At 71.0% G+C, this 57671-nt stretch carries 48 protein-coding genes and 1 tRNA gene (2 of these 49 running past the window's edge); 26 read left to right on the top strand and 23 right to left on the bottom strand.

Going from position 1 to position 57671, the window contains the following annotated elements; genetic code table 11:
• The 8 genes from murA to OF850_RS06545 form a co-directional block, all read left to right on the top strand.
• Positions 1-683, top strand: the 3' portion of a protein-coding gene (gene murA / locus OF850_RS06580) for a UDP-N-acetylglucosamine 1-carboxyvinyltransferase (protein WP_301589141.1). The gene continues 580 nt to the left of window position 1, outside the view; the window shows 683 of its 1263 coding nt (coding positions 581-1263); its start codon lies beyond the left edge, outside the window; it ends in the stop codon at positions 681-683.
• The gene (gene hisG / locus OF850_RS06575) at positions 683-1339 is read left to right on the top strand and encodes an ATP phosphoribosyltransferase (RefSeq protein ID WP_301589140.1); all 657 of its coding nucleotides are present in this window, start codon (positions 683-685) and stop codon (positions 1337-1339) included. Before murA ends, hisG begins: the two co-directional genes overlap by 1 nt.
• Positions 1327-2616 (top strand): histidinol dehydrogenase, encoded by a 1290-nt coding sequence (gene hisD / locus OF850_RS06570; RefSeq protein WP_301589139.1) that lies wholly within the window; start codon positions 1327-1329, stop codon positions 2614-2616. The genes hisG and hisD overlap by 13 nt, the downstream gene beginning before the upstream one ends.
• Before the next feature lie 115 nt (positions 2617-2731).
• The gene (gene infA / locus OF850_RS06565) at positions 2732-2950 is read left to right on the top strand and encodes a translation initiation factor IF-1 (RefSeq protein WP_026033499.1); all 219 of its coding nucleotides are present in this window, start codon (positions 2732-2734) and stop codon (positions 2948-2950) included.
• Between the two features lie 37 nt (positions 2951-2987).
• Positions 2988-3563: a Maf family protein gene (locus OF850_RS06560; RefSeq protein WP_301589138.1), complete on the top strand. Its 576-nt coding sequence runs from the start codon at positions 2988-2990 to the stop codon at positions 3561-3563.
• Positions 3560-4621, top strand: coding sequence for a ribonuclease E/G (locus OF850_RS06555; protein WP_301589137.1), 1062 nt, complete (start codon positions 3560-3562; stop codon positions 4619-4621). The genes OF850_RS06560 and OF850_RS06555 overlap by 4 nt, the downstream gene beginning before the upstream one ends.
• A complete protein-coding gene (locus OF850_RS06550) occupies positions 4614-4811 on the top strand; it encodes a DNA gyrase inhibitor YacG (RefSeq protein WP_301589136.1) in 198 nt (65 codons plus the stop codon). The genes OF850_RS06555 and OF850_RS06550 overlap by 8 nt, the downstream gene beginning before the upstream one ends.
• 31 nt (positions 4812-4842) lie before the next feature.
• A tRNA-Phe gene (locus tag OF850_RS06545) sits at positions 4843-4918 on the top strand.
• A gap of 188 nt (positions 4919-5106) precedes the next feature.
• Here the strand turns inward: OF850_RS06545 and OF850_RS06540 are convergent.
• Both OF850_RS06540 and OF850_RS06535 read right to left on the bottom strand, forming a co-directional pair.
• Positions 5107-6984, bottom strand: coding sequence for a peptidoglycan-binding protein (locus tag OF850_RS06540; protein ID WP_301589135.1), 1878 nt, complete (start codon positions 6982-6984; stop codon positions 5107-5109).
• 37 nt (positions 6985-7021) lie between these two features.
• Complete coding sequence (locus tag OF850_RS06535) at positions 7022-7840, bottom strand: hypothetical protein (RefSeq protein ID WP_301589134.1); 819 nt, start codon at positions 7838-7840, stop codon at positions 7022-7024.
• 282 nt (positions 7841-8122) lie between these two features.
• On the opposite strand from OF850_RS06535, the gene OF850_RS06530 reads away from it, so the two are divergent.
• From OF850_RS06530 to OF850_RS06500, 7 genes are all read left to right on the top strand, one after another.
• Positions 8123-8440, top strand: coding sequence for a hypothetical protein (locus OF850_RS06530; protein WP_301589133.1), 318 nt, complete (start codon positions 8123-8125; stop codon positions 8438-8440).
• 373 nt (positions 8441-8813) lie between these two features.
• Positions 8814-9572: a bestrophin-like domain gene (locus tag OF850_RS06525; protein WP_301589132.1), complete on the top strand. Its 759-nt coding sequence runs from the start codon at positions 8814-8816 to the stop codon at positions 9570-9572.
• A 324-nt stretch (positions 9573-9896) separates the two neighbouring features.
• Positions 9897-10967: a hypothetical protein gene (locus OF850_RS06520; RefSeq protein ID WP_301589131.1), complete on the top strand. Its 1071-nt coding sequence runs from the start codon at positions 9897-9899 to the stop codon at positions 10965-10967.
• A 239-nt stretch (positions 10968-11206) separates the two neighbouring features.
• Positions 11207-12661, top strand: a complete 1455-nt coding sequence (locus OF850_RS06515) for a serine hydrolase (RefSeq protein ID WP_301589130.1) — start codon at positions 11207-11209, stop codon at positions 12659-12661.
• Positions 12658-14004: an NAD(P)/FAD-dependent oxidoreductase gene (locus OF850_RS06510; protein WP_301589129.1), complete on the top strand. Its 1347-nt coding sequence runs from the start codon at positions 12658-12660 to the stop codon at positions 14002-14004. The genes OF850_RS06515 and OF850_RS06510 overlap by 4 nt, the downstream gene beginning before the upstream one ends.
• Positions 14001-20249, top strand: a complete 6249-nt coding sequence (locus OF850_RS06505) for an autotransporter outer membrane beta-barrel domain-containing protein (RefSeq protein WP_301589128.1) — start codon at positions 14001-14003, stop codon at positions 20247-20249. The genes OF850_RS06510 and OF850_RS06505 overlap by 4 nt, the downstream gene beginning before the upstream one ends.
• 27 nt (positions 20250-20276) lie before the next feature.
• Complete coding sequence (locus tag OF850_RS06500; protein WP_301589127.1) at positions 20277-20816, top strand: invasion associated locus B family protein; 540 nt, start codon at positions 20277-20279, stop codon at positions 20814-20816.
• Between the two features lie 43 nt (positions 20817-20859).
• Here the strand turns inward: OF850_RS06500 and OF850_RS06495 are convergent, their stop codons facing one another.
• Both OF850_RS06495 and grrM read right to left on the bottom strand, forming a co-directional pair.
• Entirely contained in the window at positions 20860-22524 is a 1665-nt protein-coding gene (locus OF850_RS06495) for a hypothetical protein (RefSeq protein ID WP_301589125.1), read from the bottom strand.
• 230 nt (positions 22525-22754) lie between these two features.
• Positions 22755-23927, bottom strand: a complete 1173-nt coding sequence (gene grrM / locus OF850_RS06490; protein ID WP_301589124.1) for a cyclophane-forming radical SAM/SPASM peptide maturase GrrM/OscB — start codon at positions 23925-23927, stop codon at positions 22755-22757.
• Between the two features lie 788 nt (positions 23928-24715).
• On the opposite strand from grrM, the gene OF850_RS06485 reads away from it, so the two are divergent.
• Positions 24716-25993, top strand: a complete 1278-nt coding sequence (locus tag OF850_RS06485; RefSeq protein WP_301589123.1) for a VanZ family protein — start codon at positions 24716-24718, stop codon at positions 25991-25993.
• A 220-nt stretch (positions 25994-26213) separates the two neighbouring features.
• Here OF850_RS06485 and OF850_RS06480 read toward each other — a convergent pair whose 3' ends face one another.
• Entirely contained in the window at positions 26214-27188 is a 975-nt protein-coding gene (locus OF850_RS06480) for a Bug family tripartite tricarboxylate transporter substrate binding protein (protein WP_301589122.1), read from the bottom strand.
• 114 nt (positions 27189-27302) lie between these two features.
• Positions 27303-27779, bottom strand: coding sequence for a MarR family winged helix-turn-helix transcriptional regulator (locus OF850_RS06475; protein ID WP_301589121.1), 477 nt, complete (start codon positions 27777-27779; stop codon positions 27303-27305).
• Between the two features lie 27 nt (positions 27780-27806).
• Between OF850_RS06475 and OF850_RS06470 the strand changes: the two genes are divergently transcribed.
• Genes OF850_RS06470 through OF850_RS06460 form a run of 3 tightly spaced genes read left to right on the top strand, consistent with a single transcriptional unit; the run spans position 27807 to position 29495 of the window.
• On the top strand, positions 27807-28238 hold the full coding sequence (locus tag OF850_RS06470) for a DUF1428 domain-containing protein (RefSeq protein WP_301589120.1): 432 nt from the start codon (positions 27807-27809) through the stop codon (positions 28236-28238).
• A 13-nt stretch (positions 28239-28251) separates the two neighbouring features.
• On the top strand, positions 28252-29022 hold the full coding sequence (locus OF850_RS06465; RefSeq protein ID WP_301589119.1) for a VOC family protein: 771 nt from the start codon (positions 28252-28254) through the stop codon (positions 29020-29022).
• Positions 29022-29495 (top strand): VOC family protein, encoded by a 474-nt coding sequence (locus OF850_RS06460; protein WP_301589118.1) that lies wholly within the window; start codon positions 29022-29024, stop codon positions 29493-29495. Before OF850_RS06465 ends, OF850_RS06460 begins: the two co-directional genes overlap by 1 nt.
• Here OF850_RS06460 and OF850_RS06455 read toward each other — a convergent pair whose 3' ends face one another.
• Entirely contained in the window at positions 29496-29987 is a 492-nt protein-coding gene (locus OF850_RS06455) for a flavodoxin family protein (protein ID WP_301589117.1), read from the bottom strand.
• A gap of 66 nt (positions 29988-30053) precedes the next feature.
• Between OF850_RS06455 and OF850_RS06450 the strand changes: the two genes are divergently transcribed.
• Both OF850_RS06450 and OF850_RS06445 read left to right on the top strand, forming a co-directional pair.
• Positions 30054-31016 (top strand): NAD-dependent epimerase/dehydratase family protein, encoded by a 963-nt coding sequence (locus tag OF850_RS06450; RefSeq protein WP_301589116.1) that lies wholly within the window; start codon positions 30054-30056, stop codon positions 31014-31016.
• Between the two features lie 75 nt (positions 31017-31091).
• On the top strand, positions 31092-33014 hold the full coding sequence (locus OF850_RS06445; protein ID WP_301589115.1) for an AI-2E family transporter: 1923 nt from the start codon (positions 31092-31094) through the stop codon (positions 33012-33014).
• Here OF850_RS06445 and OF850_RS06440 read toward each other — a convergent pair.
• From OF850_RS06440 to rpoZ, 9 genes are all read right to left on the bottom strand, one after another.
• A complete protein-coding gene (locus OF850_RS06440; protein ID WP_301589114.1) occupies positions 33003-33386 on the bottom strand; it encodes a hypothetical protein in 384 nt (127 codons plus the stop codon). The genes OF850_RS06445 and OF850_RS06440 overlap by 12 nt on opposite strands.
• Before the next feature lie 2 nt (positions 33387-33388).
• Entirely contained in the window at positions 33389-35620 is a 2232-nt protein-coding gene (gene parC / locus OF850_RS06435) for a DNA topoisomerase IV subunit A (RefSeq protein WP_301589110.1), read from the bottom strand.
• 30 nt (positions 35621-35650) lie between these two features.
• Positions 35651-36403 (bottom strand): DNA repair protein RecO, encoded by a 753-nt coding sequence (gene recO, locus OF850_RS06430; RefSeq protein ID WP_301589109.1) that lies wholly within the window; start codon positions 36401-36403, stop codon positions 35651-35653.
• 13 nt (positions 36404-36416) lie between these two features.
• Entirely contained in the window at positions 36417-37340 is a 924-nt protein-coding gene (gene era / locus OF850_RS06425) for a GTPase Era (RefSeq protein ID WP_301589107.1), read from the bottom strand.
• Complete coding sequence (gene rnc / locus OF850_RS06420) at positions 37337-38002, bottom strand: ribonuclease III (protein WP_301589105.1); 666 nt, start codon at positions 38000-38002, stop codon at positions 37337-37339. Before rnc ends, era begins: the two co-directional genes overlap by 4 nt.
• Complete coding sequence (lepB, locus tag OF850_RS06415; RefSeq protein WP_301589104.1) at positions 37999-38736, bottom strand: signal peptidase I; 738 nt, start codon at positions 38734-38736, stop codon at positions 37999-38001. Before lepB ends, rnc begins: the two co-directional genes overlap by 4 nt.
• A 75-nt stretch (positions 38737-38811) precedes the next feature.
• Positions 38812-39219 carry a holo-ACP synthase gene (acpS, locus tag OF850_RS06410; protein ID WP_301589103.1) on the bottom strand — a complete coding sequence of 136 codons (408 nt, stop codon included), beginning with the start codon at positions 39217-39219 and terminating at the stop codon, positions 38812-38814.
• 138 nt (positions 39220-39357) lie between these two features.
• On the bottom strand, positions 39358-41604 hold the full coding sequence (locus tag OF850_RS06405; RefSeq protein WP_301589102.1) for a RelA/SpoT family protein: 2247 nt from the start codon (positions 41602-41604) through the stop codon (positions 39358-39360).
• Positions 41605-41613: 9 nt separating this feature from the next.
• On the bottom strand, positions 41614-42015 hold the full coding sequence (gene rpoZ, locus OF850_RS06400; RefSeq protein WP_301589101.1) for a DNA-directed RNA polymerase subunit omega: 402 nt from the start codon (positions 42013-42015) through the stop codon (positions 41614-41616).
• Positions 42016-42208: 193 nt separating this feature from the next.
• On the opposite strand from rpoZ, the gene OF850_RS06395 reads away from it, so the two are divergent.
• On the top strand, positions 42209-42454 hold the full coding sequence (locus OF850_RS06395) for a hypothetical protein (RefSeq protein ID WP_301589100.1): 246 nt from the start codon (positions 42209-42211) through the stop codon (positions 42452-42454).
• 10 nt (positions 42455-42464) lie between these two features.
• Here OF850_RS06395 and uvsE read toward each other — a convergent pair whose 3' ends face one another.
• Both uvsE and OF850_RS06385 read right to left on the bottom strand, forming a co-directional pair.
• Positions 42465-43493 (bottom strand): UV DNA damage repair endonuclease UvsE, encoded by a 1029-nt coding sequence (gene uvsE / locus OF850_RS06390; RefSeq protein WP_301589099.1) that lies wholly within the window; start codon positions 43491-43493, stop codon positions 42465-42467.
• 52 nt (positions 43494-43545) lie between these two features.
• Positions 43546-44196, bottom strand: a complete 651-nt coding sequence (locus OF850_RS06385) for a hypothetical protein (protein WP_301589098.1) — start codon at positions 44194-44196, stop codon at positions 43546-43548.
• Between the two features lie 54 nt (positions 44197-44250).
• Here OF850_RS06385 and OF850_RS06380 point away from each other — a divergent pair, with 54 nt between their 5' ends.
• Together OF850_RS06380 and OF850_RS06375 are read left to right on the top strand one after the other, a co-directional pair.
• On the top strand, positions 44251-44679 hold the full coding sequence (locus OF850_RS06380) for a hypothetical protein (RefSeq protein WP_301589097.1): 429 nt from the start codon (positions 44251-44253) through the stop codon (positions 44677-44679).
• Between the two features lie 87 nt (positions 44680-44766).
• Entirely contained in the window at positions 44767-45459 is a 693-nt protein-coding gene (locus OF850_RS06375; RefSeq protein WP_301589096.1) for a hypothetical protein, read from the top strand.
• A 74-nt stretch (positions 45460-45533) separates the two neighbouring features.
• Here OF850_RS06375 and trpS read toward each other — a convergent pair whose 3' ends face one another.
• The 4 genes from trpS to mutS are packed head-to-tail and all read right to left on the bottom strand — an operon-like array spanning position 45534 to position 53393.
• A complete protein-coding gene (gene trpS / locus OF850_RS06370; protein ID WP_301589095.1) occupies positions 45534-46535 on the bottom strand; it encodes a tryptophan--tRNA ligase in 1002 nt (333 codons plus the stop codon).
• A 32-nt stretch (positions 46536-46567) separates the two neighbouring features.
• Positions 46568-48100: a murein biosynthesis integral membrane protein MurJ gene (gene murJ, locus OF850_RS06365; RefSeq protein WP_301589094.1), complete on the bottom strand. Its 1533-nt coding sequence runs from the start codon at positions 48098-48100 to the stop codon at positions 46568-46570.
• A 3-nt stretch (positions 48101-48103) separates the two neighbouring features.
• Positions 48104-50860, bottom strand: a complete 2757-nt coding sequence (locus OF850_RS06360) for a [protein-PII] uridylyltransferase (RefSeq protein WP_301589195.1) — start codon at positions 50858-50860, stop codon at positions 48104-48106.
• 16 nt (positions 50861-50876) lie between these two features.
• Complete coding sequence (mutS, locus tag OF850_RS06355; RefSeq protein WP_301589093.1) at positions 50877-53393, bottom strand: DNA mismatch repair protein MutS; 2517 nt, start codon at positions 53391-53393, stop codon at positions 50877-50879.
• A 142-nt stretch (positions 53394-53535) separates the two neighbouring features.
• On the opposite strand from mutS, the gene OF850_RS06350 reads away from it, so the two are divergent.
• Positions 53536-55827: an NADP-dependent malic enzyme gene (locus tag OF850_RS06350; RefSeq protein WP_301589092.1), complete on the top strand. Its 2292-nt coding sequence runs from the start codon at positions 53536-53538 to the stop codon at positions 55825-55827.
• Positions 55828-55886: 59 nt separating this feature from the next.
• Positions 55887-56864, top strand: coding sequence for a Bug family tripartite tricarboxylate transporter substrate binding protein (locus tag OF850_RS06345; protein ID WP_301589091.1), 978 nt, complete (start codon positions 55887-55889; stop codon positions 56862-56864).
• Between the two features lie 48 nt (positions 56865-56912).
• Here the strand turns inward: OF850_RS06345 and hslU are convergent, their stop codons facing one another.
• On the bottom strand, positions 56913-57671 hold the 3' portion of the coding sequence (gene hslU / locus OF850_RS06340; protein WP_301589089.1) for an ATP-dependent protease ATPase subunit HslU. The gene runs 582 nt beyond the window's last position; the window shows 759 of its 1341 coding nt (coding positions 583-1341); its start codon lies off the right edge, out of view; the stop codon is at positions 56913-56915.

Raw genomic sequence — 57671 nt, 5'->3', positions numbered from 1 at the left:
TCAGCGATCTCGCCATGTGCCTGATGCGCATGGGCGCGCGCATCGAGGGGATCGGCACGGACCGGCTGCGGGTCGAGGGGGGCGCGACGCTGCTCGCCGCCACGCATCCCATCGTGCCCGACCGCATCGAGGCCGGGACCTATGCCTGCGCCGCCGCCATCACCGGTGGGCAGCTGCACCTGGAAGGCGCGCGGCTGGAACATCTGGGCTCCGTGGCGCGGGTGTTGCGCGACGCGGGGGTGGACGTGGCGGAGACCCACACCGGTCTCACCGTCACGCGCCGCAACGGGCTGCGCGGCGCCGATGTGATGACGGAGCCCTTCCCCGGCTTCGCCACCGACATGCAGGCGCAGTACATGGCGCTGATGACCGTGGCCGAGGGCGCCTCGATGATCACGGAGACGATCTTCGAGAACCGCTTCATGCACGTGCCCGAGCTGATGCGGATGGGCGCGCGCATCAACTTCCACGGCTCCTCCGCCATCGTGCGCGGCGTGCCGCGCCTCTCGGGTGCGCCCGTGATGGCGACCGACCTGCGCGCCTCCGTGTCCCTGGTCCTGGCCGGGCTGGCGGCGGAAGGCGAGACCATCGTCAACCGCGTCTACCACCTCGACCGCGGCTACGAGAGCGTGGAGGCCAAGCTGGCTTCGGTGGGCGCGGAAATCGAGCGGCTGCCGGGCTGATGACGGGCCTTGTGCTGGCGCTGCCCAAGGGGCGCATCCTGAAGGAACTCGGCCCCGTGCTGGACGGCGCGGGCATCCGGCCGGACGTGGATTTTTCCGACGAGGACAGCCGCCGCCTGCGCTTCGGCACCGACCATCCCGACCTGGACGTGGTGCGGGTCAGGCCCTTCGACGTCGCGGCCTTCGTGGCGCATGGCGGGGCGCAGATCGGCGTCTGCGGCGGCGACGTGCTGATGGAGTACGAGACGGACCAGATCTACGCGCCGCTCGACCTGCGCATCGGCGCCTGCCGGGTGTCCGTGGCCGAGGCGGCGGAGACGGCGGGGCGGGACGACCCTTCGCGCTGGTCGCGCGTCTCGGTGGCCACCAAGTATCCCAACATCGCGCGCCGCCACTTCGCCGCGCGCGGCATCCAGGCCGAGGTGGTGCACCTGAACGGCGCGATGGAACTCGCGCCCTCTCTCGGCCTCGCGCGCGTCATCGTGGACCTGGTGCAGACCGGCTCCACCCTGAAGGCGAACGGGTTGGTGGAGACGGAGGTGATCGCGCCCGTTTCCTCGCGCCTCATCGTCAACCGCACCGCGCTGAAGACCCGGCCGGAGGAGATCGCCGCCTGGGTCGCGCGCTTCCGGGAAGGGCTGTCATGCATCGCCTGAACACCGCCGATCCGGGCTTCGCCGCCGCCTTCGCCGTGCTGCTGGAGGATGGGCGCAACGTCACCGCGCGGGTGGACGCCGCCGTGTCCGCCATCATCGCCGAGGTGAAGGCGGAGGGCGACGCGGCGCTGCTGCGCCAGACCGCACGGCTCGATGGCTGGATGCCGGACGGTCCAGGCGCGCTGCGCGTTTCCGCCGGGGAGATCGAGCAGGCCTGCGCCACGCTCCCCGCGCCCCTGCTGGAGGCGCTGGAAGTGGCGGCGCGTCGCATCGAGGCTTTCCATCGCGCCCAGCTTCCTGCCGATCTGGAGATGCCGGGCGAGGATGGGGTGGCGCTCGGCATGCGCTGGACGCCGCTGGACGCGGTGGGGATCTACGTGCCCGGCGGCAAGGCGGCCTACCCCTCCTCCGTCTTGATGAACGCCCTGCCGGCGCGCGCCGCTGGGGTGGGGCGCATCGCCATGGCGGTGCCGGCCCCGGGCGGGGCGCTGAACCCGCTGGTGCTGGCCGCCGCCCGCCGCGCCGGGGTGGAGGAGATCTGGCGCATCGGCGGCGCGCAGGCTGTGGCCGCCCTCGCCTGGGGGACGGAAAGCCTGGCCCCGGTGGACCGCATCGTGGGCCCGGGCAACGCCTATGTGGCCGAGGCGAAGCGCCAGGTCTTCGGCCGGGTGGGCATCGATTCCATCGCCGGCCCCTCCGAGGTGGTGGTGCTGGCCGACGGGGCGAACGACCCCGCCCATGCCGCCATGGACCTGCTGGCCCAGGCCGAGCACGACGAGGCGGCGCAAAGCATCCTCGTCACCACCGACCCCGGCTTCGCCGACGCGGTCGCTTCCGCCGTCGAGGCCGCGCTGAGGGAACTGCCCCGCGCCGCCATCGCCGGCGAATCCTGGCGCCGCCACGGCGCGGTCATCGTCACGCGCGACTGGGAGGAGGCCGTGGAACTCACCAACCGCCTCGCGCCCGAGCACCTTCAGGTGATGGTCGACGACCCGCGCGCCCTCCTGGTCCGCATCCGCCATGCCGGCGCCGCCTTCCTGGGGCGCCACACGCCCGAAGCGATCGGCGACTACGTGGCCGGGCCGAACCACGTCCTGCCCACCGGCCGCACCAGCCGCTTCGCCTCCGGGCTTTCGGTGTTCGACTTCCTGAAGCGCACCACCTGGGTGGAGTGCGACGCCGAGGGGCTGCGCCGCATCGGCCCGGCCGCCGTCGCCCTGGCCGAGGCGGAGGGGCTGGACGCCCATGCGCGCAGCGTGGCCCTGCGCCTCGGCTGAGACTGGCCCCATAAACTTGACTTCACGCCGCGCGAGGCGCATTTCAGCCACGCCGGCGCCGGGGGCTTGACCGCGGCGCAAATCCTTGCGCCCCAAGCCCAGCCAAAGGGATCTGATGTCGAAAGAGGATATGATCGAGTTCAGCGGCCAAGTGGTCGAGCTGCTGCCCAATGCGATGTTTCGCGTGAAGCTCGACAACGACCACATGGTGCTGGCCCACACTTCGGGGAAGATGCGCAAGAACCGCATTCGCGTCCTCGCGGGGGATCGCGTGAACGTGGAGATGACGCCCTACGACCTCACCAAGGGCCGCATCACCTTCCGCTTCAAGTAACGCCGGCCCGTCCCGGCCACCGGCCGACGGAAGGGCCATGGACCATCCCCTCCTCATCCTCGCCTCCGCCAGCCCGCGCCGCCTCGAGCTGCTGGCGCGGATCGGCATCGTGCCCGACCGCGTGGCGCCGACCGAGCTGGACGAGACGCCGGGCCGCAAGGAATTGCCGCGCCAACTGGCCGCCCGCCTGGCCCGCCTGAAGGCCGAGGCAGTGGATGCGCCGGGCGCCCTGGTGCTGGCTGCCGACACGGTGGTCGGCGTGGGACGCCGCATCCTCGGGAAGCCGACCGATCGCGAGGAGGCGCGGCGCTTCCTCGAACTCCTCTCCGGGCGGCGGCACCGCGTCCACACCGGCGTGGCGCTGCGCCGGCCCGATGGCAGCATCGGCACGCGTCTCGTCGTGTCCGTGGTTGCCTTCCAGCGGCTGACGTCGCAGCAGGTCGAGGCCTATCTCGAAAGCGGCGAATGGCAGGGCAAGGCCGGCGGCTATGCCATCCAGGGCCGGGCGGAGACGTTCGTCCGGTTCCTGTCCGGCAGCCATTCCAACGTCGTCGGTCTCCCCCTTTTCGAGACGACCCAGCTTCTGCGCGGCTGCGGCTGGCTACGCCCGTGACGGTCGAGATCCGCGTGTCCCGCTCGCCCGGCGAGCGGCGCGTGGCGCTGCTGCGGGACGGGGTGCTGGCCGGCTACCGGGTCGAGCGCCCGGCCCGCCCTGACGGGGTGGGCGACACGCTGCGCGGGCGCGTCGTGTCGCGGCTGCCGGCGCTGGCGGGCGGCTTTGTCGCCTTGCCGGGTGGCGAAAGCGGCTTCCTGCCCGAATCCGAATGCGAGGGGCGGCGCCTGCCGCCCGAAGGCACGATCCTGACCCTGCGCGTCACCCGCGCGGCGCAGAGCGGCAAGGGGCTGCGCATCTCGGCGCGCGTCAAGCAGCGCCCGAGCGGGCCTCTCGCGCTGCTGGAGCGCGGACCGGACCAGGCGCTGCGCTGGGCAGCCGCCCATCCTGCGGCGCCACTGGTGGTGGACGACCCGGCGGAGCTGGCGCGGCTGCGCGCCGCACTCGGTCCGCGCGCCACGGGCGGTGCGGCCTTCGACGACGCACTGGAGTCCGAGGCCGATTCCCTCGCCCTGCCCGAGACGCCTTTGCCGGGCGGTGGGCGCCTCATCATCTCGCCCCTGCCCGCCCTGACCGCGGTGGACGTGGATTCGGGCGGCGCCGATCCGCGCGAGGCAAATCGCCAAGCCCTGCCGGAATTGACGCGGCAGATTGTGCTGCGCGACCTGGCTGGGCCGATCCTGCTGGACCTCGCGGGGCTGTCGCTCAAGGCGCGGGGGGCGCTGGAGCCGGCGATCCGCTCGGCGCTGGTCGGCGACGGGCTGGTGCAGGCGCTGGGCTTCGGGCCGCTGGGCTTGTTCGAGATGAAGCGCGCCCGCATCCACCCGCCGCTGCACGAGGTGCTGGCCGACCGCCCCCTCGCGCGCGGCCTCGCGCTGCTCCGCCTTGCCGCGCGGGAAGCCGCGGCGGCCCCTCACCGTGTTTTGGCCCTGTCCGCCCCTGCTCCGGTGCTGGATGCCATCCGCGCGCTGCCGGGCGCGTTGGAGGAATTCGCCGCGCGCGCGGGCCGACCCCTGGTGCTGCGTGACGCGTCCCTGGAAGAGGTGAGCGATGCCTGATCCGCGCTGCCCGGTCTGCGGCCAGCCCTCCGCCCGGCGCAGCCCTGGCGAGCGGAGCGCCTTCCCGTTCTGCTCAGATCGTTGCCGCCAGGTGGACCTCGCCCGCTGGTTCGGCGAGCGCTACGCCGTCCCCGCCGAGGAAGAGGACGCACCAGGCGACGACGACGCCACGGTGACTGGACAGGGCTGACGCCCTCCGCTAGAGAGCCGCGACCAACGGCGCCCAGGTAGCTCAGTTGGTAGAGCATGCGACTGAAAATCGCAGTGTCGCTGGTTCGATTCCGGCCCTGGGCACCATTTTGAACCCCATTTGACAATCAACGCTGGCCGACGCGTCCGGGGCGCTGACCGGCGAGGGCCGGATCTGGCTTTGGACGCGAGTGCGCGAGGGATCGGTCCGTTCGAGACCGTCCCCCGCATCGGCACACTCGGCGCCATTCCAGCTCTGAGCCTGCCCTTCCAAGCCCTTCCGTCCCCGCGGCCCCTCAGGCGATCAGCACGAAGTCGGCCTGTTTGTAGCTGCGGCTGCGCGTCGTGGCCTCGAAGCCATTGCGGCTGCCGTCGCTGTTGGTGTTGCCCTCGATGGTGAGAAAGCTATCGCCGCGCGCCTCGGCCACGAGTCCAGTGTGAATCCAATCATTGGGATTGGTCGTGCTGCGGATCACGAAGAGCGAGCCCGCCGGCAGGCGGCTCATCCGCGCCTCGGGGGAACGAAGGCTGTCGCCTGCCACGAAGCGGCCGTCGCGCTTCGCGTCAGCGACCAGAGCGTCGACCCCGACCTGCCGGCGGATTGGCATCGGCTGCCCCAGGACCAAAGCCGCCTGCTGCAGCAGGAAGCACACGAAGCCTGCACACCAAGCCTGGTCGCTCCCCTCCTTCCCCGCCATGTAGAGCCGCACCCAGGGCCCGCGGTTGTCCCCGCCTGCCTCGCGCGGGTGCTCCTTCAGGTGCTGCCGCGCCACCGCGATCACCGTTCCATGGAGGCCTGCTGTCGCGTCTTGGAGTGGAGCGAGGGCACGATGCATGGGTGCCGTCAGGGCCGCCCAGGTCCGCTCATCCACAGCGCCAGTCCCGAGCAGCCCCCTTGCGAGCTGAAAGTCGCGGACGGCGTCGCGCGTGCCCGTGCCGAAATCCCCATCCACCTTCGTCCCGGAGCCGTGGAGGGTGCACCACTCCTGCACCCGCCGGACTGCGTCCTTCTTGCGGTTGCCCTCAGCAATCTCGCCGGGGAGATCGAGCTCCGCTCGCACGTAAGCGGGCAGAGCCGACTTGGCCTGCGGGGGAAGGACCGCCCCGCGCGCCCCGAGCGCCGCCTCGGCCGACAGGGTATTGCTCTTCCGGTCGATGCTGACGGTGCCATCCTGAAGGAGCTGCCACAGAAGCACGGCTGCGCCGCACTGCGAGGAGACGGCTTCGGGGTCATAGCGCCCGTCGGCGACGAACTTGCCCTTGGCGTAGTGCGTCGAGAAGCTCCACAGGTAGGGTGAGCGGATTCCGCGCTTGCGGTACCCCCAGCCATTGTACCGCTCCCAACGCTCGAGCAGCTTCGGCAACGACCAATCGGCTTCGAGGTGGAACTTCTTCAGCCGGAGCGCATCCGCGGCGCTGTCCTTCCACGAGAAGGGCGGCGATCCCGTCCGTGGATGGCCGGCGGGAACCCGGGTGGTATGACCGGTGAGCGGGTCGCCGTTATGCAGATGGGTCGAGAAGCTGAAGCTGCTTTCCAGGGCGTGAATAATGCCGACGAAGTACCAGGGAATGCTTCCACCTGCGACGGCGGCGGCCTCCTCGTAGATCGCGGAATTGGCGGCAAGACGGGCCGTGATGCGACGAAGCTCCTGGGACCGTTCAGGCCGGACCGCGCAGCTCCCGAAGAGCTCCTCGTACTCCTTGGCCAACACCTCGAACTCGGGAACGGCGGGGGCAGGCGCGGCCGGCGCGGGCTGGGCCAGTGGCGCCGCAGTCTCGCCCGCCAGCGCCAGGGCCACCCCAGGAAGCATCGCGGGGACGGCAGGCGTGGCCTCGGCCTCGTCGACAGACAAGGCGCCTCGCACGTTGGCCGCCGTGTCGGCCAAAGAGAACCCCACTTGGTCGAGCAGATCTTCAATCCGGCGGGCGATGCCGTTGAGCGGCTGCGTGCGGACGCCGGCGATGGCGCCGGTCAGCGTGTCGCTGAGCGCATTCAACGTGTTCGCGCGCTGGAGCGTGTCGTCAAGGACGGCGCGAGCCCGGATCTGTCCCAACTCCTCGATCTGCGCACGCAGTGACTGCTTCTCGGCCGGGTCCGCGGTGACGTCGAGCCGCTCAAAGAGCAGCATCTCGGTTTCCAGAATGAGCCGAAGGGTGTCGGTGCTGGTGGCCATCTTGTCTTGTTCCTTCTCAAGACTTCTTGTCGTCGGCTTAGGACTCGCCCCGTGCGCGCAGCAGCGCTGCCCGCACGGCAGCCGAAAGGTCGCGTAGGAGTGCTGCGCGACCCGCCATGTCGGCAGCACTCGCGATGCCCGGCGTTCCTGGGACGTTGGACGCGGTCTCAAGCGCGGTTTTCACCGCGCCCATCGCGAGCCGGGCTTCATCGAGAAGCACCACCCAGTCCGACAGCGCGGTCCGGTAGGCCTCGTGGCGGGCCACCACCGCCGCGCGGTCCGCCAGATCTGCGCCGTCGAGGCGGGCCCGGCGCAGCCGGTCCACGCCCGGCGTGGTGAGCACGACAAACATCGTTGGCGCGCCCGCGCGAAGTTCCGACAGGATTCGGTCAACCGTCGGGAAGCCCTTCAGGAACTCCTCGCGAAAGGTCGCCCGGGAGGCGGCCTGTTGTGCCCGGTCAGCGGCCGTCGAAAGAAGCGGCAGGATCGCGGGCAGGCCAGCCAGCACGGGTCCCCCAGCGACGACTGATCCCAACGCAAGCAACTCGCTGCCCAGCCTGGCCGCCTCACCCCTCAGCTCACTCAAGGCTCGGCCTTCAGCGAGCGCCAGAAGGCCCTCATTGTAGGCGACAACCACGTCAAGGGCGCGGCGGGTCGCGCTGGCCATTGGCGGCCTCGCGTCGGAGGCGAAGTATACGGCGCGTGCGGGGTCGAAGATGGGATCCACGCCGAGGGCCCGCGCACGCGCCGCGCGGCCCTCCTCCCGGCCCAATCGGCGTTCGGCGATGGCAAACTCGTCCAGGAGGTCTCCCGAAGCGCGATGTGCGCGACCGAACGCCTCGGCGTAGTTTCGCATCTCAGGCAGCCCCGCCGATGACGCGCAAGCAACAAGGGCCAGCGGAAACACGAAAAGAACTGCGTGCCTGGCCCTGGCTGCAGAGTTCCTGGAGCGCGTCGGTTCCCGCATGAGCCATGGACGGAACGCAACACTGCGACGGGCCGGGACTGCCCCGTCACGACCGCTGCCCGGCGGGACCGATGGGCACGAAGGGAGCCACCACGGGGCGTCCCACATCGAAGCCTCACAGCGACAGGTCTCCGCGAGCGGGCCCATTTCATATCTCTCCGTGGCCCCGGCTTGGGCAAAGCCTCGCTTGGCGAGCCGACGCGATTCAAGACAAAAATCGGCGCCGATCGAGAATCCATCCCGAGCGCGCGGATCGGCCTGGCCATAGGCCGCAGCAACGCCGGCCTTGCCCATCACTGGTGTGGGCGCGTCCTGGGCGGCGCCCGGTCGCGGTTTTCCGTGACTGGCTTCAGCGACAGTGGCGATCGCACGCGAGGTGGCGCCGTGCCCGTTGGTTCGACGAAATCCTCCTTCGAGCGGAGGTCGAGCCTGATCGCCGCATTTGATGATGTTCCCCCACGCAAGACCAAGGCGGTTCCCGACAAGTGACAGGGCCAGAAGGGTGCAAGGGCGGTCGCGGAGCAGCCGGCCTCCGCACCGGTCAGCAAGCTTGCTTCCCGCAAGTCTCGTGCGCGCCTCTGCGTCGGCACGTCATGCGCTCAGGCTGGCCATGTCGCGACAGGGCTACTCGCCCTCCACTCCAGTTCCTGAACCACCGCTGCGTCCCTTGCCTCGCCGCAACACCCATCCACCTCAAGTGATGACAGGCCCTGGCGGGCCCGGAGACCTTCAAGGCGATGCGGTTCGACTTCATGTCTCAAGACATCTGGCAGCGCCACGGCAGGGCAACGCCAGTCGAACGAAGGGTATGGACACGCGGCACTCACCGCCACAACCTGTCTCGACGGCAGGACATTCTTCGATGACGGCAGGCTTGATTACACTTGCGATGTCCGTGTGTGCCTTTGCTGGTGGGGCTGCCGGTCTCCTGCTCAACCGCGTCCTCGCCGGGCACCACTTCACCAAGGAAGCGACCGATGCCGTGCGTCTCGGCACCAGCATGCTCTCGATTCTTGCAGCGCTAGTGCTTGGCTTCCTGATCGCAACCGCAAGGGACTCGCTGGAGACTGCGGACAGGATTGTTCGCGGCGTGTCGGTCAACCTGATCGACGTCGATCAGACCCTCGGCGCCTACGGACCAGAGACGAGTCCCATCCGGGACCTGCTGCGACGCTACGCGGAGGCCATGCTGAGGGACGGATGGGCACGGTCCGACCATGACCTGCTGGAGCAAGGCCTCCCGCCCGGCGTCGCTCTCGAGCGGGTCCGCCTGGCACTGCTTTCGCTCGAGCCCGCGGATGCCAGGCAGCACTGGCTGCGCGACCAGGCCCTGACCGGCAGCGGGGCCCTCCTGAGGGCGCGGTGGGAGTTGCTCGAGCGGCGGGATCTACCGATCCGCCCGGCCTTTCTCGTTGTCCTGACGTCGTGGGTGACGTTCATCCTGGCCGGCTTCGGGCTGAACGCGCCGCGAAACGCCGTCGTGGTCGGGACGCTCGCTGTCTGCGCGTATGCATTCGGGACGTCGGTCTTCCTTGTCCTGGAGATGGAGGCGCCCTTCGATGGCTTCATACAAATCACAAGCGATCCAATAAAGGTCGCGCTCACCCGTATGGGACGGTAGGCGGCGCGCTCTGGCTTGGCATCTTGGCGCAATCAGGAGCCTGTCTGCCGGCCAAGGCTCGCCGTCCGTTGACAGGGGTTCACGGCGAAAGTGCGCGTGGCGGCTGCACGAAACGGGGAAAAGCTCCGCTGCTGATTGCCGCCGAGGGCTGCCCGGGCGCCCCGCGTTCGTCACGGGCACAGCCTGAAGCGACCCAAAAGGCGGCCCTCGAAACAAGAAGCGCGGCTGGAGCGGGTTGGAGTTTTCTGGACAAATCGGCCACAGTTTGAAACCCGCGGCCAGACGACCTGGGCTCGAACGGATGCGCGAAGCAAAGGAACGGTGATGGGCGGGTTGCGTGGCGGGCGGCTGGAGGCGAAGGACGTGGCCGCGAAGCTGCGCCTGACCACTGCGGCCCTCGGCATCTCCGGCCAGAAGGAGCTCTGCGCGGCCTTCCGGCGCGTCAATCCCGACACGGATTTCGACCTGGACCGGTCCTACAAATGGATGCAGGCGCGCTCGCAGCCGCGCTCCGCGCAGGTCTATGACGACTGGGCCGCGGTGTGCGGGCTGAGGCGCCCGGGCGCCTGGGTGGCCGCCAGCAGCCTGGGCGAGTTCGCCGCCGCGCTCGGTGCGCGGCACGGGCTGGATCCGGCCGTCCTGCGCCGCCGCGCCGGGCTGGAGGATGACGCCGCCCCGACGGCCTCGCAGCGGGCGGCCGCCGGGACCCGGGACGAGCATTACCTGATCGGCGCTTATGCCTGCTTCTCCCACGCCCAGTCGCCCTACTACTGCGACCGCATCGTCCGCGGGGCCCTCGCGCTGGGGGTCGCCCCGCAGGCGGCGGATGGGGAGGCCGCACCGGGGCTGGTCGCCCAATTCTCACAGGCGCTTCCCTCCGGCCTCGCCCGCATCTCCGGGCCGGCCTTCCGTGGCGCGGGACGTGCCCTGACCCTGTCGCTGCACGAGGACAGCAGCGCGGGCGCTTCGCCGGTCTGCTTCTCGCTGGTGCTGCCCGCGCCGCCGGGCAGCCTGATCGCTGGCATCATGTCCGGCTTCACCATGATCGATCCGGCCGGTCAGCCCCCCTATGCCACGCGCGTCGCCATGGTGCGCGTGCCCGCCCCGATCGCGACCGTCGCGGCGACCGGCGGCTACATGGACCCCGCGCCGCTTTCCCTCGCCCGAGAGCTTGCCACGCTCGGCCTGGTCATCGCGGACCCGGCCGGGTTCGAGGCGCTGCTGACCCGCTTCCTGTCCGCAGCCGGCGAGGGGCGGCCGGGAACGGCCCGCGTGCCGATGGACGAGCAGGCGGCCCTCGCCGCGGCCTGCGACCGCGCATGGTTCGACACGCTGGCGGCCCGGGGCAGCGCGGCGGCGCCGGAAATCCCTGCGCCCGCCCTGCGGGACGCATAAGGGGGTTCCACCCTACCGCACGCACTCCTTCCCCGTTCTTCCAATTCGCGCCAAGAATGTCCAAGCAAGCTTCCTTGCCGGGTCCGACGCCGAGGCTCAGCATCGCGCCAGGGTTGGCGGAGGCACAGTTGGCAATGTTTCGGCGCACCGCGCTCCAGGGCATCGCGTGCCTGGCGCCGTTCGGGCTCCACGCATCGGCGCCGGCCTATGCGGCCCCCGCGGCGGCAGGCGCGGAGGGCGTGACCGCCCGTCTTCCGGATCTGGATGCGCTGGTCGAGGGGATGCTGCGGCAGACCGGCGTGCCGGGACTGTCGCTTGCCGTGGTCCATCGCGACCGCGTCATCCACCTGCGCGGCTTCGGCCTGCGCGAGGTGGGAAAGCCGGAGCCGGTGGACGCCGACACCCTCTTCCAGCTCGCATCCTTGTCCAAGCCGGTCGCCGCGACGGTGGTCGCGGCGCTGGTCGGCGACGGGCTGGTGTCCTGGGACGATCCGATCATCCGCCACGATCCCGGCTTCGCCCTCCACGATGCCTGGACCACGCGCGCGGTGACGCTGCGCGACCTGTTCGCCCACCGAAGCGGCCTGCTCGACCATGCGGGCGACCTGCTGGAGGATCTCGGCTTCGACCGGGCCGAGATCCTGTGGCGTCTGCGCCACCTCCGGCTCGACGGCTTCCGGTCGCGCTACGCCTACACGAATTTCGGCTTGACCGCGGCGGCGGCCGCGGCAGCCCAGGCCGCGGGGCGCTCCTGGGAGGACGTGTCCGCCGAGCGGCTCTACCGCCCGCTCGGCATGGGGCGCACCAGTTCGCGCTTCGCTGATTTCCTGGCCGCGCCGAACCGGGCCGTCGGGCACATGCGCCGGGATGGCGCAGGCTGGACACCTGGGCCGGTGCGCGACCCCGACGCGCAATCGCCCGCGGGCGGGGTCAGCTCCACGGCGCGTGACATGGCCGCGTGGCTGCGCCTGCAGATGGGCCGCGGCCGCGTGGATGGCACCGGGATCGTCAAGGCCGAGGCGCTAGACGAAACCCACCGGCCCCAGATGGTCAGCGCGCCGGCGGAGAACCCGGCGCGGGACCGGACCGGTTTCTACGGGCTCGGCTGGAATGTGGGCCAGGACGAAGCGGGCCGCGTCCTGTGGAACCATTCGGGCGCCTTCAACCTTGGCGCCGCGACCTCGGTCCACATCCTCCCGGCCGAGGGGCTCGGCATCGTCGCGCTCGCCAACGCGCAGCCGGTCGGCGTGCCGGAGGCGGTGTGCCGCAGCTTCCTGGACCTCGCGACCACGGGCCGCGTCACGCGCGACTGGCTGGCGCTGTTCGGTGAGGCCTTCGCCAAGATGTCCACGCCTGGCTACGGCACGGCGGTGGATTACGGGCGGCGGCCGCCGCAATCCTTCCCGCCCCTTCCGAACGAAGCCTATGCGGGCATGTACCGCAACGATCTGTTCGGGGATGCCGAGGTCGCCACCGGGACCGACGGCTTGGTGCTGCGCCTTGGCCCGCGCCGTGACGCCTACGCGCTGCGCCACTTCGACCGTGACGTGTTCACCTACCAGCCGGTTGGCGAGAACGCCTACGGGCCGAGCGCGGTGAGTTTCGCGGTGGACGCCGACCGGAAGGCGGGCTCGGTCACGATCGAGAACCTCGCGGCCGACGGGCATGGCCGCTTCGACCGCGCCGCCCGATGACCCGCACCGTGACGCCGGGATGGGTCGTCATCGTGGGTGGGGGTTTCGCGGGTGTGTGGGCCGCCATGGGTGCCGCCCATGCGCTGAACCGCTTCGGTGCCTCCGGCTCGGTGGAGGTGACGCTGGTCAACCCAAGCTCGTTCCATGTCGTCCGCGTGCGCTGCTACGAGGCGGATCTCGACCCGATCCGCGTGCCCCTCGACCGCGTCCTCGCTCCGATCGGGGTGAAGCGCCTCGACGGGGCGGTCAGCGCCATCGACACGCAGCGGCGCGCGGTGGCGCTTCGCTCCTCGTGCGGCATCGGTGAACTGCGCTACGACCGGTTGATCCTCGCCGCGGGCAGCGCGCTGCAACGGCCGGCAATCCCGGGTTTCGCCGAACACAGCTTCGACGTGGACAGCTACGACGGCGCCGCGCGCCTGGAGCGGCACATCGCCGCGCTCGCCGGGACCGGCGCCGATGCAGCCGGAAGGTGGACGGCGGTCGTGATCGGCGCCGGCCTGGTAGGCCTGGAGATCGCCTGCGAGCTGCCAGCGCGGCTTAAGGAAGCGCGGGACCGCGCCGGGAAGGCAGGACAGCTCGTGCGGGTCCTCCTGCTCGATCGCGCGGCGGAAGCCGGGGCCGGGATGGGGCAAGCCGCCGCCACCCCCTTGCGGGCGGCCCTCAAGGCAGCCGGCGTGGAAACCCGCGGCGGAACCACCGTCGCGGCGGTCTATGCGGGCGGCGTTGAACTCGGAAGCGGCGAGCGCATCGCGGCCGAGACGATCCTTTGCGCCACCGGCACGCGGGCGAGCCCCCTCGCCGCGGCGCTCGGCGTCCCGCTGGACGGGCTCGGGCGAGTTTCGGTGGATGCCTGTCTTCGTGCCGAGGGGGTCGAGGGAATCTTCGCCGCCGGGGACATCGCAAGCGCTGCTGCCGACGACGCGGGGCACCGGACGGTCATGTCGTGTCAGCATGCGCGGCCCATGGGCCGGGTCGCCGGCTATAACGCCGTTTGCGAGTTGCTGGGCCGTGAGGAGGAGCGCGTGGCGTTCTCCGCGCCGGATTATGTCACCGTGCTCGACCTCGGGCCCTGGGGCGCGGTCTACACCTCCGGCTGGGACCGCGCAGAACTCGTCGCCTCCGGCGCACGGGCCAAGGCCATCAAGCACGAGATCAACTCGCGCCGGATCTATCCGCCGCTGGACGACCGCGGCGCCATCCTGGAAGCGGGTGCACCCCGGGTGCAGCCTGCGCCGCGCTCCGGGACGCGAGAATACGGAGGGGGGAAGAGGCTTCGAGCGATGTCCGGGGACGACGCTGGAGCAAGGGGCGCGACGCTTCACGTGGATTCATCGCCGTGATCCTTGCATCCAGGCGAACCGAATTCGGCCGGGCCAATCTTTGCATCCGGGTCACGCTCGTGCTCGGCGCGTGCAACCTCGGCCACGTCGTCTGGCCGGCAGCCGCGCAAGCCCAGGCACAGTGCAATTCCAGCGCCAACCCTGCGCCTGCGCCGCCGATCCAGGAGAACTACTCGGATCGGACATTCAGCAACTATCCGCCGCAGACCCCCTACTACCTCCCGTCCTACAACCCGCCGAACGCCACGGCGGGGTGCGACGGGGCAGCCGGCGCCAGTGACCAATCCGGCCAGCCCGGCAGTCCCGGCCAGGCCGGCCCCCAGATCACCAGCACGAACGAACGGCTCACGATCATCGGCGGCCGTCCTCCCACCTCCAATCCGGACATGACGGTCGGGGCCAACTACCTCAGCGCCGGGGGGAATGGCGGCAGCGGAGGGCAAGGCGGCCGCTCCAGCGACTCGGGTGGGCAAGGTGCTTCCGGCGGAAGCGGAGGCAGCATCACGGTCCGGTTCAACGCGAACTTCCTTCCCGACCGCGGCACGCCCGCGAGCGACGGGCTGGTCGCGATCTCGATCGGCGGCCAGGGCGGGCGAGGCGGCGATTCGACTGATGCAGGGGCCTACAGCAAGCAGGCGGGCTGGGGCGGAGCCGGCGCTGCCGGCGGCTCCCTCGACGTGGTTGCCGATGGCTCCGTGCAAGCCTTCAACATCGGCGTGCGGGTGGCTTCGATCGGAGGCAGGGGCGGCAATGGCGGCGACGGCCTCGACAATACGGCGTGGCTGTTCGACGACACCACGGGCGGCACAGCCGGTGCAGGCGGCTCCGCCGGGGCGGCAGCGCTGCAGTGGAACGGCGGCACCGTGGTCACCTCGCAAACCGGGCTGCTCGTGCAAGCGCGAGGAGGCAACGGGGGCGATGGCGGAATCGCCTATACGAGCTTCACCACGGCCATTGGTGGCGACGGTGGTGTCGGCGGCAATGGTGGCCAGGCGGCCGTGACGCTGAGCGGCGGCACGGTCACGGTCAGTCTCGCCCCGGGCCTGCCGCCCGGCAGCGGCATCAGCGTGTCCGCCAATGGCGGCGACGGGGGCAATGGCGGCAAGACCGTCTACGGGACCGACGAGGAGGGTGGCAGCGGCGGCAATGGCGGGGCCGGCGGTGGGGCGGGCGCCACCATCCTCGGAGCGGTGACGTACAACGACCCGAACCCCGTGGGCCCGGCCGGCGGTCATGGCGTGCTGGTGCAGGCCAATGGCGGCAGCGGCGGCCTGGGCGCGGATGCCAGCGCCATCGAGGGCGACGCCGGCGGCGGCGGCTTCGCCGGCGCGGGAGGCAGCGCACGCCTGGTGCTCGGTGATGCGACAAGCACAGGGACGATCCGCACCTCCGGCAACTTCGCCCACGGGGCACTGGTGCAAAGCATCGGCGGCGGCGGCGGGAATGGCGGCCAGGCCAGTTTCAACACGCAAGGCGGTGCCGGCGCTCCGGGCGGCGATGGCGGCCCGGTCGGCATCTCCGCGCCGAACGGGTCGGTCGTCGCGACTGGTCGCAGCGCCGTGGCGGTGCTGGCGCAGAGCGTCGGCGGCGGCGGTGGGTCGGGCGGCGACACGGTGGGCGTGGCCATCGGCGTAGGGATCGCCATAGGAGGCAATGGCGGGCTGGGCGGCGATGGCGGCGCCGTCCAGATCGACCTCGGGCGCGGCGCATCGAACTCCCTCACCTCGCAAGCCGGCGTGTTCGCCTCCACCAATGCGCTGGGCGGCGCGGGCATCCTGGCGCAAAGCATCGGCGGCTCCGGCGGCCATGGCGGCAGCGCGTCCATCGAGGGCTCGGCCTTCGTGGCCATGGCGATCGGCGGCGATTCCGGTGGCGGCGGCCGCGGCGGCGCGGTGACCGTCAACAACGCGGCACTGATCACCAGCTACGGCAGCCACGCCGCCGGCGTGCAGGCGCAAAGCATCGGCGGCGGCGGCGGCAAGGGCGGGGCGGCCTTCACCTTCAACGTCGGCGTGCTGCCGACCGCGGCGGTGGCGGTCGGTGGGCGGGGCGGCGGCGGCGGCCCGGCCGGCGACGTTTCCCTCACCAATTCGGGGCAAATCACCACCTACGGCTCCGACGCCCCCGGCGTGTTCCTGCAAAGCATCGGCGGGGGTGGCGGCAGCGGCGGGGCGGCGGCAGCGCGCGCGGTGGACTTCGCGCCCTCCAAGGAGGTGCCGGCGGTCTCCATCTCGGTCGCCACGGGCGGCCAAGGTGGCGCCGGCAACACCGCGGGCACCGTCACGCTCGACAATTCCGGCCTGATCACCACGGCCGGGCATGGTGCCTTCGGCGTGATTGCGCAGAGCATCGGCGGCGGCGGCGGCGCCGGCGGGGACAGCACGGCCGCCTCCTACTCGAACGGTCCCCAAGGCGGCCTGTCGGTCTCGGTCTCCGTGGCGGTCGGCGGCAAGGGCGGGAGCGGCGGCACGGGTGGTGCGGTGTCCATCACCAATTCCGGCCTGGTGGTGACGCTGGGGCAGGACGCCTATGGCGTGTTCGCGCAGAGCGTCGGCGGCGGCGGCGGCGCCGGCGGCGGGGGCGACGCTTCCGCCTCGGCAGGTGATGCGAAAGGCAGCTTCAGCACCACAGTCGCGGTGGGCGGAAGCGGCGGCACCGGCGGCCACGCCGGCACGGTCAGCCTCCTCAACAGCGGCGCCATCACCACGCGCGGCGACGGCGCCGACGGCGTGTTCGCGCAGAGCGTGGGCGGCGGCGGCGGTGCCGCTGGGGGCGGGACCGCGACGGCCAATGGCGGCAACCTGTCGGTGGCGGTGGGCGTCGGCGGCAGGGGCGGCGCCGGCAATGACGGCAACACCGCCACGGTTCGCAACACGGGCAGCATCGTCACCCGCGGCACCGATGCGATCGGCCTGTCGGTGCAGAGCGTCGGCGGCGGTGGTGGCAAGGCGGGCAAGGGCGGAGCCACAGCCGGAGGGGTGACACCCGTGTCGAACGCGACGTCGCTGTTCAACACGCTCTCGGGCGGACTGGGCATCACACAGGATATCCAGAACCTGGGCGACGGCATCCTGCGGATCGGCCAGATCGGCCAGCAGCTGAATGCCACCTTCGACCAGCTGCGCAACATCTTCGACCAGCCGCAGGCCGGCGCGGCCGAGAGCGGGACCAGCGTCAAGATCAACGTCTCCGTCTCCGTCGGCGGCAGTGGCGGCGCCGCTGGCAGTGGTGGCGCGGTCAATGCGACCAACACCGGCTCGATCGCCACCTTTGGCGCCCAGTCCGACGGCATCTATGCGCAGAGCGTCGGCGGCGGCGGCGGCAGCGCGGGCGGCGCCTCCTCCACCAGCAAGGCGAACAGCGACACGCCGGTGCAGACCGCGATCGGCATCGGCGGACGGGGCGGCGGGGGCGGCGACGGCGGGACTGTCACGGTGGTCAATGCGGCGGGCGGCACGATCCTGACCCAGGGCGTCGCGGCGTTCGGCATCTTCGCCCAGAGCGCCGGCGGCGGCGGAGGCGAGGGGTCGCTGGCCGGCACGGTCAGCGGTTCGCTGCAAAGCGTGTCGGTCGGCATCGGCGGCAATGGCGGCGGCGGAGGCCATGGTGGTGCCGTCAACATTTCCACGGGCGACGGTGGCAGCACGGTCACGACGACCGGCAAGCACGGCATCGCCATTGTCGCGCAGAGCGTCGGCGGCGGCGGCGGCCTGGCGCGAACGATGACCACCGATCAGACCTTCGACCCTTCCAAGATCATCGTGAACCCGCAGGGGCGCACCGGCGACATCCACGGCTTCAACCTGACGATCGGCGGCCAGGACGGCGTGGCCGGGAATGGCGGCCCTGTGCAGGTGACCACGAGCGGACCCATCACGACATCGGGCCTCGACGCCCATGGCATCCTCGCGCAGTCGGTCGGCGGCGGTGGCGGCATGGCCATCGGGGGCCGCGTCAATCTCCCGGCGGGCGGCAATGGCGGCCCCGGGGGGGCCACTGGTGACGGCGGCAACGTTTCCATCACCCTGCAACCCGGCAGCGCGATCCGGACGAGCGGCGATGGCGCTCACGGAATCATCGCCCAGAGCATCGGCGGCGGCGGTGGCTTTGCCGGGGATGTGTCCGCGGTGAGCCGCTACGAAGCGGGCACCGCCTTCGCCGTCAAGTCGAACGCCGGCAATGGCGGCGCGACGACCGTCACCGCGCGCAATGCGGTCGTCGCGACCACGGGCAATTTTGCCCCCGCGATCTTCGCCCAGAGCATCGGCGGCGGCGGCGGGCTGGTGAACTATAACGTCCCCGGCGGGACTGCGGTCAACGTGCAGGCGCGCGGCACGGCAGGCGGCAGTGGCAGTGGCGGCGCCGTGACGGTCTCCCTGACCGCCAGCCAGGTGACGGCGGATGGGTTGGGGTCGGCAGGCATCCTGGCCCAGAGCGACGGCACGGCCTCCGGCCCCATCGTGATCTCGATCGATCAGGCATCGCTGGTAAGGGGCGGCTTGCCCAACTCGCCAACTGGCCAAGCGCCCGGACAGGAAGACGCGGCAGCCATCCGGCTGCTGGGCGGCACGGCGAACCGGATCACCAATGCCGGCGTGATCGGGCGCAGCGATTCCAGCGGTATCGCGATCCTGACGGACTCCCCGTCAGGCAACACCTCCGTCACCAACACAGGCCGCATCCTGGGCGACATCGTCTTCAACGATGGCGCGGGCGGCAGCATCGACAACCAGCCGGGCGGCGTAGTTTCAGCGCCCACGAGGGTACAGCTCAGCGGCGGCACGTTCCGCAACGCCGGGGCGCTCCATGTCGGCGGCACCGGCCTGGTCGGCCAGACGGTGCTGAGCGGCAACCTCGTGCAGGATCCCACGGGGGGCCTCGTGCTGGAAACGAACCATGGCGCGGGACGCTCGGATCACCTGCTGGTTCAGGGGCGCGCGGCGCTTTCCGGAACCGTGGAGGTGCGTCCCCTGCTGGTCGCCAACCGGGCGGTGACGGTGGTGAGCGCGACGGATGGGCTGGAATTGCGGCCGGATCTCTCGGCAACACGCACCCACCTGTTCCGCTTCGACACCCGGCAAGCGGGCAACAGCCTGCAGGTGCAGCCCGTGGCGGAGTTCCAGGCGGCCGCCGCGTCGCTGGGGAGCAACCAGCGACGGGTGGCGGCCCATCTGCAGGACCTTTGGAATGGCGGGGCGAGCTTCGATGCCGGGTTCACGGCGCTTGCCGGCGTGCGGGACCGCACGGGCTACGGAAAGGCGCTCGCGAGCCTGTCGGGGCAGACGGTGGGTGCGATCGCCGCCTTCCGCTACAGCTCGAGCCACGGCTTCGTTTCCAACATGTTCAACGAGTGCCCTTCCTTTCGGGGTGCGGGCATCACCGAAAGCGAGGCGAGCTGCGCCTGGGCGCGGTTCTTTGGCAGCCATACCGACCAGAGCGGCACAAGCGGGGCGCTGGGCTATCGCACCAGCGCCTGGACCTTCCAGGCAGGCGGACAGCGCCAGATCGCACCCAACTGGTTCCTCGGCGGCTCCCTGGCCTATGAAAGCAGCGTGTTCCGCGGCGAGGCCGCCAGTTCCAAGGTCATCGGCGACAGCCTGCTGCTCGGCGCCACGCTGCGCTACCAGAACGGGCCATGGCAGGTCGTGGGTGCGCTCGACCTCGGCTATGGCTGGTATGACAGCCGGCGCCTGATCGAGGTGGGCTCCTTCCGGTCTTCCGCCCGCGCCAAGCCCGAAGCCTGGCATGCGGGCGCGCATGGGCGGCTCGCCTACACCATCCCCTTCGCGGCCGGGCCCGAGGGAAGGCTGGCCGGGTGGTACCTCCAGCCGCGGCTGGACCTGCACCTGAGCCATGTGCGCGCGGGCGTCTACACGGAAACGGGCGCTTCGCCCTTCAACCTCGCCGTGCGGCGCGAGGGGGGGACCACCCTGACGGCCGTTCCCGGCATCGAGGCCGGCGCCCGCATCCGGCTCCGCGAGGGTGTCGTGCTGCGCCCCTTCGCGAGTGCCGGCATCGAGCTGTCCGCCAACAATGACTGGGCGGCCACCGCGCGCTTCGCGGGGCAGCCGGCCAGCCTGGGCTTCCGGGCCGCCACCCCCATCCCCGATGTGCTGGGCCAGGTCACGGTCGGCATCGACCTGCTGAGCACCAGCAACTGGGACTTCCGTGTACAGTACACGGCGAGGGTCGGGGACCGCTTCGCCTCCCACACCGGCGTCGGGCGGCTGGCCTACCGATTCTGAGCGAGTCACGACATGGAGAGTCTGTCGATGCCCCGAGCGACCACCCGCGCAGTTGCCCTCGCGTTGCTGGGAGCCCTGGCCTGCGCGCCGCTTGCGGCGCAGGCGCAGGAGGGCACGGCCGCCCCGCGCCCCGACCGCACCACCGCCTCCTACGGCGACTGGGTGCTGCGCTGTGAGCTGCCGGCGGGCGGCGAGCGACGCTGCGAGGTCGCCCAGACGATCCAGGACCAGCGCGGCCAGCCCCTGGCCTATCTGACGGCCCGCGGCGCGGCGCCGGGCCAAGTCGCGGTCACCATCCAGGTCGGAACCAACATCACCGTCACCGAGCCGGCGCGGCTCCTGCTTGACGACCAACCAGCCCTGGCCCTTGCCTTCCGCCGCTGCACGCCGCGTGGCTGCTTTGCCAGTGCCCAGTTGCCGCAGAACGAGGCCGCTGCGCTGGCACGCCGGACGGAGGCTGCGAAGCTCGACTTCCGCGACGCCGATGCGCAGGTCGTGTCGTTTCCTGTCTCCCTGCGCGGCCTCGCCGCGGCCCTGGACGCCCTTCACGCGGCAGCGCAGGGGTAAGTGCGCATCCGGGCCCTGCCGCCCGGCAGCGACGATCGGCGCCTCAGCCTGCCTTGCGGCCCCCATCGATCACGGCGGCGGCACTTGGCTGCCAGTTTGACCCGCGCGCGGCGGCCACTTGGTCGAGCAGCGCCCAGACGCCCGTGGCGTGGCTGCGGTAGCGCAGCGCCTCGGCCGGCGTGATGCGGATGTCGGTGTCTTCCTCGGGCCGCGTGAACGCCCAAGCCTCAGCGTCCTCCCCAAGCCTCTGCTTCGCGCGGTCCATGAGTTCCCGCAGCGCAAGGCGCGCCTGCGTGCGCGCGGGCCGCATGATTTCCCGCCGGAAGGCCTTGGGCAGCACAAAACCCATGATGCCGCCCACCAGGAGCCCAATCGTGCCCGGCAACAGGAATGGCTCCACCGTCGCCGGCGAGGGCGCTCCCCGGATCGCGGCCTCCAATCCCTCCTGAATGATCGATGCGGCGACGACCGCCAGTGCGAGGCCGATGCCGGCCACCGCCGCGTCGCGCGCGCGGTCGGCGAGCGTCACCCGCCGCACGTCGCCATCCAGACGGGAAGCCAGGAGCACGCTGAAGCTCGCCCCCACGAGAAACCAGGGAGCGGCTGTGGCGACGCGAGACGGGAACCAAAGGGCCGCTTCGTCGAGATCGCTCCCGCGGACCGCCGCACTCCACAATCCAGTGAGCGAGTTCACTGCAGCTTCGAACCCGAAGAACACCGTGACGGCGACGATGACGGCCCAGGTCGCCAAGCCCGCGCGCCAAGCCAGTCCGACAAGGGAGCGCGGCGAAGCTGGGTCCCAGGTCGTGGCCTCGATCATCTGGGCGCGCCGGCGCAGCACGATCAACGAGGAGCCGCCGTACATGAGGCCGGCCGCAACGGTGCTGGCGAGAGCGCTGACGGCCCACTGGGGGGACGTCGCGTCGATGATCCAGTTCATCACGAAGACCAGCGCCATGACCAGCAGCAGGGCGGGCGCGATGACGTCGAAGCTGCGGCGTCCCTGATCCACCACGGGCACCCGGAAGCCACACTCGACCAGCTTGGCGAAGACGATCCGATCGCTTTGTGCCTGGTGCCGCACGCCCCAGCTCAGATAGGCGTAGATGCGTTGCAACAGCCCGTCGACCTGCTCCCTGAGTGCCGTTTCGACTTCCTCGCTGGGTGGGCTCGCGAAACTTGTATCGATGTCGGAGCGCAGCGCGCGATACCTTTGGCGGAGAGCGACGAGGTCCTCCTGGAAGGCCTGGAAGCCAGCGGAGGCGAGCGGGTGCGGCGCGCCGTTGCCGATCTGGTGGATCGCCTCCATCAGCATGGACGCGCGGGCCCAGCGGTAGCGCAATTCAGTGCGCGGCAGTGCGAGCCCCTCGCGGATTCGGCTGCGCAGCGGCTCCTTCACGGCCTCGAGTTGCGCCTGCGGCGGCGTGTAAGCGGCGTCCTGCAGGACGGCGATGGTTTCCTTCACGCCGTCGGGCACGAGGAACCAGGCGTGCACATGGCGCCGCAGACGGTCTTCGGCGGAGTTGAGCCACTTCATGTTGGGATTGGGCAGCACGCCGACCATCAAAAGGGCGATGGTGAGCGGCCAGGCGGCGGGTGGAAACTGTGCCGCGCCGATGCCAAGCGCATCAAGGATGGGCCGCCCCGCAAGAACGAGCAGGAAGTACAGAGTGCAGGAGATCGTGACGTAGACGAGGCGCGCGCGCACATAGGCGGGCCGGAGGAAAAGGTAGCGTAGAGGAACGACCTCACTTGGAAGCGCCTCGTCCCTGGGAAAGGAGGGCTCGTCGAAGCGATGCCAGGCGTAGAGGAGGATGACGCCAAGCCCCAGGTAAAAGGGCATGGTGTAGTAGACCCGCCCCGCGGCTGCGACCATCTCTGACGTACCGCCTTCCATGACCATCCCTCCCTGCGTCGCGTGCGGGCTCCTGGCCGTGTTCAAGGGGCCGGCAGGCCGTGCGCGTGTGTCTCCACCTGAGTCAGGACCTCATCGAGCACAGCCTGCCTGATGAGGCGGCAATGCATCGTCTCGGTCGCGTCGAACCGGCCCGTCTCGAACAGCTTGTTCGCGGGCGCGCCGCCGCCGCACCAGCGGAAGTAGGCGCAGGACCGGGCGCAGGCCTCTACGCCCGCCTGGATCTCGCGCGCCGCGCGGCGGAAGGCCAGGTCGTCCACCATGGCCGCGCAGCCCCGGGCGACATGTCCGAACGCGAAACCCGCGAAGCGCGAGTGAAGCGTGCCCAGCAACTCGGGGGAAAAGGTGGACATGCTCCCGTCCACACCGATGGTGAGGATCTCGAAGGGCTGGTTCTGCTCGTCCACGACGGGGCGATCGGCCAGGATGGCCTGCTGTGCGGCTTCCGCCTCGCGCAGGCGCAATGCTCCCCGCGACGACCAGACGAGGCCCAGGAACCGTGCAAGGAAGCTGCGGAAACGTGCCTCCGCTGCAGGACCGGCAAGCGAAGAGGTGCGGTTCGCGCCCTCGATCTCCTCGACGTTGAAGCCGACTTCGGCGATGCCGTTGCGCACATAGAAATCGAACAGGCGCTCGGGCTCCTCCAGCGCCGCATCGGTCAGAACCGTGATGACATGGAATGGCACGTCATGCTCGCGCAGCATGCGGAGGGCGCGCATCGCGCCGGCATGGGTACCGCCCCCTGCGCGCGTGCGACGGTGCCGGTCATGCAAATCGGCAGGGCCGTCGATGCTGAGGCCGACCCTCGCGCCGGTCCGGGCAAGGAAGGCCGCCCACTCCCCGTCGAGCAGGAGGCCATTGGTCTGGAAGAAATGCGTGATCTCGAGCGCAGGCGGCGCGTGGCGCGCCATGCAGGCGATCGCGTCCGCGTACCATGCCACGGGCAGCACCAGGGGTTCGCCGGCGTGCCACGCGACATCGAGCTGCGTGCCGAGGAAGGGCGCGCCGAATATAGCGGCGCAGGCGCTTTCCAGGATCTCCGCGCTCATGCGCAGCGTAGAGGTTCGGTCGGGAAGGTAGCAGTAGGAGCAGCTGACATTGCAGAACGGTGTCGGCTGGATCACCAGCAGACGCAGGCAGGAGTCGGTGCGCGACCTGCCCGGCCTCAACCGGGCGACTTGGACATCGGGCGCCATGACGCGCGGCCCGGGTTAGGTCACGCGTCTAGCGGTTGCGCCACTGGACTTGGCGCACGGGCGGTGCGCCTTCGGGCAGGGCCATCGGGCGTTCGCTCCGCAATTGCTTCGCGGCCGCGTCGACGCGCGCGTGCAGATCAGGCTGGGCCTTGGATGGCCCGACCACTCCCTCGGGCGCGGCGGCAGGACTCGCCGGCTGGCCCGCGAAGGCAGCGCCAGGCAACACCCCTGCCATCGCAGTCGCAAATGCGAGCGCTGCGGCGCGCGCCGCAGGGGTAGATCCTTGCTTCATTTTTGGCATCTTCGCCTCCTACGACGTCGCTCCAAAAATATGAATTCGAAAGTACGCGCGCAGGCGGGGCGGATGCAAGCAATGTCTGAGGGGCCAAGCCCCCTAGGCGACAGAAGGGGCGGGCACCGGGCCGAGCCATCAGCACGGACAGGAACTCCGCTCAGGCGGGCGTCCGGACGCGTGATGCGGCATCCTTCGATGCACAGGCAAAGTCGACGCTGCTGACCCGGTGTCGCTTGAGCACGACCAAGTGGAGGGACGGCAGGCCCTCGCATCACGCCTTCGGGGGCAGCGACGCCACCTCATGGGTGGCTGCGTTTTCCGGCTGGACCAGCTGCCGTTCAGCAGCGTCTGCAAGGTCACCGTGTTCAGGACCGAGGAGGGCTGCGCCGGCTGTGCCCCGAACGCCGCTTCTCCGGTTGGATGAAAGGCCCCCAGGCCATGCAGACTGTCCCTTGAAGACGGCGAGAGTCGTTTGAACAAAGAGGTTTCCTTGGTGGCCCAGGATTTCCCGAAGGATCCGGTCGAGCTTCGCTCGAGCGTCCCCTTCCTCAAGGCAGCCCTGTTGGCGGCGATCGCCGTGGCGCTGATCCTCTATGGGTCGCTCTACCCGTTCCGGTTCCACGCGGCTGCATCCCAGGCGGATTTCGTCACCCTGCTGCTCCGGGCCTGGAACCGGCCGATCGGAGGGCGTGGTGACCTCGTGGCCAATCTGGCCCTCTACGCGCCGCTTGGCTTCTTCGCCGCTGCTTGCCTGATGGCTGGCCTCGCCAGGACGTGGGCGCTCGTCCTCGCAACCCTGCTCGGCGCGATGCTGTCCTGCTCGGTGGAACTCGCGCAGCTGTATGTCCCAGGCAGGACAAGCAGCGTGTGGGATGTCTGCTTGAACGCTGCCGGATGCTTCATCGGGGCTTTGGCTGCGGTCGCCGGCGGCGCTACTTTCCTCTCGGCAGCACTGGCCCACCGGAAACGCAGCGCCGAGCCATTCGCGGTGCTGCTCGTCCTGGCATGGCTAGGCTACCGTTTGTATCCCTACGTTCCAGCCATCGATCTGCAGCTGTACTGGAACAGCCTCAAGCCTCTCGTTCTCACCCCCACATTCGAGCCCTTCCGTAGCCTTCGCCTCGCCATCCTCTGGCTTGTCGCGGCCCATCTCATCGAAGTGGCCAGCGGGCGCTTCCGGCCCTGCGTGATCGTTCCGGCTGTCCTGGTCGGCACGCTCCTTTCCGGGGTCGTCATCGTCGATAGGGTCGTCACCACCGCCGAACTTCTCGGTGTCGGGATGGCGTTGCTGGGATGGATGATGCTTCGTGGGTCGCGCTGGCACAGGCCGGTCCTGCTGACGCTCCTGCTCGTTGTCGTCGTGGCGGATCGCCTTGCACCATTCCACTTCACCGCGGCCGAGACGCCGTTTGGGTGGACTCCGTTTCTCAGCGTCTTCCGGGGACATTGGGGACGCGGGCTTCAGTCCATGTTGGAGAAGAGCTTCCTCTACGGCAGCCTGCTTTGGCTGCTGGTCAGGCAGGGCCTGCCCCTCCTGTCCGCCGCGGGCGTGGAGATGGCGCTGCTTTTCGCAACCAGCCTGGCTCAGACCCACATTCGCGGTCGCTCGGCCGAGATCACCGACACCGTGCTGGCAGGCGGCCTTGCGGTCGTTTTCGCACTGCTCAGGGTACGGCCCGGCGGCGAACATGCCGCTGACCCAGGGAATTCCGTCGAGCCGGCGGCAAAGCCGAGGCGGATGCAAGTCCGTCGGGCTGACGCGGCCCATTGAGGCGCCACGACGGGCGCAAAGACATCGCCCGCGAGATGCATTCCATGGCTCGCCACGCAGTCCCGCGGGCCGGTCCTTCGGCCACGATCCTGTCGGTCAGGCTCGGCGTGATCCTTGCAATGCGGGCTCCCTGCCGCCTCGTTGGCGCGGCGGCGCGCCATGCCCCTGGGCCCCGTCGTCCATCAGCAAGGCATGAGTCTCGGAGCGCGGCCGAAACGCCCTACTCCGGCTGCGCCCCGCTGACCCTCACCATCTCCGCCCAGATCGGCTTTTCCCGGGCCAGCCTCTCCGCCAGCCCCTGCGGCGTGGAGCCGGTCAGTCGGGCGCCCATCGTGATGGCGCGCTGCTGCAGTGCCGCGTCGGTCCAGGCGGCGCGCACCTCGGCCGAGATCCGGTCGGTCACCGCCTGCGGCGTGCCGCGCGGCGCCGCCCACATGTGCCAGGGCGAGACCTCGAAGCCGGGCACGCCGGCCTCCGCCATGGTCGGCACATCGGGCAGGGCCGGCCAGCGCTGCGGCAGCGCGACGGCCAGGGCGCGCATCCGTCCTTCCGCGATCACGCCAACATAGGAGGCGAGGTTGTCCACCGCATACTGGATGTCGCCCGCGAGCAGCGCCGGGATGGTCTGGGCCGCGCCGCGATAGCTCACGTGCTGCGCCTCGAACCCCGTGCGCCCGGCCAGAAAGGCGCCGGAAAGGTGGATGGTGGTGCCGACGCCGGAGGAACCGAAGCTGACCCGCCCCGGCCTTTCCTTCGCCCAGGCGACGAATTCCTGCAGCGAACGCGCCGGCACGTGCTGCGCCGGAACGACCGCGACATTGGGCAGGTCCCACATCGCGCTGATCCAGGCGAAGTCGCGCTCCGGATCATAGGGCAGCCGCCGGAAGAGATGCGGGTTGATCAGCAGGTTGTGCATGCTGACGGTGCCGATGGTGTAGCCATCCGGCGTAGCCCGGGCGAGCGCCTCGGCGCCAATGTTGCCGGAGGCGCCGGTGCGCGTTTCCACGACGAATGGCTGGCCGAGGCGCTGCGACATCAACTCGGACGCCAGCCGCGTCATGACGTCGAGCGAGCCGCCGGGCGGAAAGCCGACGATGACGCGCACCGGCCGGTTCGGCCAGTTCTCCTGCGCCCGGCCCGCGATGGGCAGGGCAGCGAGCATGGGTGTCGCCAGCAGCGCGCGGCGGTGTGGCAATGGATGATCCTCCCGTGGCTTGTTGTGCCCACCATGGCATGGGCCAAAGGTGGGACGGTAGGATTTGCTGGGGGCAGCGCGCTCGGCGAGCAGGGCGTTCGGCGGGAAAGGCCGTCACGCGCCCGGCGCTTCGTCCCCTCGCGACAGCGCCACGAGGCCTGCGCGCAGCGCATCCGGTCCTGGCTCCACCAGCCCCGCCTCGATCTCCCCATGCACGGCGCGCCAGATCGGCACGGCCCGGGCCAGCACGCCCCGGCCCTTCTCCGTCAGGCTGAGCAGCCGCCCACGCCGATCCGCCGGGTTGGGGCCGACCAGGACCAGCCCCTGCCGCTCCAGCGGCTTCAGCGCGGCAGTCAGCGTCGTCCGGTCCATGGCCAGCAACCGCGCCACCGGGCCCATCGGGACCGGGCTGGGCCGGTTCAGCGACATCAGAAGGGAGAACTGGCCGTTGGTCAGCCCGACCGGGCGCAAGGCCTCGTCGAAGCGGCGCGCCAGGGCCCGCGCGGCGCGCTGGACATGCAGGCACAGGCAGGCATCCCGCACCTCCAGCGTCGTTTCGAATGGAACAAAAAGCGAATTCTCCGTTGACATGGCCCATATACGTTGATATCAACAAAAATGTCCAGCGACGAGCGCGTGGCTGGCGCTGAAGAGAACGTCCGGCATCGACCGGCACGCAGAGGGGAAAACGACAAAATGGGTTATGTGGATGGCTTCGTGGTGGCCGTGCCCGCCGCGAACAAGGAAGCCTACCGCCAGCATGCGGCCGAGGCCGCGCCGCTGTTCCGGGAATTCGGCGCCACCCGCCTGGTTGAATGCTGGGAGGACGACGTGCCCGACGGCAAGCTGACTGATTTCCGGCGCGCCGTGCAGGCAACGGCGGATGAGGTCGTGGTCTTCGCCTGGATCGAATACCCATCCAAGGAAATCCGAGACGCTGCGAACCAGCGCATGATGGCGGATCCGCGCATGCAGGCGATGTCCGGCACCATGCCCTTCGATGGCAAGCGCATGATCTTCGGCGGCTTCGCGCCGATCCTGGACGTCTGAGGGGGAGCGGGACATGGCCAACCGGCGTGCCGACTTCCTTTGGTACGAGCTCATGACCCCCGACCCTGAGGCGGCTTCGCGCTTCTATGGCGCCGTGCTGGGCTGGGGGGCGCGCAAGGCGACGATGCCGGGGGTGGATTACCACCTCCTCGGCACGGAGGCCGGGGATGTCGCCGGGATGATGGCGCCCCCGCCCGGCGCGCCGATGCAGCCAAGCTGGATGGGCTATGTCGCGGTGGACGACGTGGACGCAGCGGCCGAAGCCATCCTGGCCGATGGCGGGGCGCAGCGCGTGCCGCCCACCGACATCCCGGGCGTCGGCCGCTTCGCCGTGCTGACGGACCCGCAGGGCGTCCTCCTTGCCATCATGCGCGGCGCCGATGACGGCACGAGCCACGCCTTCGCGCCGAACCACGCCGGCCATTGCCATTGGAACGAGCTGGCGACGACCGACCCCGCGGCGGCCCTCGCCTTCCACGGCCGCCATTTCGGCTGGCAGCCGGGCGACGCCATGCCGATGGGCGAGCTGGGCGAGTACCGCTTCCTGCTGCACGGCGGCGCGGCGATGGGGGCGGTGATGCGCGCCATCCCGAACGGCCCGCCCCCGGCCTGGACCTTCTATTTCGGCGTCCCCGGCATCGACGCGGCCGCGGCGGCCATCACGGAGGCGGGCGGCACCATCCATTACGGTCCGGCGGAAGTGCCGGGCAACGTGTTCATCGTCGTGGCCAGCGACCCGCAGGGTGCGATCTTCGGCGCCGTCGGGCCGCGGGCGGCGTCGTGATGCAGGTCGCCCAGCATCTCTGGTTCGCGCGGGACATGGAGGCGGCGCTGCGCTTCTACACCGCGCTCATCCCCGGCTCCGCGCTTGAATGGATCGCGCCGCTTCCGGCGGAGACGCCCAGCGGGCCGGCGGGTAGCGTGCGGATCGCCGCCTTCACCCTCGGCGACCAGCGCTACCGGGCGGTGGAGGCCGGGCCGCTCGACCCGTTCAACCACAGCTTCTCCGTCATGGTGGAATGCGACAGCCAGGCGGAGATCGACCGGATCTGGGAGGCGCTGCTGGAAGGCGGCACGGCGGAGCAATGCGGCTGGCTGCGCGACCGGTGGGGGCTGTGCTGGCAGGTCGCGCCGCGCCGCCTCGATGAATGGCTGCGCGGCCCGGACACGGCGAAGGCGCGGCGCGTGACGGAGGCGATGCTCGGCATGGTCAAGCTGGACATCGCCACGCTGGAGCGGGCGGCGCGGGGCGGCTGATCAGAACACGCCCATCGCCAGCCCCGCCGCCAGGGCGGCGCCGGCCTCCTCGCAGCGCGTCAGATCCTCGGCGCCGAGCGTCTTCGGCGCCCCGATCCGCTCCGGCGTCTGGGCGTGGACGCAGGTGATCAGCGGCTCTGCCACCTCGCGGAGCCGCCAGCCCGTGGCGATGCGCGCCACCTGCCGCGCGGCGCCGGTGCCGTCGCTGCCCGCGCAGATCAGCGTGGCGTAGGGGCGGCCATTCAGCCGCTCCAGCGCCGGGTAGAAGCAGCGGTCGAAGAAATCCTTCATCAGCCCGGCCATGTTGCCGAGCATCTCGGGCGTGGCGAACAGGAATCCATCCGCCGCCAGCACGTCCTCCGGCCCCGCCTCCGGCGCGCGGAGCAGCCGCACGCGAATCCCCTCCTCGCGCCCCGCGCCGTGCGCGGCGGCCTCCGCCATCGCCTGCGTGCCGCCCGTTGCGGAATGGAACACGATCAGCAGCGTCTTCATGCGGTGCGGTTGCCCGCCCGCGCGGCCCGCGTCTAGCCTCGGGCACGGCAAGGGAATGGAGGCGGGATGCGGGTCCTGGTGACGGGCGCGGCGGGGTTCATCGGTCGCCACCTCGCGGGCGCGCTGCTGGAGTCCGGCACGCTCGGCGGCGTCCCCTTGCGGGAGATCGTCCTGACGGACCTCCAGGCGCCCGGGGCGCCGCAGGGATCGCCCGTGCCGGTCGCCGCCTGTTCGGGCGATCTGCGCGACCCGGCGCTGCTGGAGGCGCTGTTCGGCGCGCAGGGCTTCGACAGCGTCTTCCACCTTGCCGCCAGCCTCACCGGCGCGGCGGAGGCCGATCTGGGCCACGGGCTTTCCGTGAACCTGCTCGCTCTGCTGGGACTGCTGGAGCGCTGCCGGGGCCAAGGCCGCACCGCGCGCCTCGTCTTCGCGAGTTCCATCGCGGCCTTTGGCGGGGCACTGCCGCCGGTGGTCGAGGACGACACGCCGCGCCTGCCGCAAACCTCCTACGGCACGCAGAAGGCGGTGGCGGAGCTGCTGCTGGCCGACCACGCCCGGCGCGGCGCGGTGGATGCGCGCTCGCTCCGCCTGCCCATCGTGGTGGTCCGGCCGGGCGCGCCCAGCCCCTCCGTGTCGGACCGCGTCGCCGCCATCCTGCGGGAGCCGCTGCTGGGCCGTGACGTGGCCTGCCCGCTGCGGCCGGACACGCCCCTGCCCCTCGCCTCCGCCCGCCGCGTGGCCCAGGCGCTGCGCACCCTGCACGACCTGCCCGGCGCGGCGCTGGGGCCGACGCGGGCGATCAATCTCCCCGCGCTCACGGCTACGCCGGCGGAGATGGCCGAGGCCCTGCCCCGCCACGCGGCGGGCCGCACGCTTGGTCGCGTTGCCTGGGCGCCCGATCCGGCGCTGCAGGCGGTGGTGGATGGGTGGCCGCGCCGCTTCCAGTCGGCGGCCGCCACGCGGCTCGGGCTGCCGGGCGCCGAGACGCTCGACGACATCATCCGGGACTTCCTGCGCGAAGCAGGCTAACACGCATCGAAGCCCGGCGCCGCACGTTGCCCCCGAGGGCCGCAAGGCCACCCCACTGCCGGAGGCCCGTCGTCCATGCCCTCACCCGAAGCGCAGCAGCAGCCACAGCAAGGGCACGTCGTCCAGGCGGAGGCGCCGAGCCTGACCAGCCTCCTGTCGCTCGCCATCGGCGTCGTGGTCGTGGCGGGGCTGGCGCTGGCGCGGGATGTCCTGATTCCCATCACCCTTGCCCTGTTGCTGTCCTTCGTGCTGGTTCCGCTCGCCGAGTTGCTGCGGCGCATAGGCCTCGGGCGCACCGGCGGCGCGTTGCTGGCAGCCCTGCTCGCCCTGTGCCTGATCCTGGCGCTGGGAACGGTGATCGCCTCGCAGGTCGGCAACCTCGCGCAGGACCTGCCGCGCTACCAGGCGACGATGCAGGAAAAGCTGTCGGCGGCGCGTGACCTCACCGTGGGGCGCCTGACCAGCGTGCTGGAGCAGTTCGGGCGCGGGATGGAGGAGGCCACAAGCTCCGAACCTCCGGCCCCCACCGCCAGCGGCGAGCGCCCGGTGCCGGTGGAGGTCCGCCCGCCCATGCCCAGCCCGATCCAGGTGGCCGAGCGCGTGCTGATGCCCGCGCTGGGGCCGCTCGCCACCACCTTCATCGTCTTCGTGGTGGCGGTGTTCGCGCTGCTGCAGCGGCAGGATCTGCGCGACCGGCTGATCCGCCTGTTCGGCTCGCGCGACCTCCACCGCACCACGGTCGCGCTCGACGACGCGGCACGACGCCTGTCGCGCTACTTTCTCACCCAGCTCGGCATCAACACCGCGTACGGCATCGTCACCACAGGGGTGCTGCTGATGATCGGCGTGCCTGGCGCCGCGCTCTGGGGGATCCTGGCGGGGTTGATGCGCTTCGTGCCCTTCATCGGCACGCCCATCGCCGCCATCCCGCCCATCGTGCTGGCCGCCGCGGTGGACCCGGGCTGGACCATGGCGCTCTGGACCACGGCCTTCTTCGTGGTCGGCGAAGGGCTGATGGGGCAGGTGGTGGAGCCGCTCGCCTTCGGGCAGAGCACCGGCCTGTCGCCGCTTTCCGTCGTCGTGGCAGCGATCTTCTGGACCTGGCTCTGGGGCGCGCCGGGCCTGCTCCTGGCCACGCCGCTCACCGTGTGCCTCGCTGTGCTGGGACGACACATCGAGCGGCTGGAGTTCCTCGGCGTCATGCTCGCCGACCGCCCGGCGCTGACGCCCTCGGAGAATTTCTACCAGCGCATGCTGGCCCGCGACCCGGACGAGGCGCAGGACCACGCGGAGCGCATCCTGAAGGAGCGCTCGCTGATCTCCTACTACGACGAGGTGGCGCTGAAGGGCCTTCAGCTCGCCGCCGCCGACGCGAAGCGCGGCATCCTGTCCGGCCCCCGGCTGGAGGGAGTGAAGGAGACGATGCTGGACCTCGTCGAGGCGCTGTCGGACCAGGAAGACGTGCCGCGCGAGGCCCCGCCCGCCAAGGAAGGCGACCCGGCAACCGACGAGGTGGCGCCCCGCCCCCCGCCCGGCCAGGCGCCGCCGCGCGAGGCGCTGCCGCCGCGCTGGCAGGGCGAGGCGCCGGTGCTGTGCATCGCGGGGCGCGGCCCGCTGGACGAGGCGGCGGCAGCGATGCTGACGCAGCTTCTCGGCAAGCATGGGCTGGGGGCGCGGCTGCTGCCGCACGAGCGTGCGGGCCGTGCCGCCATCCGCTCCCTCGACACGGAGGGAGTCGCGATGGTGTGCATCTCCTATCTCGACATCAGCGGGAACCCGGCGCACCTGCGGCTTCTGCTGCGCCGCCTCCGCGCGCGGCTGCCCAAGGGCGCACCCATCCTGGTCGGGCTCTGGCCCGCCGAGGACGCAATCCTCACGGACCGCCAGCTGCAGATCGCCGTAGGGGCGGACCGCTACGTCACGACGCTGAGCGACGCGGTGGAAACCTGCCTCGACGAGGCGCGGAAATCGGTGGAGGCGAAGAAGTCAGCGGCCTGAGGGCTGGCGCAGCATCTCGTGCACGATGCGGCACTGGCCGCGCCCGGAATGCCGGCTCACGAAGCGGCGGGCGTTGTTCGCCCCTTCAAGGATCTGCCCCTCCCCGGCGCGGAACAGGCCGAAGCCGGGCAGCGCCACCTTGCCGTCCGGGCCGATCTCGCCTTCCAGCGGCGGGTCGCCCGGCAGGCCGGGAATGGTGATGCGGCCGAAGCGCACCTCGCCCACCACCCGCGCCTGCCAGACGCGCCCGCCGGCGCGTCCGCACTCCTGGAAGCGCGTCCCTTCGTAGAAACCGTCATGCGGGCCGCCGCGCTGCGCCTCCACCCCAGGGGCGAGGAGAAGGAAAGGCAGGATGAGCAGCGGCAGACGCATCGTCACTCCCCGAAGCTGTTGGACCTTGGAAAGCCGTTCGGCACCATCTTCCCTGCCCCAGCACGCTGGCCGCGCCAAGTGGCGAGGTCGGTCTCGGTGCGGGTCCGCTCGCCGAGCTTCCAGGTCAGCCCCTCCTTCCGGGTGAAGACCTTGGCGTCGGCGAGGCCGCCATCCTTGTAGGATTGCAGCTGCACGCCGCGGCCGCGCGTCATCACCGGCAACTGCTCCATCGGGAAGAGCAGGAGCTTGCGGTTGTCGCCCAGCACCGCGACCGTGTCGCCCTCGGCGCGGCAGCACAGCACGGCGCGAGAAGGGGCCTCGGAAACCAGCACCTGCTTGCCCGTGCGCTTTTCCGCCATCAGCTCGGTCGCCTCGACCAGGAAGCCCTTGCCGTCGCTGCCGGCGACGAGGTAGCGCGCGCCCTCCTCCGGCACGATCAGCGTCAGGATCGCCTCCTCGTTCGGCAGCTCCACCATCAGGCGCAGCGGCTGGCCGTCGCCGCGGCCGCGCGGCAGCGCCTCTGCCTTCACCGTGTAGGCCTTGCCGTTGGAGGCGAAGGCGACGAGCCGGTCGGTGCTCATGCAATGGAGGCGGAAGGCCGGGCCGTCGCCCTCCTTGAACTTCACCTCCTGCTCCTCCGGCAGGTGGCCCTTGAAGGCGCGGATCCAGCCCTTCTCCGACAGGATGACGGTGAGTGGCTCCTTCTCGATGAAGGCGCTCTCATCCACCGTCACCGCCGGCATGGCGCTGCCCGCCAGGGTGCGGCGGTCGCCCAGCGCGCCGGAGCCGAACTTCTTGCGAGTCTCCTCGATCTCCTTGCCGATCGCCGTCCAGCGCCGCGTCTCGGAGGCCATGAGGGCCTGGAGGCCCTTCTGCTCCTTGGAAAGGCGGTCGTGCTCGCGGCGGATCTCCATCTCCTCCAGCTTGCGCAGCGCCCGCAGCCGCATGTTGAGGATGGCCTCGGCCTGGATGTCCGACAGGCCGAAGGCGGCCATCAGCTTCGCCTTCGGCTCGTCCTCCGTGCGGATGATGCGGATCACCTCGTCCAGGTTAAGGTAGGCGATCAGGTAGCCGTCCAGCACCTCCAGCCGCCGCGCGATGGCGGCGAGGCGATGGCTGGTGCGGCGCTGCAGCACCTCGTGCCGGTAGTCCAGCCAGGCGCGCAGCACGTCGCGCAGCCCCATGACGCGCGGGGTGCGGCTGGCATCCAGCACGTTCATGTTGAGCGGGATGCGCGATTCCAGCGCGGTGGCGCGAAACATCGTCTCCATCAGCACGGCCGGCTCGACGGTGCGGGACTTTGGCTCCAGCACGAGGCGCACCTTGTCCGTACTCTCGTCGCGCACGTCGCCGAGCAGCGGGAGCTTCTTTTCCTCCAGCAGCTGCGCGATCTGCTCGATCAGGCGCGACTTGGCGACCTGGTACGGGATCTCGGTGACGACGACGTTCCAGGTGCCGTTCTTCTGCTTCTCCACCTCCCAGCGCGCGCGCAGGCGGAAGCCGCCACGGCCCGTCTCATAGGCCTCGGCGATGCTTTCGGCGGATTCCACCAGCACGCCGCCGGTCGGGAAATCCGGCCCCGGCAGGTGCTGGAGCAGCTCCGCCGTCGTGGCCTTGGGGTTGGCGATCAGCGCCAGGGCGGCAGAGCAAAGCTCGCCCGCATTGTGCGGCGGGATGGAGGTGGCCATACCGACCGCGATGCCGTTGGCGCCGTTGGCCAGCAGGTTCGGGAAGGCGGCGGGGAGAACGACGGGCTCCTTGTCCTCGCCATCGTAGGTGGTGCGGAAATCGACCGTGTCCTCGTCGATCTGGGACAGGAGGGCCTGCGCCACCTCGGTCAGCCGTGCCTCGGTGTAGCGCATGGCGGCGGCATTATCGCCGTCGATGTTGCCGAAGTTCCCCTGGCCCTCGACGAGGGGGTAGCGCGCGGCGAAATCCTGCGCGAGCCGGACCAGCGCCTCGTACACCGCTGCGTCGCCGTGTGGGTGGTACTTGCCGATCACGTCGCCGACGACGCGGGCGCATTTCTTGAAGCCGCTCGCCGGGTCCAGCTTCAGCTGGTGCATGGCCCAGAGCAGGCGGCGATGCACCGGCTTCAGCCCGTCCCGCACATCGGGCAGGGAGCGCGCCATGATGGTGCTCATGGCATAGGCTAGGTAGCGCTCGCTGAGCGCGTCGCTCAGGGGCGTTTCGCGGATCGCGCCGCCATCCTTCAGGATCACATCGTCGGGCATGTATTCGCGTTTCGTTCTCTCGAACTTGATTTAGTCGCGAACGGCCGCCAATGCCAGGGCCGTCACGCGGTCTTGCAGCCTTTCGCGCGCCGGTGGAAGGGGGCGGTGCTGCTGGCCGAAGGCGTCGCGGGACAGGAAGTGTCCAGTGATGGCAAGCCCCTGCTCCCACTGCGCCGGGTCGCCCGGCACGGCGGGGTCCAGCAGGAAGGGCGGCAGGGGAAAGAGCCGGTCGGCATAGGGGGCGCCCGCCTCCTCCGACACCGCCCGTCCCGACTTGGGCGACACGAAGCGCAGCCCCTCCCGCTTTCCGGTCGCGGCGCAGGCGGCGAGGTCCAGCCCATAGCCCAGCTCCGCCAGCAAAAGCGCCTCCCAACGCACATAGGGGGCGACGCCGGCCTCCCCGCCCCGGGCCAGGGCGCGGATCACCTCCACGAGGCCGCGGAACACGGCCGGGTGCGGCTCCCGCTCCGGCAGGGCGGCATCGGCCATGGCGCAGCCGGAGGACAGGACGGCCAGGGCCAGCGGGTCATCCAGCGCATGGGCGGCGGCGGCGTGGACCGGCTCGGCCGTGTAGGAGCCTAGCTGCTCGGCGAGGCGGGCGATCCACCGTGCCTCGACCAGGTTGCCGGCCTGCCACAGCGCCACCTGCCGGCGGGACTGGCCGCCGCGCGCCAGTCCAGGATGCTTGCCGTGCGCCTCGGTCAGCAGCGCCAGATGGAGGTCCGCCTCGCCATGCGGGCGCGCCGAAAGCACGATCGCCGGGGCGGACCATTCCACGGTCACGGGCGGGGCGTCCTCACCCCTCGTCTTCCAGGCCCAGGGCGCGGAGGCGCGAGCGCTCCTCGTCCCAGCCCGGCCGTTCCTTGACGTTCAGGAACAGGTGGATAGGGCGTTCCAGCAGCTCCGTCAGCTCCAGCCGGGCGCGACGGCCGATCTCGCGGATGCGCGCGCCCTTCTCGCCGATGATGATGGCCTTCTGCCCGGCGCGGCCGACATAGATGGTGCAGTCCACCCGGGCCGAACCGTCCTCGCGTTCCGTCCACGTCTCCGTCTCGACCGTGGCGTGGTGGGGGACTTCCTCGTGGGTCTGGCGCAGGATCTGCTCGCGCACCACCTCGGCGGCCAGCATGCGGTTGGGCAGGTCGGACAGCTCGTCCTCGGGGAACATCCAGGGGCCGGGGGGCATGACGGCGGCCAGCTTCTCCCGCAGCCGGTCCAGCCCCTGCGACTTGGAGGCGCTGATCATGAAGGACTCCGCGAAGTCCAGCAGCCCGTGAAGCTCTGCCGCGAGCGGCAGCAGGGTCTCGCGCGGGATCAGGTCCACCTTGTTCAGCGCCAGCCAGATCGGCCGCTGTCCCTGCACGGAGCGCAGCTTCTCGATGATCGCGCGCACCGGCTCGGTCAGGCCGGACTTGGCGTCCACCACCAGCAGGGCGAAGTCGGCATCCTGCGCGCCCCCCCAGGCGGCGCTGACCATGGCGCGGTCCAGGCGGCGGCGCGGCGCGAAGATGCCGGGCGTGTCCACCAGCACGATCTGCGCCTCGCCTTCCATCAGCACAGCGCGGATGCGGAAGCGCGTCGTCTGCGGCTTGGGCGAGACGATGGAGACCTTGGTGCCCGCCAGCGCGTTCACCAGCGTCGACTTGCCCGCATTGGGCGCGCCCAGGATGGCGACGAAGCCGCAGCGCCGCTGAGCCTCGCCCTCGCCTTGCCCGCTCATCCGTCCAGTCCCTTCAGCCAGTTCTCGGCGGCCGCGGACTCCGCGGCGCGCTTGCTTTCGCCCATCCCCTCCGCCTCACGCCCCGCGGCGCGCACGCTGACGACGAAGACCGGCGCGTGGGGCGGCCCCGCCGTGCTGGCCAGCCGGTATTCCGGCAGGCCCAGCCCCTTGCCCAACGTCCATTCCTGAAGGCGGTTCTTCGCCGAGGCGGGCGGGCGCGGGTCGGCCGCGATCGCTTCGGCCCATTCACGGCGCACGACGGCGCGCGCCGGCTCCAGCCCGCCATCCAGGAACAGGGCGCCCAGCACCGCCTCCAGCGCATCGGCCAGCACGGTGGCGCGGGCGCGCAGCCCGGTGCGGCCCTCGGCCGGCGGCACGTTCAGCGCCTCGGCCACGCCCATGCGCTCGGCGATGGGGGCGATCACGTCCTGGGAGCAGAGGGTGGCAAGGCGCTTGCCCAGGTCGCCCTCCCGCTCCTCTGGGAAGCGCTCCACAAGCCATTCGGCGATCAGCAGGCCTAAGACCCGGTCGCCGAGGAACTCCAGCCGCTCGTTGCTGTCGAGCATCCGCTTGCGCGGGTCGGCGGCGGAACGGTGGGTGAGCGCGCGCTCCAGCAGCGCCGGGTCGCGGAATGCGTGGCCGAGCCTTTTCGCGAGCGTCACCGCACCGCGCTCAGCAGGCGGGTCCAGCGGACGGCGAAGGGCCAGTTCCACACCTCCCAGATGCGGGCGCTGCCATCCACGGAGAAGAAGATGAATTCGGCCCGGCCCACAAGATTCTCCCATGGGATCATGCCCACGGCGGAGGGCACGCGGCTGTCCAGCGAGTTGTCGCGGTTATCGCCCATGGCGAAGACATGGCCCTCGGGCACGGTGAACTCGGGCGTGTTGTCCAGCGGCGCGTCGTCCGACTGTTCGATGATGAGGTGGGATCGCCCGCCCGGCAGGAACTCGCGCAGCAGGCGGACGGTGATGCGCGGCCCGTCGCCCTCGGCCACGTAGGGGCCCAGCCGTTCCAGCCGCACCGCCTGGCCGTTCACGTGTAGCACGCCCCCGCGCATCTGCAGCCGGTCGCCGGGCAGGCCGATGATGCGCTTGATGTAGTCCTGGCGCGTGTCGCGCGGCAGCTTGAACACCGCCACGTCGCCGCGCTCCGGCATCGCCCCCCAGATGCGCCCGTTGAACAGGTTCGGGCTGAAGGGCATGGAATGGCGCGAGTAGCCGTAGGAATACTTGGAAACGAACAGGTAGTCCCCCACCAGCAGCGTCGGGATCATCGAGCCGGAAGGGATGTTGAACGGCTCGAAGGCCACGGTGCGGATGCCGATCGCGATCAGCGCCGCATAGACGATGGTCTTGATGCTCTCGAGCCAGCCGCCCGACTTCTTCTTCGCCAAGGATGGGGTCTTCGCCATGATGCAGGGGGCTCGGGAGGGGTTGCAACCGCGATCAAGCCGAGGCCCGGCAGGGTGTCAAGGAAGCGGCACCGCCTCGATGATCACCTGGGCCTCGGCATAGGGGTATTCGTCGGTCATGGTCAGGTGGACCACCGCCCGATGCCCCGGCGGCGTCATTGCCGCGAGGCGCGCGGCCGCGCCGCCCGTCATGGCCAGGGTGGGCTGGCCGGAAGGCAGGTTCACCACGCCGAGGTCGCGGTGGAAGATGCCGTGGCGGAAGCCGGTGCCCAGCGCCTTGCTCGCCGCTTCCTTCGCCGCGAAGCGCTTGGCGTAGGTGCCGGCGCGCACCCGCTCCGTCCGCCGCTCCGCCTTGGCGCGCTCGGCTTCCGTGAAGACGCGCTGGAGGAAGCGCTCGCCATGCCGCTCCAGCACCGTTTCGATGCGGCGGATGTCGCAAAGGTCGTTGCCGATGCCGAGGATCATGAGTCTCTTTGCGCCCTCAAGCACCGGGCGCGCGTGTCGGCCGCTTGGCTCCCGCGCCTCAGGCATGACGCACCGGACCCGGCGGCCCGTCGCCGCGCGCGGCCGCAGACGGCATCCTGGCTGGCCACCACTCGCTCCCTACCCCTTCGCCCGGTCCACGCGGATCACGCCCTCGCCGGCGCGCAGCGTGCCCATCAGCTCCGCCAGGTGGCGGGTGTCGCGCACCTCCACGTCGATCTGCAGCTCGCACTCGTCGTCGTCGCGCTTGCCGAGGCGAAGGTTGGTCAGAGTGCCCTTCTGCTTGGCGATGGCGTTGGCGATGCCCGACAGCAGCGCGGGCCCGTTCACCGCCGAGACCCCGAGCCGCACCGTGTGCGACGCGGGGCCGAGCGCCGCCTCGTCCCACTCCACGTCGAGGAAACGCTCGGGCGTGGCGGCGAAATTCTCCAGCATGTGGCAGTCATGGGTGTGGACCGTGACGCCCTTGCCGGTGGTGACGATGCCCACGATGCGGTCGCCTGGAATGGGGTGGCAGCAATGGGCGAAATGCAGCTGCATCCCGGCGACCAGCCCGGTGATGGGCAGGGACGGCACCGCCCGCGCACCCCCGGCGCGGGAGCGGTTGGCCATCAGCGCCGTCGGCTCCAGCGGGCGGGGCGGGCCGCGCAGCTCCGGGAAGGCGGCATGGACCACGTCGCGCGCGGAAAGCGAGCCGGAGGCGACGGCATGGAACAGCTCCTCCACCCCCGACTGTCGCAGCGCCTTGGCCGCGGGCTCCAGCAGCTTCTCCTGGAAGTCGAGCCCCTGCTGGCGGAACGCCTTGACGATGGCGGTGCGCCCCTCCTCGCGCGCGCGCGCCTTCTCCTCCGCCACGGCGTAGCGGCGGATGCGGGCCTGCGCCTTGCCGGAAACGACGAACTTCATCCAGGCCGGGTTGGGCTTGCCCCCCTTGGCCGTGATGATCTCGACCTGGTCGCCATTCTCCAGCTTGTCGTGCAGCCGGACGATGCGCCCGTTCACCTTGGCGCCAACGCAGGCGTCGCCGACCTGGGAATGGACGTGGTAGGCGAAGTCCACCGGCGTCGCGCCCTGCGGGAGCTCGATCAGGTCGCCCTTGGGGGTGAAGCAGAAGACGAGGTCGCGATGGAGCTCGAGCTTCGTGCTCTCCATCGCGTCATTGGCCTCGGGCTCCGTTTCCAGGATGTCGATCAGCGCCCGCACCCAGGGATAGGAGCGCGCGGTCGCGGCCTCGTTGCTCTGCTTGTAGACCCAGTGCGCGGCGAGACCGTACTCGGCGATGTGGTGCATGTCCCGCGTGCGGATCTGCACCTCGATCTTCGCCTCGTCGCGGCGGCCGGGCAGCAGGACGCCCGTGTGCAGCGACTGGTAGCCGTTGGTCTTGGGCGTGGAAATGTAGTCCTTGAACCGCCCCGCGATCACCTTGAAGGCGTCGTGGATGGCGCCCAGCGCCATGTAGCAGGCCGGCTTCTCGCCCACGATGACGCGAAAGGCCATCACGTCTGACAAGCCCTCGAAGGCCACGTTCTTGGCCTGCATCTTGCGCCAGATGGAGTAGGGCGACTTTTCCCGGCCCTGCACCTCCTCGAAAGCCACGCCGGAGGCGGCGAGCGCGTCGCGCAGCTCCTGCTCGATCTCGGCGATGATGTCGGCGGAGCGGCCGCGCAGATAGGTCAGGCGCTGGGCGATGGAGGCCCAGGCCTCCGGGTTCAGCTCACGGAAGCCGAGTGTCTCCAGCTCGGTCTTCAGCGCCTCCATGCCGATGCGCTCGGCCAGGGGGGCGTAGATCTCCAGCGTTTCGCGCGCGGTGCGGGCGCGCTTCTCCGGCTTCGGGACGAAGGCCAGGGTGCGCATGTTGTGCAGCCGGTCCGCCAGCTTCACCAGAAGGACGCGAAGATCCTCGCTCAGCGCCAGCAGCAGCTTGCGGAGGTTCTCGGCCTGCTTGGTGCGCTCGCTCTGCACCTCGATGCGCGACAGCTTGGTGACGCCGTCCACGAGGCGCGCCACCTCGGCCCCGAAGCGCTTCTCGATCTCGGGCAGGCCGTGGGGGGTGTCCTCCACCACGTCGTGCAGCAGCGCCGTGGCGATGGTCGCGGAGTCCAGCCGGTAGCCGGCCAGGATCTCGGCTACGGCGACGGGATGGATGATGTAGGGTTCGCCGTTCTGGCGCGCCTGGGGCGCGTGGGCCTCGGCGGCGAAGCGCCCGGCGCGGACGATGAGGTCGCGGTCCAGCCGGGGATCAGCGGTGCAGACCCGGTCACAAAAGGCCAGGACGGCATCCAGCCCCGGCGGGTCGGCGGCCGCGGCCAGCAATCCCTCGGGCGCGCGCGCCGGCCCTGGGGCGGGCGGGGCGGCGCGTCCGGACACCGTGTTCCCTTACTCCTGCGGGGCGTCGCCGCCGAGTTCGGCGGCCAGCGAGGCTTCGAGGTCCTCGGCGCTGAATTCCTCGCCGCCCATCTCGGCTGGGAGTTCCTCGTTCACGTCCATGACGCCGAAGATGTTCTCCGAGGTGGAGATCAGGTCCATCACCTCGTCCTCGACCGGCTCCGGCTCCGGCGCGCGGGTCAGGGACTTGACCAGGTCCTCCTCCAGCTGAGGCAGCTCGACCGTCTGCTCCGCGATCTCGCGCAGGGCGACGACGGGGTTCTTGTCGTTGTCGCGGTCCAGCGTCAGGCTCTCGCCGCGCGAGATGTTGCGGGCGCGCTGCGCGGCCAGCAGGACCAGCTCGAACCGGTTGGGGATTTGGAGAATGCAGTCTTCGACCGTAACGCGCGCCATGGGCAAACCTCGGAAGCACGAGCAGAAAACGGGGGCGCGGCGTGCCGTGCTGCGCCGCGGCGAACCCCCTAGATAGGCCGCGCCCCGCCGCGAAGCAAGGCCACAGATTCCATGCCCCTGCGTGATTCACCGGATTGCAACAAGCCGCCGTGCCCGCCACCCTTTGAGCAACCGAGAGAGACAAGGGAAAGTCATGGGACTGGGCAACGTGATGTCGCGCGTCAAGCTTCGTGCCGCACCGGGCCGCGTCTACCTCGCCCTGCAGGAACCCGCCGAGACCGCCGGCTTCAGCTTCGCCGAACTCACCCCGGCCGAGGCGCTGCGCATCGCCGAGGGGCTGGCCGACGCCGCCCGCGCCGCGCTGCGCAACGCCGATGACCGCGCGCCGCTGCGCGAGGGCGTCGCGCCCTGGTTCGCTCCGCGCGAGACGGCCGTCTAAGCCTGCCGCCTTACTCCGCCGCCTCGGCCTCCTCCTCCAGCGCCTCCTCGGTCGCCGCGGGGGCGAAGCCGAAGCGCAGCCCGACATCGGGCGCATAGCGCGGCAGGTCGGCGCGCAGCCTTTCCAGCGCCAGATCCTTGGCCTTCGCCTCCAGCATCACGTCGAACACCGCTTCCGGCACCTCGCGCAGAAAGGTCGCGAACTCGAAGGGGTTGATGAAGTCGGCATGGCCCGTCCAGACCGGCGGGATCAGCTTCGTCTCGGTCCGCTTCGTCCCGGGCACGGGCCGCTTCACCTCCCGCATCTCCGTCCGCGGCGAGGAGAAATGCATCTTCGGCCGCTGCCCCTCGGGCCAGGATGCGAGGAAGCGGCGGAAGGTGGAGGCGACCTCCAGCCCCTGGCGGTTCAGGCACCAGAAATGTTGGTGGTCGAAGATCAGCCGGACGCCCGTGCGCTCGTGCAGCCACAGCACGTCGGCGGCGTCGAAGCGCAGATCGTCATTCTCCAGCACCAGGCGCCGTCGCACCGGCTCGGGCAGGTCCTCCCAGTTGCGCGCCCAGCGCTCCAGCGCCGCCTGCCGGTCGCCGTAATGCCCGCCGGTGTGGATGATCAGCACCGCCTCCGGCCCCTGCTCCATCCGGTCCAGCATCTCCGCCTGGGAGGTGAGGTCGGCGACGGATTTCCTGACCAGTTCCGGATCGGGGCTGTTGATGACCACGAATTGCGAGGGGTGGAAGGACAGGCGGATACCGAGCCGCCGCGCCTTGGCGCCGATCGCCGCCAGTTCCGGCGCACATTCGCGCACCATCGAATGGAATTGCGGCATGTCCGGGTGCGTCGCGTAGGGCGCGAGGTCGGAGGACATCCGGTACATGCGGATGTCTCGCCGAGCCAGGTGATCGAGGATCGCGTCCAGATACTCGAGCGACACCCGGAGATGGGGGCCGCTCTGCCAGCGGCGCGCGTCGTTGCTCTTCAAGGATGGGTCGGCCAGGATCTTCACCGGCACGCCCAGCCGCATGGGGGCTTGGCTTGTCACGCGGAGGGGAAGTGGCCTTGCCCCCGAAGGTTGCAAGGCCACGCCTGCCCCGTCAGCGCGTCTGACCGGGAGCGCTGCCTGTGCGGCCCGGCGCGTTGGCCGAGTTGCCGGGACCCGCCGAGCCCACATTCCCTACATTAGGATGCGCGCTGCTGCCGGATGGCCCGGACTCGCTGCGCCCGCTCGGCCCGCTGGACGAGGCGCTGGCCCCTGGTCCGCTCGAATAGGAAGAGGTGCTGCCCCCTGTCCCCATCGTCGAGGAGGAGGTGCCGCCCCCCGTCGAGCTGCCACCCGTGCCGAGCGTGCTGGCCGAGACGCCGCTGCCCGCCGTGGCGCTGCCACCCGTCCCCACGGTGGAGGAGGAGCCGCTGCCGCCGCCCGCGGTGCTGCCGCCCGTGCCGACGGTGGAGGAGCTTTCGGCCCGGCGCATGCCGGTGCCGCCATCGGGGAAGCGGCCCGCGCCCATGGCGCTGCTGGTCGTACTTCCCTCGGCTGTGGTGCCCGAGGCGGAGGCACCGGTCCCCGTGGTCGTGCTGCTCTCGGCCCGGCGCAGGCCGGTGCCGCCGTCGGCGTGTCGGCCCGCCGCCTGGGCTCGCGTGTCGGTGGAGCCGGTGGCAGCGGTCTGGGCGACGGCGCCGCCCGCGAGCAGCGGCGCGGCGACAAGCGCGGCGGCGGTGCCCATCAGCATGGTCTGGAATTTCATGGTGGCGTTCCTTTCCTGTGCTCGCGTCAGCGCGAGGAAGCGGGCGGCAGGGCGATGACGCAACCTGCCTGGGACTGCGATTGCGCCCAGCTCTGCGTGCCGCTCGACCCCGCGCCCGGCGGATTGATCTGCACGCTGGTCCCGCCCGGCCCCGCCGTGGCGGAGCCGCTCATCCCGCCCGGCCCCATGGTGATGCTGCTGCCCGTGCTGGCGCCCGGCGGCAGGACCACGCAGTCCCCAGCCGTGGCACTGGAGCGGGCGGTGCCGGCGCTGCTGGACGAGGACGCGCTGGAAGAGGCGCTGCTGTTTGGGCCGGTCGCGGTCGCGCTGCTGCTGCTGTGGCCCTGGGCCCAGGACGCGCCGGGCAGGAGCAGGACGGCGGCAAGGGCCGCGCGAAGGCGGGGCATGGTCGGGACTCTCCTGGCGATGGTGGCCGGGTCGCATGGCCCGCAGGTCACGCGGGTCACGCGGCCCGGCCCTTGATCCGGTTAGCGGGTGTTGCCGCGGCCCGGATTGCTGTCACGGTCCCGGTTGTGGCCCGGCGCATTGCCCGAGTTGCCGGGGCGCGAAGTGTCACCGCTCGTCGGCGCCACGTTGGCCGCGCCGCCGGCCGAGGAACCGCCGGTCCCCATGGAGGAGGACGAGGTGCCGCCGCCCGCCGAGGAGCCGCCCATGCCCATGGTCGAGCTGGTCCCGGCACCCGAACCCGAGCCCGCGGCCGAGCCACCGGTGCCCATGCTGGTGCTGGACGTGCCGCCACCCGCTGAGCTGCCGCCCGTGCCGAGGGTAGAAGCGGAGCCCGAACGCGAGCCGCCTGCGGCGGAACCGCCCGTGCCCATGCTGGTGCTGGACGTGCCGCCGCCTGCCGACGAACCGCCCATGCCCATGGTGGAGGCGGAGCCGCTGCCCGTGCCGGACCCAGCCGCCGAGCCGCCGGTGCCGAGCGTCGTGCTGCTCTGGCCGCCGCCGGCGGAGGTGCCGCCCATGCCAAGGGTGGAAGCCGAGCCGGCGCCGGAGCCCGAGCCCGCCGAGGAGCCGCCCGTGCCGAGAGTGGTGCTGGAGGTGCCACCGCCCGCCGAGCTGCCGCCCATGCCGGTGGTGGAAGAGGAAGTCTGCGCAATGGCGCCGAAGGCCGTGCCAGCCAGCAGTGCAAGCGCCAAGCTGGCCTTCTTCATCGTGGACATGCGTTGTCTCCCAAAAGCCGCAGGACCGGCAAGTACCAGTCCCGCCGCGGAAGAAACGCCGAAGCCGCCGCAAGTTTGAGGCGGCTTTGTGGCCAAGAAAGATTTAAGCGGAACCCAGCCCTTACCGAAATGTCTCTGTGCGGCGCAAAATATTCAGCTTCTCGCAAGGAAGCCCATGGCCGCCTTTGCTTCCGCCAAGGTCGGCAGCGCTAGAGCCTCCGCCTTCTCCGCGCCCCGCCGCAGCGCCGCGTCCAGCGCGGCCGTGTCGCGGAGCAGGCGCTCCATCTCGGTGCGGATGGGGGCGAGGTGGGCGATCAGCGCATCGGCCAGCAGCGGCTTGAAGGCGCCGAAGCCCTGGCCCGCATGCTCGGCCAGCACCGCTTCCGGCGAGCGCCCGGTCACGGCGGCCAGGATGCCGACGAGGTTGCGCGCCTCGGGCCGCCCGCCCAGCCCGGCCGGGGTTTCGGGAAGCGGGTCGGGGTCGGTCTTGGCGCGCTTGATCTTGTTGCGGATCTCGTCGTCCGGGTCGTTCAGATTGATGCGCGACTGGTCGGACGGATCGGACTTGGACATCTTCTTGGTGCCGTCGCGCAGGGACATCACCCGCGCCGCCACGCCGCCGATGAAGGGCTCTATGCGCGGGAACAGCTCCACCGCGTAGTCGTGGTTGAACTTCCCCGCGATGTCGTTGGCCAGTTCCAGGTGCTGGCGCTGGTCGTCACCCACCGGCACCGAGGTCGCCTTGTAGAGAAGGATGTCGGCGGCCATCAGGTTCGGATAGACGTAGAGGCCGGTCGAGGCGTTCTCGGCATTCTTGCCCGCCTTGTCCTTGAACTGCGTCATCCGGTTCAGCCAGCCGATGCGGGCGACGCAGTTGAACAGCCAGGCCAGCTCGGCATGGGCCGGCACGTGAGACTGGACGAAGAGCACGCATTTCTCGGGGTCGAGGCCGCAGGCCAGCAAGGCCGCCGCCATCTCCCGCGTTTGCCGCAGCAGGTCCTCGGGCTTCTGGAACTGCGTGATCGCATGGAGGTCCACGACGCAGTAGAGGCAGTCATGGGTGTCCTGCATCGGCACCCAGTTGCGGATGGCGCCGAGGTAGTTGCCGAGGGTCGGGACGCCCGAGGGCTGGATGCCGGAAAAGACGCGCTGCATGGGTGGGTGGTTCGCGCGCGGCGCGCGCCCTGTCAACGGCGCCGGAGCCGCCGCAGGAGGTCGCGCAGGTCCATCCCGCCCGAAAGCTGCGCCGCCGCGCCATAGGCGAGCAGCCCCGCGACGCAGATGACGGCCAGCAGCGCGACGCCGCGCAGCCCCTCGGCGGGCGCCAGCGCCCAGGACAGGGCAGCGAGCAGCGCCGCCATCAGCAGCGCCGAGGCGAAGAGGCGGGGCGCGCGGCGGCGCAGGGCGCGGTCGGGGTGGAACTGCCCGCGCCGCCACAGGATGAAGGCGAGCAGCGCCGTGTTGGCCCAGGCGGCCAGGGCCGTGGAAAGCGCCACCCCCACATGCTGCAGCGGCCCCATCAGCATGAGGTTCAGCCCGAGATTCAGGGCGACGCAGAGGATGCCGACCTTCACGGGCGTCGCCGTGTCGCCACGCGCGAAGAAGCCCGGCACGAAGACCTTCACGAGCACGAAGGCCGGCAGGCCCAGCGCGTAGACGCGCAGCGCCGCCGCCGTCGCCCGCGCCTCCACCTCACCGAAGGCGCCGCGCTGGAACAGGGCCTGGAGGATGGGCAGGGCCAGCACGGCGAGGGCGAAGGCTGCCGGGACCGTCAGCGCGACGGAGATCTCCAGCGCCCGGTTCATGGAGCGATGCGCCTGCAGCGGCTGCCCGCCCGAAAGCTGTTTCGCCAGCAGCGGGAGCAGCGCCGTCGCCACCGCCGCGCCGATCACGCCGAGCGGAAGCTGGGCCACCCGGTCGGCGTAATAAAGGAAGGACACGGCGCCGAGCGGCAGGAAGGAGGCAATGATGACGTCGATGGCGAGGTTGAGCTGCGTCACCCCCGCCCCCACCAGCCCCGGCCCCATCTTGCGCAGCACGTCCCGCACCTCGGGCGAGAGCCGCGGCAGGCGGAAAGGGTTCACCGGCATCCCGGCGCGCTTGGCGGCCCACAGGACGAAGCCCAGCTGCACGACGCCGGAGGCGGTGACGCCCCAGGCCAGCGCGTGGGCCGGCGTCGGCGTCACCGGGGCGAGAATCCACAGCGCTGCGACGGACAGCACGTTGAAGAAGATCGGCGCGGCGGCGGCGGCGGCGAAGCGCCCCAGCCCGTTCAGCACGCCCGAGACCAGCGCGGTCAGGCAGATCAGCAGCAGGTAGGGAAAGGTGATCCGCGTCAGCTCGACCGCCAGGGCGAACTGCTCCGGCCGTCCGGCGAAGCCGGGGGCGAGGAGCCGCATCATCTGCGGCATCAGAAGCAGGCCCAGCAGCGTCAGCAGGGCGAGCCAGAGCGTCATCAGCGTCGCCATCCGCTCGGCCAGTTCGCGCGCCGCCAGCGGCCCGCGCCGCGTCAGCGTGGCGGCGAAGGCGGGGACAAAGGCGGCATTGAAGGCGCCCTCGCCGAAGAAGCGGCGGAACAGGTTGGGCAGCTTCAGCGCGACGAAGAAGGCGTCGGCCACCACCCCCGCGCCCAGCGTCGCCGCGATCAGCATGTCGCGAAGGAAGCCGAGGACGCGGCTGACCATGGTCCAGCCGCCCACCGTCGCGATGGCGCGCAGCATGGCTCAGGCCCTGGCGGCGGCTTCCCGCATGTTGCTGGCGATCATCCCGCCCCCCGGCGGGGTGGGTGGGCTCAGCGCCTCCAGCAGGGCGAGGCGCAGCGGGGCGAGCTTGCGCTCGTTCTCCACCTTCAGCCCGAACACGTCCTTCACGTAGAACACGTCCACCGCCCGCACGCCGTAGGTGGTGATGTGCGCCGAGGCGATCTGCAGCCCGTGCTCCGAGATGGCGCCGGTGACGTCGTGCAGCAGGCCGGGACGGTCGCGCCCGTTCACCTCGATCACGGTGTGGGTGTTGCTGGCGTGGTTGTCCACCACGACGCGCGGCGGCACGGTGACGGCGGCCAGCCGCGCCGGCTCGCGCCGCACCTTGCCGATCTCGGCGCCGAGGTTCAGGCGGCCGCTCAGCGCCTGCTCGATCAGCACGCCAAGCCGCGCCAGGCGGTGCGGCGCGTCATAGGCGCCGCCCGCGCTGTCCTGCACCCAGAAGGTGTCGAGCGCCATGCCGTTGGTGAGGGTGTGGATGCGCGCATCCACGATGGAGGCGCCGCCCACGGCCAGCGCGCCGCTGATGCGGCTGAACAGGCCCGGATGGTCGGTGCAGTAGACCGTCACCTCCGTCACGCCGCGATCCGCCAGCACGCGGGAGCGGACGGTGAGCGGCGCGCCGGTCGCCTCCGCCTCGCGGATCAGGTGGGCGTGGCGGGCGTGGGTCTCGGCGTCGAAGGACAGCCAGTAGCCCGGATAGCCGAGGGACAGGAAATGATCGCGCTCCCCCGGCGCGAAGCCGCCCAGCTCGGCGGTCGCGGCTTCCTTGGCCCGGGCCACGCGCACGTCGCGCTCGGGCACGGTCATGCCGCCGGCCAGCACCTCGGAGACCCGCCAGTACACCTCGCGCAGAAGCGTCGCCTTCCAGGCGTTCCATACGCGCGGCCCCACGGCGCGCATGTCGGCCACGGTGAGCACGAGCAGGAGGCGCAACCGCTCCGGCGACTGCACTTGGTCGGCGATGTCGAGGATGGTCTTCGGATCCTCGATGTCGCGCTTGAAGGCGGTGTGGCTCACCAGCAGGTGGTGCAGGACGAGCCAGGAAACGGTTTCCGTCTCCTCCGCGCTCATCCCCAGGCGCGGGCAGATCTCCTGCGCGAGGCGAGCACCCAGTTCGCTGTGGTCGCCGCCGCGGCCCTTGGCGATGTCGTGCAATAACGCCGCGACATAGAGTGCGCGGCGGGACTGCAGCTGCCCCGCAAGCTCGGTGGCCACCGGCGCCACCTCGTTCAACGCGCCGGCCTCGATCTGCTGGATGATGCCGATCGCCTCGATCGTGTGCTCATCCACGGTGAAGACGTGGTAGGTGTCGAACTGCATCAGCCCGACCACGCGCTGCCATTCCGGGATGAAGCGCTGGAGAAAGCCGACCTCGTTGAGCAGGCGCAGCCATTTCGCGGCGTCCTTGCCCATCAGCAGGTCCATGAAGAGCGCATTCGCCTCGGGGTCGCAACGCAGCGCCTCGGCGCGGCGGTGGTGGCGGATCATGGCCCGGATGGCGAGGGGATGGATCTCCAGCGCCCGGTCGCGCGCCGCCTTCATGATCCGCAGCATCAGGATGGGCTCGTGCGAGAAGTCGCGGTCGGGCGGGGCGGCGACCAGCCGCCCATCGGCGAAGGCGAGGCCCATGGCGGAGATGCGGGCATCGCCCTCCCGCCGCCGTGCGGGCGGCCCCAGCGCCGCGCGCTCGATCGCCGGCTCCAGCACCCGCGACAGCCGCGCCACGTCGCGCGCGGTCAGGAACAGGTGCTTCATCAGCCGCTCCGTCCCGTCCTGCGCGCCGTGGCGGGTGTAGCCCATGCGGGCGGCGACCACGGGCTGGAGGTCGAAGGTCAGGCGCTCCTCGGCTCGGCCGGTGACGTAGTGGAGGTGGAAGCGAAGCGTCCACAGGAAGTTCCAGGCGCGGCGGATGGCCCGTGCCTCCAGTTCCGTCAGCAGCCCGCCGCCCGGGCTGTCCGGCCCGACGAGCTCCGGCATCTTCTGCACGCCAAAGGCGTAGCGGGCGAGCCAGTAAAGGGTCTGGAGGTCGCGCAGCCCGCCGCGCCCTTCCTTCACGTTCGGCTCCACCAGGAAGGGGCTTTCGCCGTAGCGGGCGTGGCGCGCCGCGCGCTCGGCCCGCTTGGCGGACAGGAAGGGGGCGAAGCCGCCCTTGCGCCGCAGCCGCTGGAACTCCGACTGGAAGTTGGTGAAGGGGGCCGGATCGCCCGCCAGGAAGCGCGCATCCACGAGAGCGGTCAGCACAGTGAGGTCCTTGGCCGCCTCGGCCACGCAATCCTTCACCGAGCGCGTGGCATGGCCGACCTTCAGCCCAAGGTCCCAGAGCATGTAGAGCATGAACTCGACGAGGCGCCGGGTGCGCGGCCCCGGCTCCTTCTGGGACAGGAAGAGCAGGTCGATGTCCGAATGCGGGGCCAGCACGCCGCGCCCGTAGCCGCCCGTCGCCACCAGGGCGAAGTCGAGGCCGAGCGCCCCCTTGCTCGGCGGAACCATCAGCGCGGCATAGGACTGGATGGCGTCCATGATGCGGTCCATCCGCGCCGAAAGCCGCCGCGCGGCGCCGAGGCCCTGGGTTTCGCGCGCCTCGAAGATGCGCTGGACTTCGGCCTGAACACGGCCCAATTCACGGCGAAGCAAGGCCAGCGCGGCTTCGCGCGGCAGGGGCTCGCCGCCGGGCGCAAGCTCCAGCGCGACATGTGCGGGCTCGGCCGCGACCATTTTCATGGCGCGGATATTACTGCCCTTCGGTCCCGTCCGCGAGGCCCCTCAGATGATAGAGCGCCTCCTGCGCCTCTCGGGGGGACAGGGAATCGGGGTCCAGCGCCCGCAGGGCCTCCAGCGCCGGGTGGGCGGAGGGGAGCCGCGGGGGCGGGGCGAAGAGCGGCAATTCCGCCGCCAGCGGGTCCTCGCCGGCGGCTGCACGTGCCTCCAGGGCGGCCAGCACCTCGGCCGCGCGGCGCAGGACGGGCGCGGGCACCCCGGCCAGCTTGGCGACATGGATGCCCCAGGATTTCTCCGCCGCCCCCTCCCCCACCGAATGGCGGAACACCACCTCGCCGCGCCATTCGCGCACCTCCATGCGGGCCAAGCGCAGCTCGGGCAGGCGATGGGCCAGAACGGTCAGCTCGTGGAAATGCGTGGCGAACAGGGTGCGGCAGCGGATGCGGTCGTGCAGCGCCTCCAGCACCGCGGTCGCGATGGCGAGCCCGTCCCAGGTCGCCGTGCCGCGCCCCACCTCGTCCAGCACGACGAGGGAGCGTGGCCCGGCGAGGTTCAGGATGGCGGCCGTCTCGCTCATCTCCACCATGAAGGTGGAGCGTCCGCCCGCGAGGTCGTCCGCCGCGCCGACGCGGGAAAAGAGCCGGTCCACGAGGCCGATCCGCGCCGCCTCGGCCGGCAGGAACAGCCCGGCCTGGGCCATGACGGCGAAGAGCGCGTTCTGTCGCAGGAAGGTGGACTTGCCCGCCATGTTCGGCCCGGTGAGCAGGGTGAGGCGGCGGCCCGGCGACAGGTCGCTTCCATTGGGCACGAAGGCCGGGCCGCGCGCCTCGCGCAGCGCCTTTTCCACCACCGGGTGGCGCCCGGCGACGACCGTGAAATCGGGCCGCTCCGTCATCTCGGGGCGGCACCATTGCCCCTCGCGCGCCAGTTCCGCCGCGGCGGCCAGCACGTCCAGCTCGGCGGTGACGCGGGCCGCAGCGGCGACGGCCTCGCCCGCCTCCAGCACGAGGCGGCGCAGGTGCTGCACCACGGTCTTCTCGCGGCGCTGCGCCTCCTCCCCCGCCTCGGACAGGCGGCGGTCCAACGTGGCCAGGGCGGCGCAGGTGAAGCGGTGCGCGTTCGCCATGCTCTGCCGGTGGATGGGGCGCATCTCCTCGGCGAGGCCCGGGGGGGCGGCGCGCAGGAGCTTCTCGCCCGCCGCCGCCGGTACCTCGGCCAGGAAGCCCAGTTGCTGGTGGTGGCGGATCTTCAGCGCGGCGACGCCCCAGCCCTGGGCGAGCTCCATCTGCATCGCCGCGATGGCGCCGCGCGCGTCGTCGCGCAGCCGGCGCAGCGCGTCGAGCTGGCCGTCATAGCCCGCGCCGACCGTGCCCCCATCCTCCAGCCGAGCCGGCAATTCCTCCGCCAGGGCGCGGGCGAGCTCCGCCGCCAGTTCGGGCAGCGGCACCGGGGCGGGCAGGATGGAGCCGCGCGCGGCCTGCGTCAGCGAAGCGGCCCGCGCCAGCCCGTCGCGCAGCGCGCCCAGGTCGCGCGGGGCGAAGCGGTCGAGCGAGAGTCGCGCCAGGGCGCGCGCCATGTCGGGCGCTCCCTTCAGCGCGGCGCGGATCGCGTCGCACCGCTCGCGCTCGGTGAGGAGCAGTGCGACGTGGTCGTGCCGCGCCCGGATGGCGGCGAGGTCATCGAGCGGCGCCGCCAGGCGCGCCGCCAATTCTCGCGCCCCCGGCCCGGTCAGGGTGCGGTCCAGCGCAGCGAGCAAGGTCGGGCCGTCCTGCGGGCTTTCCAGGATCTCGAGCGAGCGCCGCGTCGCCGCGTCCAGCAGCATGACCCCGCGCCCGCCCTCGGCCAGGGGCGGCGAAAGCCGCGGCAGCTGCCCATTGCCCATGGCGCGCACATAGTCGAGCGCCATGGCCGCGGCGGCGAGTTCCGCCGGCGTGAACTGGCCGAACCCGTCGAGCGTCGCCACGCCGAAAGCCTCCGCGACGCGCCGCGCCGGGTCCTTGGGCACCACCGCCGGCGTCGCGTCGTCGCGCCCATCGGCGGCCAGGATCTCCGCCGGGCGCAGCCGGGCGACGAGGGAAGCGGGGTCCTCCCCAGACGCGGTGTGGAAGGCGCCGGTCGAGACGTCGAGCCAGGCCGCTCCGCCCTCCGCCAGGGCCAGCAGCCAGGCCGGGCGGGCGGCGTCGAGCAGCGCCTCCTCCGTCGCCGTGCCGGGGGTGATGACGCGCACCACCTCGCGCCGGAGGGTGGCGGCCTTGCGCGCCTTGGCCTGCTCGGGCGTCTCGGTCTGCTCGCAGATGGCGACGCGGAAGCCGCGCCGGATCAGCCGGGCGAGATAGGCCTCGCAGGCATGGTGCGGCACGCCGCACATCGGGATGGGCACGCCCTGGTGCTCCCCTCGATGCGTCAGGGCGAGGCCGAGCGCGTCGCTCGCCGCCTCCGCATCGTCGAAGAACAACTCGTAGAAATCGCCCATGCGGAAGAAGACGAGCGCGCTGCCCGCCCGCTCCTTTGCGGCAAACCACTGGGCCATGGCCGGGGTCGCCCCGGCGGCGGAAACGCGCTGATCCACCCCAGGGGCATAGCAAAGCCCCTCGCAGGCGCGAAGCGGCGTCCTGGGCAGGGTCGCCTCCCGCCGCTATGGAAGAAGGAACGGGCACGAAAGGTTGAGACGGATGGACGAGACCAGGAAGGACGCCAGCGACACCCGCACCGCCCGCGTGACGGGCGAGGAGGCGCTGGCGATGCACGCCGAGGGACGGCCCGGCAAGCTGGAGACGCGGCTCACCAAGCCCCTCGTCACCGCGCGGGACCTGTCGCTCGCCTATTCCCCCGGCGTGGCGGAGCCCTGCCTGCACATCCACCGCGACCAGCGCCTGGCCTATGACTATACCAGCAAGGGCAACTTCGTGGCCGTGGTGTCCAACGGCACCGCCGTGCTTGGCCTGGGCAATCTGGGCGCCCTCGCCTCCAAGCCTGTCATGGAAGGCAAAGTCGCGCTGTTCAAGCGCTTCGCCGACGTAGACGGCATGGATCTCTGCCTCGACACGGAGGACGTGGACGAGTTCGTCAACTGCGTCCGCTTCCTGGGGCCGAGCTTCGGCGGCATCAACCTGGAGGACATCAAGGCCCCCGAGTGCTTCGTCATCGAGCAGCGGCTGCGCGAGATGATGGACATCCCGGTCTTCCACGACGACCAGCACGGCACCGCCATCGTCGCCGCCGCCGGCCTCATCAACGCCGCGCACCTGACCGGGCGCGACCTCGCCACGACGCGCCTCGTCATCAACGGCGCCGGCGCCGCCTCCATCGCCTGCGCCGAATTGCTGCGCGCCATGGGGATGCGGCCCGAGAACATCATCATGTGCGACACCAAGGGCGTGCTGTACCGCGGCCGCACCGAGGGCATGAACCAGTGGAAGTCGGCGCATGCAGTCGAGACCACGGCGCGCACGCTGACCCAGGCGCTAGAGGGGGCGGACGTGTTCTTCGGCCTGTCCGTGAAGGGCGCGCTGACGCAGGAGATGGTCCAGGCGATGGCCGACAAGCCCATCATCTTCGCCATGGCCAACCCGGATCCGGAGATCACGCCGGAGGACGCCAAGGCCGCGCGGCCGGACTGCATCATCGCCACGGGACGATCGGACTACCCGAACCAGGTGAACAACGTCCTGGGCTTTCCCTTCATCTTCCGCGGCGCGCTGGACGTGCGCGCCAGCACGATCAACGACGCCATGAAGATCGCCGCCGCCCAGGCCCTGGCGGAGCTGGCGCGCGAGGCGGTGCCGGAGGAGGTGGCACGGTCGGGCGCCGGGATGCGGCTGGCCTTCGGCCCCGAATACATCATCCCCAACGCCTTCGACCCGCGCCTGATCTCCCGCGTGCCGGTCGCGGTGGCCGAGGCCGCCGTGAAGTCCGGCGTGGCGCGCAAGCCGCTGGTGGACCCCGCCCGCTATGCGCGCGAGCTCACCAACCGGCTGGACGAGGCCGCCAACGCGCTGGAGCACATCCACGAGCGCGTGCGCGCCGAGCCCAAGCGCACCGTCTTCGCCGAGGGCGAGGAGGAGAACGTCATCCGCGCCGCCATCGCCTACCGCAACGGCGGCTATGGCACGCCGGTGCTGGTGGGGCGCGAAGATCGCATCAACGCGACCGTCGCCGGCATGGGCATCCGCCTGCCGGACGGGATCGAGATCCACAATGCGCGGCTTTCGCAGGACAACCGCCGCTACGCTGAATACCTGTACGAGAAGCGCCAGCGCGACGGCTACCTGTTCCGCGACTGCCAGCGCCTGGTGAACCAGGATCGCAACGTCTTCGCTGCCTGCATGGTGGCGCTGGGCGATGCCGACGCCATGGTGACCGGCGAGACGCGCTCCTACTCCGCCGCGCTGGAAGGCGTGACCTCCGTCATCGAGCCGGAGGGGGTGCTGTTCGGCCTCACCATGATGGTGGCGCGGCGCTCCGGCACCGTGCTGGTGGCCGACACGGCGATCCATGAGCGGCCGGACGCGCCCACTCTCGCCACCATCGCGCGGCGCGCGGCGGCGGCGGCGAAGCGCCTGGGCATGGAGCCGCGCGTGGCCTTCCTGTCCTTCTCCACCTTCGGCGACCCCAAGGGCATCATCCCCGGCTCCATCCGCGAGGCGGTGAAGCTGCTGGACACCCAGGGCGCCGATTTCGAGCATGACGGCGAGATGGGCGCCGACGTGGCGCTGGACCCGAATCTGCGCGCCACGCTCTATCCGTTCTCGCGCCTGACGGGGCCGGCCAACGTGCTGGTGATGCCCGGCCTGCACGCCGCGCACATCCTCACCAAGGCGGTGCCGCACCTCACCAGCGCCACCAGCATCGGGCCGGTGCTGATGGGCATGTCGAAGCCGGCGCAGATCGTCTCCACCGGGGCGGGGGTGAACCAGATCCTCGACCTCGCGACGCTCGCCGCCTACCAAGCGGTGCGCAGCTAGGCTTGAGGGGTCGACCCCGGCAGGGGCATGGTGCCGCGCCGAAGCCGGAGGAAACCACCATGACCCTGCCCCGCCGCGCCCTGCTGGGCGCCCCGCTCCTCGCCATGCCCGGGGTCGCTCGTGCCCAGGCGCCGGTGGTCGGGCGCACGGCGCGCATCCTGGCCGGCTTCCCGGCCGGCGGCACGGTCGACGTGACCTGCCGCCTGTTGGCCGAAAGGCTGCGCGGCACCTGGGCGCCGCAGGTGGTGGTGGAGAACCGCGTGGGCGCGACGGGCCGCCTCGCCATCGAGGAGGCGATCCGTTCCGACGCGGATGGCAGCACCATCCTCGTCACGCCGGCCAGCATGGTGACGATCTACCCGCATCTTTACGGCCAGCGCTTGCGCTACGCGCCGCAGTCGGACCTCCAGCCCGTTTCCCCGGTCGTGGTCTATCCCTTCACCCTGGCGGTGGGGCCGGGGGCACCCGGTGTCACAAACCTCGCGCAGTTCATCGAGCTGGCGCGCAGCCGGGGCGGGCTGAACTACGCCTCGCCCGCCGCCGGTTCCGTGCCGCACTTCACCGGGGTGATGCTGGCCCGCGCCGCCGGAATTGAGCTGACGCACGTGCCATATCGCGGCGCAGCACCGGCCATCGTGGACGCGCTGGGCGGGCAGATCCCGGCCACGATCAACGTAATCGGCGACCAGGTAGAGCATCACCGCGCCGGGCGCCTCCGGATGATCGCCGTCACCTCGGCGCAGCGCCTGCCGCGCTTTCCCGACGTGCCAACCTTCGCCGAGCAGGGACGGCCGGAGCTCACCGCGGATGAGTGGTTCGGCGCCTTCCTGCCGGCCCGCGCGCCGGAGGCGCTGAACCGGCAGCTCAACGCCCTTCTGGCGCAGGTAATGGGGGATGCGGCGCTCCGCGAAACCCTTGAGGCGCGCGAGTTCCAGCCGACGCACACGAGTGCCGCCGACTTCGCCGCCCGCATCCGGGCCGAGACGGCGAAGTGGGAGCCGGTGGTACGCGAAAGCGGCTTCCGGCCGGAGGATTGATGAAAAGCCCCGCGAAGCCGTCTTCGCGGGGCCCCTGCCTGGCAGGTGCTACAGGATGTAGCGGCTGAGGTCGGCGCTGGCGGCAAGCGGCGCGACGCGGTCCCGCACCATGGCGGCGTCCACTTGCACGGACTCGCCGCGGCGGTCGCTGGCGGTGAAGCTCACCTCCTCCAGCAGCCGCTCCAGCACGGTGGACAGGCGACGCGCGCCGATATTCTCCACCGTCGCGTTGATCTCCGCCGCGAGGTCGGCGATGGACTCGACCGACCCCTCGTCGAAACGCAGGTCCACCCCTTCCGTCTCCATCAGCGCGCTCGCCTGCTTGAGCAGGGAGTGGTCCGGCTCGGTCAGGATGCGCTTGAAATCGTCGCGGGTCAGCGCCTTCAGCTCGACGCGGATCGGCAGCCGCCCCTGAAGCTCCGGCAGCAGGTCTGAGGGCTTGGACAGGTGGAAGGCGCCAGAGGCGATGAAGAGAATATGGTCCGTCTTCACCGGCCCATGCCGCGTGTTGACCGTCGTGCCTTCGATCAGCGGCAGGAGGTCGCGCTGCACGCCCTCACGCGACACGTCGCCGCCGCGCACGCCGCCCTCGGAGGAGCGGGCGATCTTGTCCACCTCGTCCAGGAAGACGATGCCGTTGTTCTCGGCGTTCTGCACAGCCGAGCGGGTCAGCGCCTCGCCGTCCAGCAGCTTGTCCGCCTCCTCGCGCGTCAGCGCCTCGCGCGCGGCGGCGACGGTCATCTTGCGCGGGCGGGTGCGGCCGCCGAACATCTTGCCCAGCATTTCCTGCATGTTCTGCATCTGGCC

This window comes from Sabulicella glaciei (assembly GCF_026183895.1).
GTDB classification, from domain to species: domain Bacteria; phylum Pseudomonadota; class Alphaproteobacteria; order Acetobacterales; family Acetobacteraceae; genus Roseococcus; species Roseococcus glaciei.
Note: the sequence above shows the minus strand (reverse complement) of the source record. Positions and strands in the feature narration are given on the sequence as shown.

Coding starts and splice junctions, on each gene's coding strand:
- hisG (WP_301589140.1), top strand. CDS start 683: ATGACGGGCCTTGTGCTGGCGCTGCCCAAGGGGCGCATCCTGAAGGAA.
- hisD (WP_301589139.1), top strand. CDS start 1,327: ATGCATCGCCTGAACACCGCCGATCCGGGCTTCGCCGCCGCCTTCGCC.
- infA (WP_026033499.1), top strand. CDS start 2,732: ATGTCGAAAGAGGATATGATCGAGTTCAGCGGCCAAGTGGTCGAGCTG.
- OF850_RS06560 (WP_301589138.1), top strand. CDS start 2,988: ATGGACCATCCCCTCCTCATCCTCGCCTCCGCCAGCCCGCGCCGCCTC.
- OF850_RS06550 (WP_301589136.1), top strand. CDS start 4,614: ATGCCTGATCCGCGCTGCCCGGTCTGCGGCCAGCCCTCCGCCCGGCGC.
- OF850_RS06540 (WP_301589135.1), bottom strand. CDS start 6,984: ATGGCCACCAGCACCGACACCCTTCGGCTCATTCTGGAAACCGAGATG.
- OF850_RS06535 (WP_301589134.1), bottom strand. CDS start 7,840: ATGCGAAACTACGCCGAGGCGTTCGGTCGCGCACATCGCGCTTCGGGA.
- OF850_RS06525 (WP_301589132.1), top strand. CDS start 8,814: ATGACGGCAGGCTTGATTACACTTGCGATGTCCGTGTGTGCCTTTGCT.
- OF850_RS06520 (WP_301589131.1), top strand. CDS start 9,897: ATGGGCGGGTTGCGTGGCGGGCGGCTGGAGGCGAAGGACGTGGCCGCG.
- OF850_RS06510 (WP_301589129.1), top strand. CDS start 12,658: ATGACCCGCACCGTGACGCCGGGATGGGTCGTCATCGTGGGTGGGGGT.
- OF850_RS06500 (WP_301589127.1), top strand. CDS start 20,277: ATGCCCCGAGCGACCACCCGCGCAGTTGCCCTCGCGTTGCTGGGAGCC.
- grrM (WP_301589124.1), bottom strand. CDS start 23,927: ATGGCGCCCGATGTCCAAGTCGCCCGGTTGAGGCCGGGCAGGTCGCGC.
- OF850_RS06475 (WP_301589121.1), bottom strand. CDS start 27,779: ATGTCAACGGAGAATTCGCTTTTTGTTCCATTCGAAACGACGCTGGAG.
- OF850_RS06470 (WP_301589120.1), top strand. CDS start 27,807: ATGTCCAGCGACGAGCGCGTGGCTGGCGCTGAAGAGAACGTCCGGCAT.
- OF850_RS06465 (WP_301589119.1), top strand. CDS start 28,252: ATGGCCAACCGGCGTGCCGACTTCCTTTGGTACGAGCTCATGACCCCC.
- OF850_RS06460 (WP_301589118.1), top strand. CDS start 29,022: ATGCAGGTCGCCCAGCATCTCTGGTTCGCGCGGGACATGGAGGCGGCG.
- OF850_RS06455 (WP_301589117.1), bottom strand. CDS start 29,987: ATGAAGACGCTGCTGATCGTGTTCCATTCCGCAACGGGCGGCACGCAG.
- OF850_RS06450 (WP_301589116.1), top strand. CDS start 30,054: ATGCGGGTCCTGGTGACGGGCGCGGCGGGGTTCATCGGTCGCCACCTC.
- OF850_RS06445 (WP_301589115.1), top strand. CDS start 31,092: ATGCCCTCACCCGAAGCGCAGCAGCAGCCACAGCAAGGGCACGTCGTC.
- OF850_RS06440 (WP_301589114.1), bottom strand. CDS start 33,386: ATGCGTCTGCCGCTGCTCATCCTGCCTTTCCTTCTCCTCGCCCCTGGG.
- parC (WP_301589110.1), bottom strand. CDS start 35,620: ATGCCCGACGATGTGATCCTGAAGGATGGCGGCGCGATCCGCGAAACG.
- era (WP_301589107.1), bottom strand. CDS start 37,340: ATGAGCGGGCAAGGCGAGGGCGAGGCTCAGCGGCGCTGCGGCTTCGTC.
- acpS (WP_301589103.1), bottom strand. CDS start 39,219: ATGATCCTCGGCATCGGCAACGACCTTTGCGACATCCGCCGCATCGAA.
- rpoZ (WP_301589101.1), bottom strand. CDS start 42,015: ATGGCGCGCGTTACGGTCGAAGACTGCATTCTCCAAATCCCCAACCGG.
- OF850_RS06395 (WP_301589100.1), top strand. CDS start 42,209: ATGGGACTGGGCAACGTGATGTCGCGCGTCAAGCTTCGTGCCGCACCG.
- OF850_RS06385 (WP_301589098.1), bottom strand. CDS start 44,196: ATGAAATTCCAGACCATGCTGATGGGCACCGCCGCCGCGCTTGTCGCC.
- OF850_RS06380 (WP_301589097.1), top strand. CDS start 44,251: ATGACGCAACCTGCCTGGGACTGCGATTGCGCCCAGCTCTGCGTGCCG.
- trpS (WP_301589095.1), bottom strand. CDS start 46,535: ATGCAGCGCGTCTTTTCCGGCATCCAGCCCTCGGGCGTCCCGACCCTC.
- murJ (WP_301589094.1), bottom strand. CDS start 48,100: ATGCTGCGCGCCATCGCGACGGTGGGCGGCTGGACCATGGTCAGCCGC.
- OF850_RS06360 (WP_301589195.1), bottom strand. CDS start 50,860: ATGGTCGCGGCCGAGCCCGCACATGTCGCGCTGGAGCTTGCGCCCGGC.
- mutS (WP_301589093.1), bottom strand. CDS start 53,393: ATGGCCCAGTGGTTTGCCGCAAAGGAGCGGGCGGGCAGCGCGCTCGTC.
- OF850_RS06350 (WP_301589092.1), top strand. CDS start 53,536: ATGGACGAGACCAGGAAGGACGCCAGCGACACCCGCACCGCCCGCGTG.
- OF850_RS06345 (WP_301589091.1), top strand. CDS start 55,887: ATGACCCTGCCCCGCCGCGCCCTGCTGGGCGCCCCGCTCCTCGCCATG.